The organism is Alteromonas hispanica (assembly GCF_010500915.1).
Lineage (GTDB): Bacteria > Pseudomonadota > Gammaproteobacteria > Enterobacterales > Alteromonadaceae > Alteromonas > Alteromonas hispanica.
Map to the genome: position 1 here is coordinate 403,701 of NZ_JAAAWP010000002.1, position 57,671 is coordinate 461,371.

General features: G+C 43.9%; 42 protein-coding genes (1 of these 42 only partly in view). 17 read left to right on the forward strand and 25 right to left on the reverse strand.

Annotated elements, in window-relative coordinates:
* From GTW09_RS04715 to GTW09_RS04790, 16 genes are all read right to left on the reverse strand, one after another.
* On the reverse strand, positions 1–752 hold the 5' portion of the coding sequence (locus GTW09_RS04715; protein ID WP_163110466.1) for an SLC13 family permease. Its footprint begins 973 nt before the window's first position; 752 of the gene's 1,725 nt are visible here — the first part of the coding sequence; its start codon is at positions 750–752; its stop codon lies off the left edge, out of view.
* 17 nt (positions 753–769) lie between these two features.
* Positions 770–2,185, reverse strand: coding sequence for a sulfate adenylyltransferase subunit CysN (cysN, locus tag GTW09_RS04720; protein ID WP_163110468.1), 1,416 nt, complete (start codon positions 2,183–2,185; stop codon positions 770–772).
* Position 2,186: 1 nt separating this feature from the next.
* On the reverse strand, positions 2,187–2,978 hold the full coding sequence (cysQ, locus tag GTW09_RS04725; RefSeq protein ID WP_163110470.1) for a 3'(2'),5'-bisphosphate nucleotidase CysQ: 792 nt from the start codon (positions 2,976–2,978) through the stop codon (positions 2,187–2,189).
* Positions 2,979–3,575, reverse strand: a complete 597-nt coding sequence (cysC, locus tag GTW09_RS04730; RefSeq protein WP_163110472.1) for an adenylyl-sulfate kinase — start codon at positions 3,573–3,575, stop codon at positions 2,979–2,981.
* Entirely contained in the window at positions 3,575–4,489 is a 915-nt protein-coding gene (cysD, locus tag GTW09_RS04735; RefSeq protein WP_071979528.1) for a sulfate adenylyltransferase subunit CysD, read from the reverse strand. The genes cysC and cysD overlap by 1 nt, the downstream gene beginning before the upstream one ends.
* Positions 4,490–4,728: 239 nt before the next feature.
* Positions 4,729–6,234, reverse strand: a complete 1,506-nt coding sequence (putP, locus tag GTW09_RS04740) for a sodium/proline symporter PutP (RefSeq protein ID WP_163110474.1) — start codon at positions 6,232–6,234, stop codon at positions 4,729–4,731.
* Between the two features lie 262 nt (positions 6,235–6,496).
* Positions 6,497–8,455, reverse strand: coding sequence for a diguanylate cyclase (locus GTW09_RS17740; RefSeq protein ID WP_163110476.1), 1,959 nt, complete (start codon positions 8,453–8,455; stop codon positions 6,497–6,499).
* 235 nt (positions 8,456–8,690) lie between these two features.
* Entirely contained in the window at positions 8,691–9,395 is a 705-nt protein-coding gene (locus GTW09_RS04750; protein ID WP_163110478.1) for a DUF3379 family protein, read from the reverse strand.
* A complete protein-coding gene (locus GTW09_RS04755; protein WP_163110480.1) occupies positions 9,388–9,945 on the reverse strand; it encodes a sigma-70 family RNA polymerase sigma factor in 558 nt (185 codons plus the stop codon). Before GTW09_RS04755 ends, GTW09_RS04750 begins: the two co-directional genes overlap by 8 nt.
* 115 nt (positions 9,946–10,060) lie before the next feature.
* A complete protein-coding gene (locus tag GTW09_RS04760; RefSeq protein WP_163110482.1) occupies positions 10,061–11,914 on the reverse strand; it encodes a DUF885 domain-containing protein in 1,854 nt (617 codons plus the stop codon).
* Positions 11,915–12,015: 101 nt separating this feature from the next.
* Positions 12,016–13,839: a BatD family protein gene (locus tag GTW09_RS04765; RefSeq protein WP_163110484.1), complete on the reverse strand. Its 1,824-nt coding sequence runs from the start codon at positions 13,837–13,839 to the stop codon at positions 12,016–12,018.
* The gene (locus GTW09_RS04770) at positions 13,840–15,882 is read right to left on the reverse strand and encodes a vWA domain-containing protein (RefSeq protein ID WP_338024923.1); all 2,043 of its coding nucleotides are present in this window, start codon (positions 15,880–15,882) and stop codon (positions 13,840–13,842) included. It lies immediately after the preceding gene.
* A complete protein-coding gene (locus GTW09_RS04775; RefSeq protein WP_163110486.1) occupies positions 15,879–16,934 on the reverse strand; it encodes a vWA domain-containing protein in 1,056 nt (351 codons plus the stop codon). The genes GTW09_RS04770 and GTW09_RS04775 overlap by 4 nt, the downstream gene beginning before the upstream one ends.
* Positions 16,934–17,608 carry a DUF4381 domain-containing protein gene (locus GTW09_RS04780; RefSeq protein ID WP_163110488.1) on the reverse strand — a complete coding sequence of 225 codons (675 nt, stop codon included), beginning with the start codon at positions 17,606–17,608 and terminating at the stop codon, positions 16,934–16,936. The genes GTW09_RS04775 and GTW09_RS04780 overlap by 1 nt, the downstream gene beginning before the upstream one ends.
* Positions 17,608–18,570: a DUF58 domain-containing protein gene (locus tag GTW09_RS04785; RefSeq protein ID WP_163110490.1), complete on the reverse strand. Its 963-nt coding sequence runs from the start codon at positions 18,568–18,570 to the stop codon at positions 17,608–17,610. Before GTW09_RS04785 ends, GTW09_RS04780 begins: the two co-directional genes overlap by 1 nt.
* A gap of 3 nt (positions 18,571–18,573) precedes the next feature.
* Positions 18,574–19,530, reverse strand: a complete 957-nt coding sequence (locus GTW09_RS04790; protein ID WP_071979519.1) for an AAA family ATPase — start codon at positions 19,528–19,530, stop codon at positions 18,574–18,576.
* 413 nt (positions 19,531–19,943) lie between these two features.
* On the opposite strand from GTW09_RS04790, the gene fadI reads away from it, so the two are divergent.
* A complete protein-coding gene (fadI, locus tag GTW09_RS04795) occupies positions 19,944–21,254 on the forward strand; it encodes an acetyl-CoA C-acyltransferase FadI (protein WP_163110492.1) in 1,311 nt (436 codons plus the stop codon).
* A gap of 1 nt (position 21,255) precedes the next feature.
* Positions 21,256–23,427, forward strand: a complete 2,172-nt coding sequence (gene fadJ, locus GTW09_RS04800; RefSeq protein ID WP_420809537.1) for a fatty acid oxidation complex subunit alpha FadJ — start codon at positions 21,256–21,258, stop codon at positions 23,425–23,427.
* A gap of 1,190 nt (positions 23,428–24,617) precedes the next feature.
* Here fadJ and GTW09_RS17445 read toward each other — a convergent pair.
* The 3 genes from GTW09_RS17445 to GTW09_RS04810 all read right to left on the reverse strand — a co-directional run bounded on the left by GTW09_RS17445 (position 24,618) and on the right by GTW09_RS04810 (position 32,603).
* Positions 24,618–24,788 carry a hypothetical protein gene (locus GTW09_RS17445; RefSeq protein ID WP_203565622.1) on the reverse strand — a complete coding sequence of 57 codons (171 nt, stop codon included), beginning with the start codon at positions 24,786–24,788 and terminating at the stop codon, positions 24,618–24,620.
* A 305-nt stretch (positions 24,789–25,093) separates the two neighbouring features.
* Positions 25,094–29,647 carry an EAL domain-containing protein gene (locus GTW09_RS04805; protein WP_163110494.1) on the reverse strand — a complete coding sequence of 1,518 codons (4,554 nt, stop codon included), beginning with the start codon at positions 29,645–29,647 and terminating at the stop codon, positions 25,094–25,096.
* Positions 29,648–29,855: 208 nt separating this feature from the next.
* Complete coding sequence (locus GTW09_RS04810) at positions 29,856–32,603, reverse strand: insulinase family protein (protein WP_163110496.1); 2,748 nt, start codon at positions 32,601–32,603, stop codon at positions 29,856–29,858.
* Positions 32,604–32,767: 164 nt separating this feature from the next.
* Between GTW09_RS04810 and sixA the strand changes: the two genes are divergently transcribed.
* The gene (sixA, locus tag GTW09_RS04815) at positions 32,768–33,283 is read left to right on the forward strand and encodes a phosphohistidine phosphatase SixA (protein ID WP_232230613.1); all 516 of its coding nucleotides are present in this window, start codon (positions 32,768–32,770) and stop codon (positions 33,281–33,283) included.
* A gap of 156 nt (positions 33,284–33,439) precedes the next feature.
* Complete coding sequence (locus GTW09_RS04820) at positions 33,440–33,628, forward strand: hypothetical protein (RefSeq protein WP_071979512.1); 189 nt, start codon at positions 33,440–33,442, stop codon at positions 33,626–33,628.
* A 26-nt stretch (positions 33,629–33,654) separates the two neighbouring features.
* Here the strand turns inward: GTW09_RS04820 and GTW09_RS04825 are convergent, their stop codons facing one another.
* Both GTW09_RS04825 and GTW09_RS04830 read right to left on the reverse strand, forming a co-directional pair.
* On the reverse strand, positions 33,655–34,947 hold the full coding sequence (locus GTW09_RS04825) for an HlyC/CorC family transporter (protein ID WP_163110498.1): 1,293 nt from the start codon (positions 34,945–34,947) through the stop codon (positions 33,655–33,657).
* Between the two features lie 144 nt (positions 34,948–35,091).
* Positions 35,092–35,883, reverse strand: a complete 792-nt coding sequence (locus GTW09_RS04830; RefSeq protein ID WP_163110500.1) for a cytochrome C assembly family protein — start codon at positions 35,881–35,883, stop codon at positions 35,092–35,094.
* Between the two features lie 155 nt (positions 35,884–36,038).
* On the opposite strand from GTW09_RS04830, the gene ffh reads away from it, so the two are divergent.
* The 6 genes from ffh (at position 36,039) to GTW09_RS04860 (ending at position 45,111) form a co-directional block, all read left to right on the forward strand.
* Entirely contained in the window at positions 36,039–37,454 is a 1,416-nt protein-coding gene (ffh, locus tag GTW09_RS04835) for a signal recognition particle protein (RefSeq protein ID WP_071979509.1), read from the forward strand.
* A gap of 186 nt (positions 37,455–37,640) precedes the next feature.
* A complete protein-coding gene (locus GTW09_RS04840; RefSeq protein ID WP_163110502.1) occupies positions 37,641–41,339 on the forward strand; it encodes an ATP-binding protein in 3,699 nt (1,232 codons plus the stop codon).
* Positions 41,336–41,971: a condensin complex protein MksE gene (locus GTW09_RS04845; protein WP_163110504.1), complete on the forward strand. Its 636-nt coding sequence runs from the start codon at positions 41,336–41,338 to the stop codon at positions 41,969–41,971. The genes GTW09_RS04840 and GTW09_RS04845 overlap by 4 nt, the downstream gene beginning before the upstream one ends.
* Positions 41,968–43,185: a phosphoenolpyruvate carboxylase gene (locus tag GTW09_RS04850; RefSeq protein ID WP_071979506.1), complete on the forward strand. Its 1,218-nt coding sequence runs from the start codon at positions 41,968–41,970 to the stop codon at positions 43,183–43,185. The genes GTW09_RS04845 and GTW09_RS04850 overlap by 4 nt, the downstream gene beginning before the upstream one ends.
* Before the next feature lie 235 nt (positions 43,186–43,420).
* Entirely contained in the window at positions 43,421–43,813 is a 393-nt protein-coding gene (locus tag GTW09_RS04855; protein WP_071979505.1) for a tellurite resistance TerB family protein, read from the forward strand.
* Between the two features lie 20 nt (positions 43,814–43,833).
* A complete protein-coding gene (locus GTW09_RS04860) occupies positions 43,834–45,111 on the forward strand; it encodes an alpha/beta hydrolase (RefSeq protein WP_163110506.1) in 1,278 nt (425 codons plus the stop codon).
* Positions 45,112–45,190: 79 nt separating this feature from the next.
* On the opposite strand, the gene GTW09_RS04865 is transcribed toward GTW09_RS04860, so the two are convergent.
* The 3 genes from GTW09_RS04865 to GTW09_RS04875 form a co-directional block, all read right to left on the reverse strand.
* A complete protein-coding gene (locus GTW09_RS04865; RefSeq protein ID WP_071979504.1) occupies positions 45,191–48,310 on the reverse strand; it encodes an efflux RND transporter permease subunit in 3,120 nt (1,039 codons plus the stop codon).
* Positions 48,303–49,358, reverse strand: a complete 1,056-nt coding sequence (locus tag GTW09_RS04870) for an efflux RND transporter periplasmic adaptor subunit (protein ID WP_163110508.1) — start codon at positions 49,356–49,358, stop codon at positions 48,303–48,305. Before GTW09_RS04870 ends, GTW09_RS04865 begins: the two co-directional genes overlap by 8 nt.
* Before the next feature lie 86 nt (positions 49,359–49,444).
* On the reverse strand, positions 49,445–51,229 hold the full coding sequence (locus tag GTW09_RS04875; protein ID WP_163110510.1) for an ABC transporter transmembrane domain-containing protein: 1,785 nt from the start codon (positions 51,227–51,229) through the stop codon (positions 49,445–49,447).
* A 388-nt stretch (positions 51,230–51,617) separates the two neighbouring features.
* Here GTW09_RS04875 and GTW09_RS04880 point away from each other — a divergent pair, with 388 nt between their 5' ends.
* From GTW09_RS04880 to GTW09_RS04910, 7 genes are all read left to right on the forward strand, one after another.
* Entirely contained in the window at positions 51,618–52,499 is an 882-nt protein-coding gene (locus tag GTW09_RS04880; RefSeq protein WP_232230612.1) for a mechanosensitive ion channel family protein, read from the forward strand.
* Between the two features lie 20 nt (positions 52,500–52,519).
* Entirely contained in the window at positions 52,520–53,848 is a 1,329-nt protein-coding gene (locus tag GTW09_RS04885) for a M20/M25/M40 family metallo-hydrolase (RefSeq protein ID WP_163110512.1), read from the forward strand.
* A gap of 151 nt (positions 53,849–53,999) precedes the next feature.
* A complete protein-coding gene (gene rpsP, locus GTW09_RS04890; RefSeq protein ID WP_163110514.1) occupies positions 54,000–54,251 on the forward strand; it encodes a 30S ribosomal protein S16 in 252 nt (83 codons plus the stop codon).
* A gap of 23 nt (positions 54,252–54,274) precedes the next feature.
* The gene (gene rimM / locus GTW09_RS04895) at positions 54,275–54,796 is read left to right on the forward strand and encodes a ribosome maturation factor RimM (protein ID WP_100971287.1); all 522 of its coding nucleotides are present in this window, start codon (positions 54,275–54,277) and stop codon (positions 54,794–54,796) included.
* Between the two features lie 45 nt (positions 54,797–54,841).
* Positions 54,842–55,558: a tRNA (guanosine(37)-N1)-methyltransferase TrmD gene (gene trmD, locus GTW09_RS04900; protein WP_203565646.1), complete on the forward strand. Its 717-nt coding sequence runs from the start codon at positions 54,842–54,844 to the stop codon at positions 55,556–55,558.
* An 18-nt stretch (positions 55,559–55,576) separates the two neighbouring features.
* Positions 55,577–55,936, forward strand: a complete 360-nt coding sequence (gene rplS / locus GTW09_RS04905; protein WP_071981231.1) for a 50S ribosomal protein L19 — start codon at positions 55,577–55,579, stop codon at positions 55,934–55,936.
* Between the two features lie 147 nt (positions 55,937–56,083).
* A complete protein-coding gene (locus GTW09_RS04910) occupies positions 56,084–56,800 on the forward strand; it encodes a trimeric intracellular cation channel family protein (protein ID WP_163110516.1) in 717 nt (238 codons plus the stop codon).
* Here the strand turns inward: GTW09_RS04910 and GTW09_RS04915 are convergent.
* Positions 56,780–57,496, reverse strand: coding sequence for an enoyl-CoA hydratase/isomerase family protein (locus GTW09_RS04915; protein WP_163110519.1), 717 nt, complete (start codon positions 57,494–57,496; stop codon positions 56,780–56,782). The genes GTW09_RS04910 and GTW09_RS04915 overlap by 21 nt on opposite strands.
* Between the last annotated feature and the right edge of the window lie 175 nt (positions 57,497–57,671).

Here is a 57,671-nt window from a genome sequence, read left to right on the forward strand (position 1 = left end):
CCAACAGGGGATATCAAATTCTTATCTCTGACAATCTCTACTAAGAAAAGCTCGGGAAGGTTTCTCAAATGATTTTGTTCGACAGTTTTGCCAATAAGCTCTGAGCCGGCTTCAACCTCAGCTTCTACCATATAGGCAAAGTAGCTACTGTCCTTATTGCCGATATTCGGTAGTAGTGGCAGTAACAAAAACATCAATAAACCGCAGCTCAATCCAGCAACAGTACCGTATAGGGTAAAGTCAAAGAAGTTGAAGCCAGGATGTCCATGCTCTTGCAAAAAACTATCGACTATAAGATTTGTAGACGTTCCAATTAATGTCACCGTACCACCTAAAATAGCGGCATAGGACAAGGGGATAAGTAATCTTGAAGCTGGATGATGTTGGTTTTGCTTAATGGGGCCTATGAGGCTTGCCACAATAGCAGTGTTGTTGAGAAGCGCTGATGAGATAAATGTCAGCGAGAACAATCGCCAATACGACCGTGTAAAGTCAACAGTCACTAACTTTCTGCCAAGGCGTTTGATAAGTGCAGTTTTATCAATGGCACTACTGACTAAAAGCAGCAAAACAAGGGTGATTAAGCCCTTGTTCGTCAAATTTAGTAGAATGTCATCTAGCGATAATTGCTGCGTAACCAGTAAACCCAACACTGCACCAGAAAATACAGTGGAAGGGCGCTGATTGGTAAAAATCAGCGCAAAAATCGTACTGGCAAAAATTGCCAGTACGATGAACTGGGTAACATCCATATATTGTCCAGTCCTGCTTATAGCTTAGAAATATCCACAGCGTTCCAATGAGGGAAGTGCTTACGCACTAGCTCGTTGAATTCTAATTCAAACTCAGAAAAGTTTGCAGAAGCATGCTGTGCATCACCAGAAATGGCATCAATTACCATACCCGCACCTACCGTACCGTTGGTAAGACGATCGATAACGATAAATGAACCCGTTGGGCGATTGCGTTTATAAGGGTCGCATGCAATAGGCTGAGTAAATTTCACATCAACCACTCCAATCTCATTGAGATTTAGGTGCATAGCATCGGCTTTTTCTAATGTGTTAACGTCTATTTGATTATCGATATGAGCGACAACACCAGGTGTTGATTTCGTTGCAAACTTAAACAAGTATTGCTTGTTTGGCATCAATGGCTCTTCAGACATCCACACAAGATGAGTTTTGAACTGCGTAGAAAGCAAAGGCAAATTATCTGACTTTACAATCATGTCGCCACGAGAGATATCGATTTCATCTTCTAGAGTAAGCGTTACCGCCTGAGGTACATAAGCGCGCTCTTGGTCACCCTCAAAAGTCACTACTTGCTTAACTTTTGATGTTTTGCCAGAAGGAAGTGCAGTAATTTCGTCTCCTGGCGCAACTTGACCAGAAACCACTGTGCCTGCGAATCCGCGGAAATCTAAGTTAGGACGGTTAACATACTGTACTGGAAACCTGAAGTCGTCATGGTTGTCGTCTTCACCAATCTCGATGTTCTCCAGCATTTCCATTAATGGCGTGCCGTTAAACCAGGGCGTGTTTTCGCTAATACTTACAACATTATCGCCTTCAAGCGCAGACAGTGGAACAAATTGAATATCAGGAATATCAAGTTGCTCAGCAAACTTAAGATAGTCAGCTTGAATCTGCTCGTAAACGTCTTGCGAATAGTCCATTAAATCCATTTTGTTGATAGCAACAATAACGTGTTTAATCCCCAACAATGAAACTAAGAACGAATGACGCTTGGTTTGTACTTTTACTCCGCCGCGTGCGTCGACAAGGATGATAGCAAGGTCGCAGGTGGACGCGCCGGTTACCATGTTACGTGTATATTGCTCGTGCCCTGGGGTGTCTGCAATAATAAATTTACGCTTGTCGGTTGAAAAGTAACGGTAAGCTACGTCAATTGTTATACCCTGCTCACGTTCAGATTGAAGACCGTCTACAAGTAAAGCAAGGTCTACTTTCTCGCCTGTTGTCCCCGATTTCTTGCTGTCTTTTGTAATAGCGGCAAGTTGGTCTTCGTAAATCATTTTCGAGTCGTGAAGTAGACGACCAATAAGTGTACTTTTACCATCATCTACGCTTCCACACGTAAGGAATCGTAGCATGTCTTTCTTTTCGTGCTGTTCTAGGTAAGACAGAATGTCTTGTCTTAATAATTCGTTTTCGTTGTTCATGTTATGCGCTCACAAGGAAAAAGGGGTTTAACACAGATTCTTTCTGATTGTAGGTAAGATCTTCTGCTTTGGTGTCTAATGGGTTTGCTGGGTCGAGCACAGTTACTCTAGCACCAGCTGCAATGGCAACAGCATGCGCTGCACCTGTATCCCACTCCGATGTGGGGCCTAAACGAGGGTAAAGGTGGGCTTCACCTTCTGCCACTAAACAGAGTTTTAAAGAACTTCCCATAGCTACCAGTTCAGTTTCACCTTCAAGTTGTGCTAGTAAATTCTGAATTTCAGGGCTTTGATGAGAACGACTTCCGACTATTTTCCACACGTCGTTACCGCTGTGTTTCTTCGCCGTGATAGGCGTGAACACATCGTCGATTTCGGTCCAAGCACCTTCACCAACAATACCCACATAGCTTTTGTTTAACGCTGGAGCGTAAACAATACCCATAGTCGGTATACCGTTTTCGATAAGTGCAATATTTACCGTAAACTCACCGTTTTTCTTAATAAACTCTTTCGTGCCATCAAGAGGGTCGACCAGCCAGTATGACTGCCACTGCTTGCGCTCGTCCCACGAGATATCAGCCGATTCTTCAGATAGGATAGGTAAATCAGACTCTGCAGTAAGAGCGTCTACGATAACGTTATGGGCAGCTAAATCAGCCTCAGTTAGCGGGCTAGTATCCTGCTTTTCGTAAATGGCAAAGTCGTTCTCATAAATCGCCATTATTTTATCGCCTGCCTCTTTGGCAATGCGTAGCACGATTTGTGCTAAAGAATTAATAGGCATTGTCATTTACACCAATCCTTTTTCTTCAAGCAGAGCATATAAACGTTCAACGGTTTGCTCTGCAGATTCGTCCTGATACGTTAAGTGTACTTCTGGTGCTTCGGGCGCTTCGTAAGTTGAGTCGATGCCGGTGAAGTCTTTGATTTCGCCGCTACGAGCTTTCTTATACAAACCTTTAGGATCGCGCTGCTCGCACACTTCAAGTGGCGTGTCGATAAACACTTCTACAAACTCGCCTTCTTCCATTAAGCTGCGGCAATAATCACGGTCAGCTTTAAACGGAGAGATAAACGCAGTCAGTACCAAGGTTCCAGCGTCAACAAATAGCTTGGCAACTTCGCTGATACGGCGAATGTTTTCGACCCTATCTTTATCGCTAAAGCCTAAATCGCCACATAAGCCGTGACGTACGTTGTCGCCATCTAACAGGTACGTATGTTTATTTTGTTCGTGAAGTTTTTTCTCAAGCAAGTTGGCTAACGTAGATTTACCAGAACCACTTAACCCGGTAAGCCAAAACACGCGAGGTGTTTGACCTAACTTTTCAGAACGGGTAGTTTTATTGACTTCATGTTTATGCCAAACAACATTGTCGGTGGCCATTAGAAGTACCCTTCCATTTTCTTCTTCTCCATAGAGCCTGCGCTGTCATGGTCGATAACGCGGCCTTGACGCTCAGACGTCTTGGTAAGCAACATCTCTTGAATAACTTCTGGAAGTGTTGCCGCTGTTGACTCAACAGCACCGGTCAATGGATAGCAACCTAGAGTACGGAAGCGAACAGAGCGCATTTCTGGCACTTCGCCTTCTTCTAACGGCATGCGGTCATCATCTACCATTATCAAAACGCCGTCACGCTCTACTACTGGGCGCGGCTTTGACAGATATAGCTGTGGAATATCGATGTTTTCAAGGTAGATATATTGCCAGATATCTAGCTCAGTCCAGTTAGACATTGGAAATACACGAATACTTTCGCCTTTGTTTACCTGTGAATTATAAATGTTCCACAACTCTGGGCGTTGGTTCTTTGGATCCCAGCGATGGTTGCTGTCACGGAATGAATAAACACGCTCTTTGGCGCGAGATTTTTCTTCATCACGACGGGCGCCACCGAATGCAGCATCAAATTGATACTTATTCAGTGCTTGTTTAAGAGACTGGGTTTTCATGATATCAGTGTGTTTTGCTGAGCCGTGGCTAAATGGGCCTACGCCAGCTTCAACACCTTCTTCATTGATGTGAACAAGCAGATCAAAGCCGTGCTTTTTCGCCTGCTCATCGCGGAATTTTATCATTTCGCCAAACTTCCACGTGGTGTCTACGTGAAGAAGAGGGAAAGGAATTTTACCTGGTGCAAACGCTTTACGTGCTAGATGAAGAAGAACCGAAGAGTCTTTTCCTACCGAGTAAAGCATTACTGGGTTGTCAAACTCAGCAGCAACTTCTCGAAAAATTTGGATACTCTCGGCTTCGAGTTGTTTCAAATGCGTGATAGACGGGATACTTGCAGTCATTTTGAAGTCCGATTTATGTTATATAAAAAAAAGTTATATGCGGGTTGTTTTTCTGCATAGAAAGATAACATATTTATTTTCAAAAGTAGTATGCCATTTTGCTATTTAAAATAGCTTACTTATTCTCAAAAATAGAAAGGCTATATAATTTAGTCATAAGCGCTTGTTTTGGCGACTAGAACGTAAAAAGCCTCAAATTGCGAAACAATTTGAGGCTTTACAAAACAATGAATTTCTTATTAACGCGCGTTAAATTGCTTTTGAAATTTATCGAAGGTTTCAGTGACACCCTCGCGCGGCTTGCCTGTTTTACTCAGTATAATAATAGTTAGGCTGGAAAGAATAAACCCAGGTACTATTTCATACATCCAGTCTCCGAGCGCTTGGCCGTTGATAGTTACCGGTAGATATATCCACAGTAATACAGTTACCGCACCTACAACCATTCCGCCTAAAGCTGCCCGTCGAGTCATTTCACGCTTAAATAAGCTAAATAGAACCAATGGACCGAATGCGGCGCCGAACCCTGCCCAAGCATTGCTGACTAGGGTCAATATGGTGCTGTCTCTGTCGTACGCTAAAAATATTGAGACTAGCGCAACTGCAATTACGCTTAGTCGACCGGCAATAACTAACTCTTGGTCAGAGGCGTCTTTACGTAAAAATGCTTGATAAAAATCACTGGTAAGTGAACTAGACGTTACTAACAGTTGCGATGAAATTGTACTCATAATCGCCGCTAAAATTGCGGCTAATAAGAAGCCACCAATAAGAGGGTGGAATAAAATTTGTGAAAGGTAGATGAAAACGGTTTCGGGGTCGATGGAATTACCATTTCCGGTTACGTAGGCTAGCCCAAATAAGCCTGTCATTAGTGCACCAATAATAGATACGATCATCCAACTCATACCAATGTTACGGGCTTTCGGAATATCCTGCACCGAGCGTATCGCCATAAAGCGCACAATAATGTGTGGCTGACCAAAATAACCCAGTCCCCAGGACATCAGCGACACTATACCAATAAAGGTTATGGCTTCATTCGAAGATGCATCCATGAATGCGTCAAACAAAGCAGGGTTGATGTTATCAAGTGCATCGATAGATGCGCCAATACCGCCCAATTCACTGATAACCACCGCTGGCACCATGATTAGCGAAACAAACATGATACAGCCTTGTACAAAGTCGGTCATGCTAACTGCCATGAACCCGCCGACCAATGTATAGGCAACAACAACGCCTGCAGTGACATACAAGCCAGTTTCGTAACTCAACCCGAACGAGGTTTCAAATAATTTGCCGCCGGCAACTACACCAGACGATGTATAAAGAGTGAAGAAAACGACAATAACGACAGAAGCGATAACTCGAAGAATGCGTGAGTTATCTGCAAAACGATTTTCGAAATAATCCGGGATGGTGATGGAGTTGCTGGCAACTTCGGTATAGATACGCAGTCGTGGGGCGACAAGTAAATAATTGGCTAGTGCGCCTAGCGTTAAACCTACGGCAATCCAGCCTGCAGATAAGCCCGAGACATACATTGCTCCCGGAAGACCCATTAACATCCAACCACTCATATCAGACGCGCCTGCGGATAAAGCGGTAACGGCCGGGCCTAACTGGCGGCCACCTAACATATAACCTTCAACGTTGGTGTCTGTTTGCCGGTAAGCAAAAAGACCTATCCCCAACATTACAACAAAATACAAACCCAACGAAATAATCGTGCCAGTAGCCATATATGTTCCCTTTAATTTTTATTCCATGCTATCACCAATAATTTGGAGTCTCCATGTAAGTATGTGCTCACTGGTTGGTTTTTGAACGGTTTTTTAAAAGATTATGCTAATTTTGATAATATTTATCCAACTGTGGGTTTACTAGCATAAGACGCTCGCTAGCACCAGCATAACCCCTGTGTTCGAGGTGCTCGAGGGGAGAAAGTTTTTGAAGCCTGCTAATTCGGGTGTTTATAAGGATATTAATAGGGAGTAGTAGGGGTTAATAGCTGTGCGCCAATGTTGTCGATTCAACTCTTGAGCGCCCGCGATTTTTTGCTTTGTATAACAGGTCGTCGCACAATTTAATAACAGATTCAGAGTTTGTTGTTCCGTTTAGTGCAACAACGCCACTAGAAAATGACACGGTGAATGCTTTATTGGTAGTAGACCAATTTGTTTTACTTGAGAAGGAGTTGTTTAACTCGTCAAGAATTGCTGTCACTTCTTGTTCTGTGGAATGTTCAAAGTAAATAAGAAATTCTTCGCCGCCATACCGGCACACTAAGTCACTCTTTCGAATTCTTTGGCGAATGATATCGCTAAATGTACTTAATACTTCATCACCTACAGCATGGCCATATTTGTCATTGATGCGTTTAAAGTGATCTATGTCGAGCAGTGCAAGACAGGAAGATGGGTGTCTTTTAAGCAGTGCTTTTAATTGTCGTAGCATTGCTCGTCTGGTAAGAGCGCCTGTAAGAGAGTCGGTATTGGCTTGTTTGTCACTTTGTTTTTTTGCTAGCCATAACCATGAGGTAATCATAAGGCAGATAACTGCGATAAGTGCAAATACTGCGGTGCGTAAATTCGCTTTGTCTCCTGTTAATCCCACTTTTTCTTGCTGTAATGAGAGCAATTCTTTTTGGCGATATTCAGCAAGTTCAATATCTTTTGAAAGCAAATCTAGCTTGATGCCGCTAGCAGATTGGAATTTCTCCCCATGAGAATTCAACAAAGCCAGTTGATACTTTTCTTGATATGAAAATGCATTCTCGATATCACCTCGGATGTTATAAATATGCTTCAGTATGAGGTACCTATTCAACACGGCTTTATTTTTTAGAGGCGTGGAAGAGTATTTCTTTTCAAATGCTTCCTCAAGCTGAAGAATCGAATAATTAAATTCCTCATCGTTTCCATTCACTGCGTTATATATGGCGTTGGCAGTAGGCTTTATGTCAGCAGACTCGTTTGGAAACAAAACCGAAGAGTTCAAGACTCGAGTGCTAAGTTCAGTCAGTTTTGCCTTGTCTCCCTCTCTTAGTCGAGAGCCATAAACACTCATTTCAAACATATCTAGAAACACACTTTCAAAGTGGTCGTCAACGGGGGCGCTATCTCTCGCTTCTTCAATTAATTCTAGAGCTTCGTCGAACTTGCCAAGTCGGTTTAGAGTACTAATTGCAAATAAAAAGTCCGTTGTTTCTAAAGAGCGATACTGTCTTTTCAAAGATATGAACTTTTTGGCATGCTCGGCTGATTTGGTCGGTACATTCAAGTTTAGGTATAAGTCCGCTAAATCATTGTGCGCATCAACCAGGTTAATTTCCATTACGAGTTTGTTACCTGATGGTTCAATGGGTAAATGAGGCAACGCAAACTCTATTTCATTTATCGCTTGTATAGGTGCTGTATCAATCAACTCCGACGCAATCCACATACTAACCGTTATGATTGCTACTTTGTTACCTGAGCGTAGAAGGTCGTTCTTTAAGCTGTAAAGTGCAGGAACAGTTGAGCTAAGACGCTTCACTGAGCCTTTAAAATCATTGAAACCTTTAATATAGATATGGTACGCCTTCAAAAAAGCGTAAGTTTTAATATCGGCTCTCTTTAAAGCTTGCCAATGTCTATCTAAGAGAACTTCTTTTATAACAACGGGGACTTTTGGCGCATCAACTTGTTGAGCGTTAGATAGGGCTATCACATGCCGAAAAACAACACTTATATCCGATTTATCAGATTGGAGTTTGCTTTGCTTGAGTTGTTGGAGAATGTCTTCGTTTGAGAGCTCAGAAGGATAGTTCCATTCATAAAGCACGGCATGAGTGAGATTAGCGTAGCGGTTAATTTTTTCCGCATCGCCATTTTGAAGCGATGAGGCAAAAACTAAAGAGGGGATATATATTAGTAAAAGCAAAGAGGCTTTTACAAATATACTTACACTACTGATACTCACTTTGCGACCTGCTTACTCTATCTTTTTTATCGTGATGCTTTTCAATCGCCGCAATACCCTACAATGGCTATTTTTAGAAAATCATTAGTAGATCATGAGACGCAAACGGGCGAAGAGTATATAAGGTGTGAGGGCGGTTTGCATGTTAAATTATCAGTAATATTGTAAAGTCTGTAATCGGCGAAAAAATTGGGGGAAGCACTTACATCAATTTAGCTTTAGATATTCAGCTTACTCAGGCAGTAAACTGCATTCTTTTTGCAACCGCCTCTTTCATCTCTGTAAGATCAGCACGCTTATCGCCGACAACAATGACGTTTGCCTGCCTCATTTTTATGCTTTCTCCGTGAAAGCGATTGTCTTCAAAATAGCTAGGCAGCTCCATGTGCTCGTCTTTAGGTACCACGAATACCGACATTTTTCCCTGCGGGGTATCAATAATCAAATGCAGGCTTCTCACCGTATTTAAGTGACAGTAGTTTGCTACCTCAATACCCTCAATCATGTCGCTAAAACTGGCGCCGAAGCTTGCTAATTTTGCATTTACCATATTCAGGTCAACAGGCAAAAGAGAGTGTGCTTCTTCCACCTCTGCATACTGCATATGGGCGAGCGCTTGCCCTGAAAGGTCGACCGAGCCCTGGTTCCACATAGTGATACTTATCCCAATAGTAAAAGCCACTGAGGCCGCGACTGCCATATACCATCGGCTTCTTTTCTTATAGCGATTGAATTCATCAGCAGACTGCTGCCAAATAAGCTTGCTCGCTAAATCATCAGGTACTTCAACCTTTAACGCCTGCTTAAGCTTTTTGTCCATTTGTTTTTGCTCATGCCAAAAGCTACGCTTTTTTTCATCGGCATTTGCTGCGGCAATAAGGTCGCTGTCAGTCGTTTCTGGATCCGCATAAATTCTGCGTCTAAACTCTAAATCATCCATTTATTCGACCTCTGTTTTCATCTTGTTTTTCGACCGCCTCTTTCAGCTGATTTCTGGCTCGAAATAAACGTGTCATAACCGTGTTTTTATTGAGATTTAGCTGTGCGGCAATTTCTTCACCGCTAAAACCGAACAATAGCTGCAAAATAAGAGGTTCTCGATATTCAATACTTAACCCCCCGAGTAGCCGGTGGAGTTCTCGTTGGTTGATATCGCCATCTGCTTGCTGAGTCTCGTCGTGGATAAACACATCATCGATATCAACAACATCTAGTTGTTTGCGCTCAAATCGTCGAGCATTTTCACGGCGCAAAATCGTGATCAACCAAGCTTTTGCTGCTTTCTCGTCATTGAGAGCGTCGAGGGAACGCCACGCCCTAAGGAATGTTTCTTGAACAATATCTTCAGCTACACTTCTGTCTTTCACTAGCCAGTAAGCGTAACGGAAAATATCGGCGTGAAATGCCTTCACTAGGGCTTCATATCTTTGATGCTTTGCTTTCATACTCGATAAGACCTGCGTGTTATCGATTTTATTTCGAGCAAACATAAAATATTTTCCATTTTGTGTTTTGAAAGATTACCCAAGTGTTGCGCCGCAAAAAAAAGCGCCGCGGCGAAACTGCCTAGGCGCTCTTTAACATTATCACTTTAACAGTAAAGCATCACATGGCGCTTCGGTTTTTAACCCAAGCGTCTACGTTCTCTTCTAATATAGAAAGCGGAACTGGACCATTTTTTAAAATTTCATCATGAAAGCCTTTCCAGTCGAAATTGTCCCCGAGCTCATTCATTGCTTTCTCACGTAACTCCATTATTTTGAGTTTTCCAATCATGTAAGCAGTAGCTTGCCCGGGCATAGCAATATATCGTTCAATGGCTTTTTGTGCGTCGTACTCAGGGTTTGGCGTATTTTCAACTAAGTATTGTACCGCCTCTTCTCTAGACCATTTTTTAGCATGAATACCGGTGTCGACAACGAGTCTGCAAGCACGCCATAGCTCCATGGCTAATCTACCAAAATCAGAGTAGGGGTCTTTGTAAAAGCCCATGTCTTTAGCAAGTTCTTCGGTATATAACCCCCAGCCTTCTGTATACGCAGTAAAGCTTAAGAACTTCTGAAACTGTGGAATACCATCGAGTTCTTGAGCAATAGTTCGCTGCATATGGTGGCCTGGAATACCCTCGTGGTACGCCAAGGCTTCTAGTTGGTACGTTGGCATCGCCTTCATATCATATAGGTTAGCGTAGTAAATACCGGGTCTGCTTCCATCTTGTGCCGGGCTTTGATAAAAGGCTTTCCCCGCAGATTGCTCTCTAAATGCCTCCACCCGTTTTACAATCATGGGGGCTTCAGGAAGAATGCCGAAATAATCAGGGATTTCCTCTCTCATATCGTCGATTGCTTGTTTGGCATCATCAAGATATTGCTGTCTTCCTTGGGGCGTTGACGGAAGATAGAACTGATCATCTTCACGCATAAAAACAAAGAATTCTTGAAGTGTGCCCTCAAATTCAACTTCTTCCATAATGTCGCGCATAGCGTTGTGGATCCGCTCAACATTATTCAAGCCAATTTGGTGAACCTCTGAAGCAGTTAGATCGGTAGTAGTAAACCAATTTAAACGGTTTTGATACCACTGTTCTCCATCGGGCAGTCGCCAAACCCCATCGCCCTCTGGAGACAGTGTTTTTTGGTGTGCTAATTCTTTTATTAAGCGCTCATAGGCGGGCTCAACCGAGCTAGTTAACGCCTTTTTGGCCTCTTCGAGGAGTGCCGCCTTTTCTTCATCAGTTAATGATAGAGCGCTCACTTTGCCTTGGAAATCTTCCCAAAGTGTCGAAGCTGTTTCGGATGTGTCAAATGGAATACCCTTGATAACGTTTCGAGATGCATCGATCATTTGGTCGTAAGCCCATTTCGGTGGGAATACACCGGCTTTTTCTCTTAACTTCATCTGGTCGATGACCTGGTCGAAGTAGGTACTCACATTGTTAAGTCGACTTACATAAGCTGCCGCATCTTCCTTGCTTTTTACGCTGTGAATATTGATAAGGAAACTAGGTACTTGCGTATGAGCAGCTCTGAACTGGTGCACTATATAACGATGGTGGCGAAATTCATCGTTGGCTAAGTCTCTTTCAATGCCAAGTTTGTACAGACGAAGACTGAGTTTTTCTTGCTCGTTAAGCTTTTGAGTGTCAAAGGACTCCAGCGTGCTGAGTCTTTCTTTAGCAATAGCTATTTGTGCATCTACCTCAGCTTCGCTAATATCATCCCACTTGTCGTAATCCCATTTTTTTCCTAGGTAACTTTGAAATAGGGGGGAACGTTTCAAGTCTTCTTCAAATGAACGCTCAAAAAACGCTGCAAGGCGTTGGGATTCTGTTTGCGCCGAGTCTTTTTCACTTTTAACCGCAGTAGGTTGTGTTTGTGATGTTTCATTAGCCGGAGAGCACGCTGTTATTGATAATAGTGCAATGGCAATCGGTGTAAGTGAAAATAGTGATTTTTTCATGTTATCTCCCAGTCTTGGTTCGCTGCACATATGTTTATGCCGCAACTTTTATTATTTTTAGTTCTTCATAGGTAGAGCTAACCGCAGTGCGTTTTACTCTGCTACGTAGGGTATAAATTAGATAGCTCGGCTTCTTTACCTTTCTGACGTTTAAGGTATGAACTTCGGGCGACATCTATGGCGTTAGCAAGCTCTGCCATAATAATGTCGACGCTTGCAGAGTCTGTTGCCTCACTCGTCTTTGAAAACCGCGACTTATGTAATTTATCCAAAGGCTCTTTTATAGCGTGAGTCTCAGGAAGGTCATCCGGCATAGGGCGCACTTTTGTGTTGCCATTTAAAGAGCGCAACCAAAGCTGCAGGGCAGTATCTACTTGTGAAACGTTTTTAGACTTCACCGCTTGCATCAATACTTTGTACGCCTGATTCTCTCCGCTGTCTGAATTTTTATTCGTCAGTCGAGTGTTTTGACTGTTCCCAGCGTTTTTGTGATCGATTGTGCGATATCTTCTAATATAGAGCATTAGCACCATAAAGGTAACTAGCCAACCTAATGCCAAAACGGAAATGACCAACCAAACTGTGTTATTAGGCCACGGCGTGTCGGAAGTACCTTGTTGCAATTTTGCAGGTGTTTGCTGAGTTGAGTTTTCCGGTCTGCCTTGCGTAGATTCTTGTGTCGAGTCTGCCTCGAGTGAAGAACTTGGTGCTGTTGAGTTGGCGGAACTTTGATTTTCGCTCGTTGAGGCGGCGTTTTTACCTTCACCAGAGGCGGCAACGACGGTTATAGATTGAGATGGAATGGTGGCATATTCGGTTTTTTCAGTCAGCGTGTTAAACCAAGGAATAGTAATTTCAGGTAAAACCATTTTTCCTGGCTCGGTAGGAATAATGGCCAGAGAGGTTTGTCGCTGGGCGATCAAACTCTGGTTTTTTTCTACCGTAGTGGTGTTTGATTGGTCTGGATACAGTTTAAACGTTGGCGGATAAAATTCGGGAATTTCCGGCAATTGTTCTTCAACTACTCCCAGGGCTGTCAGAGTGACAATGCGGGTAATTGGCTCGCCGACTACGAAACTATCGCCTTGTGGCCACTCTTCGTCAAGCCTTACCATTTCTGAAGGTAGCCAAGGGTAATCGATGTCACGTGGAATAGGTTTAATATTGACAACAATATCAGGTCCTACGCGATTGATTTGTTGAGTGCGGTTGAAAAAACCGAAGCGCTGATTGGTATTCGACGCCATGACTTCACCGGTAAATACTGGGCCGCGCAGTGTGAATTCTCCAGACGCTTGAGGCACCACAGCAAACTGCCTCTCAATAATCTGATATCTTCTCCCGTTTTTAATATCGGTATATTGTTTGTCATCTCCTAATTGTCGAATTTCGGCGTTTTCCATTTCGGGGGCTTGCAAACTGCCGCGTTCGATATTGCTCGAGAGATGCAGCTTAACTGTGTAAAGAAGCTGTTGATTTAGGAACGCCTCTGTTAAATCAATATCCGTCGTGACAAAGTAATCTCTGGCCACGTTGCTTTGTTCCTGAACGGGAATAACGGTAACCTCAATGGGATAAGTACTTTTGTTTTCAACCCGTAAAGACGGAATAGTAAATGTGCCTTCTTTTCTTGGGAAAAGTGTCGTTGTCCATGTTGTGGAGCGTTTTGCATCGAAGTTAACTATAGAAGTTTGACTGCTTACCGAAGTGCGTCCTACTACAAAGTCTTTTAGTAGTGGCGAACTATCAAAGGCATCTCTGTCAGCACTTCCATCAGCAGTAACTGTCAGTCTAATGGCTTCATCAAGCATGACAGGGTTTTTGTCTATCGTTGCTTCTACTGAGTTGATATCAGCGTGAGCAGGCAGAATAGATAAGGCGGTAAACAATATCGTTAACGATGTAGATTTAGATAAAACTTTCATCTACCAATCTCTCCGGTTTGATGGCATGCGTTCTCTTTTGCGTTTTTGGGCTTCTAGTTGCATTTTTCTTTTCAACAAAAATGCAGGGTCATCGGGCACTCTTCGCATTAGGTTTTCCATACGCTGCATTTCTTCTTTTTCTGCATCAGTCAATTCCTCTTGCTGCGCCTGCAAAGCACGGGCCTCTTCTGACTGCTCAGACTCGTTTTCTCGACTATTTGAGCCTTCAGCCTGTTCGGTATCACCTTTCTCGCTCTGATCATTTTGCTGATCGCTTTGGGATGGCTGAGATGACTGCTCTCCTTGCTCTGGTGATTGAGGCTGATCGTTCTGCTGCCCCTCACTTTGATTATCACTGTTTTGTCGTTCAGAGCTCTGTTGTTCAGAATTTTGTGACTCACTGCCTTGCTCGTCACCGTTTTGTGATTCGTTACTATTTTCTTGGTTCTGCTGACCGTCAGAACTTTGAGACTGATTATCTTGTTGCTGATTTTCGCTTTGGTTGGACTCATCACCAGACTGATTTTGTTGCGACTGCTGGTTGTTTTGGTTTTGCTGTTGATTCAAAAGCTCTTCTACCAAGGCTTTATTCGCCATTGCATCATCATGCTTAGGCTCTTGTTGTAGCGCTTCTTCGTACTTTTTAATTGAGGCCTCTAACTTACCAAGTTTTGCAAGGGCATTGCCTTGGTTATACAGGCTGTCCGCGCCTGATACTTTTTCATACTCGGTTAGTGCTTCTTCGTAACGTCCCGCCTTATACAAAGCTGAGGCTTTCCAACTATTGCTCTCAAATTTATCTGCAGCACTTTTAAATTTTTCCTGCTTATAATCGCTCAACCCCTCTTGATCAGAATTGAGAAAAGGTGATTGCCACCAGGGTATCGTTGAGTCGTTGCTCGGTAATTCTGTTATTGTTTGTTGCTCCTGTTGCAATTTGCTGTTTGCCTGTGCATGAGCTTTCGGGGCTGTTATCGGCACAGAAACGTACAGAGAAAAAATAATGAAAAAAATCAGGCCTCTACGAAAAGCATAGGCTGCAAAAGGCAACAGTAGAATAGCGATGTAGGGGCCAACCTCTCTCCACTGGTCACCTTGCGCGCCACTTTCGCTATTTTCATCATCATTACCGCTATTCCCATCTCTATCGAGCAAGGAAATCGATGTTAAAGCGTCGATGTCTTCATCATTAGATGTGAAACTTTTACTCTGCCCGCCGTTTGCTCTAGTTACGCTTCTTACCGCACCTTCGTTTAGCTTGGGTATAACAATACTTCCAGATGTGTCTTTGAGTAATTCGCCGTTTAACTGTCGTATCGGTGCTCCCTCAGATGTCCCAACAGTAAGCGCATTTAGCGTAAATGGCATGGAACTCACATATTCTTGCAGTTCTTTCTGCTGGCCGAACTCAATGCCGTCGGTAATCCAATATATAACGCCGTTTTTGAAGCCTGCGTTGGTTAAAAGGTCGTTTGCTGCTTGTATACCTAGTAGCGGATCGCTTCCAGGTACAGGCATTATTTCAGGCGATAAGCTGGGAAGTAGGGTAGTGATGTTACCGGCATCTTCTGTAAGTGGGCTTATGACAAACGCATCACCAGAATAGGCGACTAAACCCATCTCACCCTCAGAAATGGTATTTATTAAGTCAATTGCTTTATATTTCGCTCGTGTTAATCGGTCTGGTGTCATGTCCGTTGCTCGCATTGACATAGACATATCAATTACCACAACGTGACCCATTTTAAGCTGGTATACAGGCTGAGGTAACCGCTCCCAGGTAGGGCCAGCAAGGGCAACAACAGTTAATATCCAAACAAAAGGCAGCAACCACATTGGAGGTCGCTTAGCTTTCTTTATTTTCCCTACCACCATATGGCTATACAGGTGAGGAGGTATGACAGATTGCCACCCTGAATGCTTGGTGGAGCGTCTTTTCAACCATATAAACAGCACAAGTAAGGGGATTGCTGCAAAGAACCAGTCAGGCCGAATAAAGTGAAAATTATTTAAAAAATTAGTTGTCAAATCGCCGTTTATCACGCTCGTCTCCCTGCTCGTTTCATGTGAGAGGATTCATGCGCTGACTCCACAGATTTGTTAGTCATACGTTTAAGAGTTGTGCTGATGAAAACAATGACAATCCAAAGCATTGAACCTATCAAGGCAAATGCTAGGGGGTAATAGAATAAGGCCGTAAGCGGACGCATTTTGCGAGTCTCGCCTTGTATGGGCTCTAAATCATCCAGTTGCTGGTAGATGGCGTTGAGCTCTTCAGCATTGCGTGCACGAAAATATTGCCCCCCAGTAGAGCTCGCAATATCTGAAAGCATGGTTTCATCTAGCTCTTGCGATGGATTTATTTGTCTACTGCCAAAGAAGCTTTGGATGAGCATTTTGTCGGCGCCAACACCGATAGTATAAATTTTAACATTTTTACTTATGGCCAACTCTTTGGCTTGCTCAGGCGTAATATTGCCTGCAGTGTTTTGGCCGTCGGTAAGAAGAATTAATACGTTGTTGGATTCATCTCTAGCGTCGAATCGTTTTACCGCCAATCCAATGGCATCACCAATGGCGGTTTGTTCACCAACAAGACCAATTACTGCCTCACTAAGCAATGTTGAAACAGTTTCACGGTCGTACGTTAATGGGGCTTGCACATAGGCGGTGTCGGCAAATAATATCAGCCCCAGCCTGTCGCCTACGCGCCGCTGAATAAAGTCATAAACTACCGACTTCGTCATAGTGAGTCGGTTAACTTGACGGCCATTGAGCTGCATATCATCAATTTTCATACTGCCTGAAAGATCAACTGCAAGCATCATTTCTCGACCTTCGTTAGGAATGCTAACCGGTTCGCCCAACCACTGTGGCTGTGCGGCAGCGGTGACTAATGCTAGCCAAATAATAGTGGCAGCAACTAATGCTGTTTTACTTTTATTCGCGATAATTTCATCACTGTGCTGTTGCGGACGAAGTTTTGGAACGCGTAACGCGGCGCTTGCAGCCTCGGGAAATTTGGGAAATAGAAATCTCACTACCAATGGCAAAGGCAGCGCTAAAAATGCCCACCACCAATTAAAATCAAGCATTATTCCGATGCCTCTATAAACGTTGTTGCCTGTTTATCTTTATTAAACGCAGCGTGTTTAATCCATGTCTTTACCGCTTTTTGGCAGGTCGTGAAATCGCCAGAGTTTTCCTTATTGGAGTAGAGATTGGCGTTTAGAATACTTAGACCCTCTTCAATTTCTTGCTGCTTTCGCGGACAGTTTGCCAACAAAAATGCATGCCACTGAGTTCCGTGCAAACCGGCTACGGCCTCATGCTCAAAGTATGTAAGCGCAGTTCGTTTAAGCAGTGCGTTTAGCTGCATAGCCCAATCGGGCGCCTGGTTTGAAACTAGGTCTACGTTTTTTAAAGCTATTTTACGTGCTTGGTTAAAAGCGACATGTCGTTTTATAACAACGAATAGCGTCACCAACACGCCCGTAATAATAAAAAGTAACGCCCACCACCCCCAGTCTAACGGCCACAGGTGTACATCGGTTGGCGTGTGTATATCTCTTAGTTGCGCAAGCGGGTCCTGTTGAATTGCAGCGGGCTGCTGGGAAATCGCGTTCGGCTGCGAACCCGTCACCGACGATAGTTCAGGAAGTGCTGGCGGCTCAATGCTAGGTACTGGCTGCGGTGGCAACTCTTGAGCCGACGTACCAGTTAATGTCGAATTATCCTGTGTCGAATTAGCCTGTGAAGATGACAACATTATACTCGCTCTCTTTGCATACTTTGAAGCTGCTCGTCTAGCGGGAAAGCACTTGATACGTGATAGCGCGAAATATTCATTTTTTTCAGCGTTTGGCTTATTACCGAGTTTTGTTCCTCACGCCACCGACGATAACTCTGCGTCTCCTTACTATCACCAAGTACCCAACGCTGTTTCACTTCTCCATCTGAAACACTAACGCTCTGCAATGACCCCGTTTCTGGCAGGGAGTGCTCAAAGGGATCATCAACAACAATTGCTCTCACTTCACAGTGGCGTGTAAGGTGGCTAAGATGTTGCTCTGCCGCAGTACTTAAATTTTGAAAGTCAGAGACCAGGTAAACCAAGCTCCCGGGTTTCGCCAATCTGCGTGCTCTAGCACAGGCATCTGCGAATGACTGTTGATCTCGAGCACTATTGGGTTCTTCTTCTGTGGCATTTTTGTTTAACGCTACCAGTTCGTGGCAAACGTGCAGCACCGCTTTTTTCCTGCTAAGCGGTTTAACTTCTTTATGTTCACTTTGGTTGAAAACCAATGCTCCTACTTTGTCACCCCGGGCAGCAGCTGACCAACTTATTAAAGAGGAGATATGAGCAGCCTGCACCGCTTTTGTAAGCAGCTGAGTACCGAAACTCATAGAGGGTAGATAGTCACAGAATATAAATACTGGGCGCTCTCTTTCTTCTCGATATATTTTGGTATGCGTTTTCCCCGTCCTTGCAGTAACGCGCCAATCAATAGCTCGAATATCATCGCCAGCCTGATAATGACGGGCCTCGTCGAATTCCATTCCTCTACCTTTGTGCTTAGTGAGGTAACTACCCGCTAAGCGAGCTTGAGGCGTTCTTTTAGGCGTCAAATTGACTAACTTGGACAACTGCTGATAGCGCAATAACTCCGCTGTAGTGAGCACTACGCCATTGCTTTTCAACTTTTCAAGTTGTGAGTGAATATCTGTCATATATTATGGTACAGCGACAGTAGCAACAATCTTATCCAATACATCATTCACAGTTACACCTTCAGCCTCAGCTTGATAGGAGAGTATGATACGGTGTCTGAGTACATTATGCGCAACCGCCTGAATATCATCAGGTCCTACAAAATCTCGACCACTTAGCCAAGCGTGAGCACGAGCACATCTGTCAAGACCAATGGTCGCCCTAGGGCTTGTTCCCATTGCTATCCATTGAGCAAGCTCGCTGTCAAAAAGCGCAGGTTTTCGGGTTGCCATAATTAATTGAACTAAGTAGTTTTCCAACTCTGGTGCCATGTATAAAGAGAGCGCTTCTTTGCGAGAAAGAAATATATCATTTTGGCTAAGCGTTGGGGGCGTCACCGGAGGCTGCTCCAGTGCTTCACCTCGAGTTAGTCGCAATATATCAAGCTCGGTGTCGGCATCTGGGTAGTCGATGTCTACATGCATTAAAAATCGATCGAGCTGCGCTTCAGGTAAAGGATACGTGCCCTCTTGTTCTAAAGGGTTCTGCGTAGCCATAACGAGAAATAACGGAGGAAGGGGATAAGTTTTACTACCTACGGTTATCTGTCGCTCTGCCATGGCCTCTAGCAATGCTGATTGTACTTTAGCAGGTGCTCGGTTTATCTCATCAGCAAGTACTAAATTGTGAAAAAGCGGACCTTTCTGAAAGACAAACTCTCCCGTCTCAGGGCGGTAAATATCAGTTCCCGTCAAGTCGGCAGGCAGTAAGTCTGGAGTAAACTGAACACGGTGGAAATCTCCATCAACTCCATTAGCAAGCGCGTTGATTGCCCGAGTTTTAGCAAGCCCCGGCGGTCCCTCAACCAATAAATGTCCATCGGCAAGTAGCGCGATTAAAATGCTTTTCGTCAATGCATGTTGACCAATAATTTGTTGGTCTAGATAAGCATGTAATTGTTTGAATTGCTCTGCTGCCATAATGCAATGATTCCACGTAAATTCTAGTTGTTAGGATGTGTTGGTGTCATGTCGAAGATGAAACTACCTTTTCAATCATCATTGAATGAAGATGCGAGTTACACAAAAAACGGAATATGTTCCAAATTGCCATCCACAATGACACAAAACAGACTATGTTTCTCATATAAGGTTCATTTTCCGTTTCTTCAAGTATCCAAGTTGAACGAAAATATGAGTAAAAGTGCACAGAGCAAACAGTGAGCTGCCGCTTTCTCTCAACGTTTGGCGATGCTGTTTGGCGTATAAACCTTATTCTGGTCTCATTATTTGCTATTTTGTTCATAGTTTGTAAAAATCAGTGTTATTACAGGTCAGACCACTTGTGGAGGGTGTAGATAACACTTGCACAGGGTCACTAATTTAGGTGCATTATGTCTACAAAACAATCAGTTACTACCCGAGAGGGTGATCGCATCGCCATTGTCGCGGGGTTGCGTACTCCGTTTGCTAAAATGGCGACATATTTTCACGGCGTACCTGCTGTTGATTTAGGAAAGATGGTAGTTAACGAGCTTCTTGTTCGTCATGGCATTCAAAAAGAATGGGTCGATCAAGTGGTTTATGGCCAAGTAGTTCAAATGCCAGAAGCACCGAATATTGCTCGTGAAATTGTCTTAGGTACTGGAATGAACGTCCATACTGATGCATACAGTGTGTCAAGAGCTTGTGCAACCAGTTTCCAATCAACGGTTAACATTGCTGAAAGTATGATGGCTGGACACGTACAAGTAGGTATTGCTGGTGGAGCTGATTCTACCTCTGTGTCACCGATTGGTGTGTCTAAAAACTTGGCAAGAGCGCTAGTAGATTTGCAAAAAACCAAAACGCTTGGCCAGAAGTTTAATATTTTCAAACGCTTGGGCCTTAAAGATTTGGCGCCTGTGCCGCCTGCTGTTGCAGAATATTCAACAGGCCTGTCAATGGGGCAGACTGCAGAGCAAATGGCGAAGTCGCATCAAATCTCTCGCCAAGAACAAGATAAACTTGCCCATCGTTCGCACAGCTTTGCAGCGAAAAGTTGGGAAGAGGGTAAACTTTCAAATGAGGTTATGACTGCCTACGCTGAACCTTACAAGGGGGCTCTAGAGCGCGATAACAATGTGCGCTTTGACTCCAAGCTAGAAAGTTACGCTAAGTTACGTCCTGTTTTTGATAAAAAATATGGCTCTGTTACTGCCGCAAATGCCACTCCGCTTACCGACGGCGCATCTGCTGTTATCATGATGACAGAAAGCCGTGCCAAAGAGCTTGGCTACACGCCTTTAGGTTACATAAAAAGTTATGCTTTCTCGGCAATTGATGTATGGGAAGACATGTTAATGGGTCCATCCTATGCTACGCCTTTAGCGTTAGATCGCGCCGGTATGACATTGAACGACTTAACCTTAATTGAAATGCACGAGGCATTTGCGGCGCAAACCCTTGCCAACGTTAAAATGTTTGCAAGCGATAAATTTGCCAAAGAGAAGCTAGGACGCAGCAAAGCGACTGGCGAGATAGATATGGACAAATTTAATGTGATGGGAAGCTCTATTGCCTACGGACATCCATTCGCAGCAACGGGAACTCGTATGATTACGCAAATGCTTAACGAGCTAAATCGTCGTGGTGGCGGTAGCGGCCTGCTAACCGCATGTGCAGCCGGTGGTTTAGGTGCAGCAATGATTGTGGAGACAGAATAATATGAGCCAGGAAAATATGAGCGAAAGCACAGAAGTAAAAAATGAAGCAACGCCAACCACAGGCGCCTTTTCATTAACTAAACAGGACAACGGTGTTGCTATTCTAAGCATGGATGTTCCCGGTGAGAGCATGAACACGCTTAAAGCCGAATTTGGTGATGAAATAAGCGCTATGCTCGACGATATCGAGCAGGACAACAGTATTAAAGGTGTTGTTGTCATCAGTGGTAAAAGTAATTCTTTTGTAGCCGGTGCAGATATTTCAATGCTCGCTGCCTGTAAAACAGCTGAAGACGCAACAAAAATAGCAGCAGGTGGGCAAGCGGTTTTTGATAGAATCGAGAGTATGAAAGCTACGTTTGTGGCGGCAATTCACGGTCCTGCTTTAGGCGGTGGATTAGAACTTGCCTTGGCGTGTCACTATCGTGTTTGTACTGATTCTTCAAAAACTCAAGTTGGCTTACCAGAGGTCCAATTGGGGTTATTACCTGGAAGCGGCGGTACTCAACGACTTCCTCGTTTAATTGGCATTCAACAAGCCATGAAGATGATGCTAACAGGTTCGCCTGCAAGAGCTAAACAGGCGAAGAAATATGGCATCGTTGATGATGTAGTGCCTGAAAGTGTGTTGCTCGATGTAGCGGAACAATTTGCTTTAAAGCGTAAGCCAGAGCGTGAAGCGCCGCAAAAAGGGCTTATGAACAAAATGTTGGAGACCACAGGTCCAGGTCGCAACATAATGTTCAAGAAGGCGCGTGAGGCAACGTTTTCCAAAACCAAAGGTAATTACCCAGCACCAGGCTTCATTATCGATGTCATTGAAACGGGTATGACTGAAGGTATGAAAGCGGGGTTAAAAGCAGAAGCTGAGGCTTTTGGTAAGCTAGTTATGACCCCAGAGTCTTTCCAACTTCGCCAAATCTTCTTTGCTACTACAGAAATGAAAAAAGAAAATGGGGTAGAGGGCGTTACACCTGCAAAAGTGAACAAAGCGGGAGTGCTTGGCGGCGGCTTGATGGGGGGCGGTATTGCTTTCGTTACGTCGACAAAAGCCGGTGTGCCAGTGCGTATTAAAGATGTTCGAGCTGAAGGAATCGCGAATGCGATGAAATATAGCTACGATATCTTGAATAAAAAGGTGAAGAAACGCTTTATTCGCAATAGTGAGATGCAAAAGCAGCTTTCGTTGCTTACTGGCACACTAGATTACAGTGGTTATAAAGACATCGACATTGTGGTTGAGGCCGTGTTTGAAGACCTCGATCTCAAGCAAAAGATGGTTGCCGATATAGAAGAAAACTGTAAAGAGACAACTATCTTTGCTTCTAATACTTCGTCTATTCCTATTACCCAGATAGCAGCCAAGGCCAAGCGACCTGAAAATGTCATCGGTTTACATTACTTCTCTCCGGTAGACAAAATGCCGCTTGCTGAAGTTATTGCACATGAAACAACGTCGGACGAAGTAATTTCTTCTACGGTCGAGTTTGCTAAAAAGCAAGGAAAAACCCCTGTTGTTGTAAAAGACGGTGCGGGATTTTACGTGAATCGTATATTAGCGCCTTACATGAATGAAGCGGCCAACCTAATATTAGATGGCGAGCCGATTGAGCATATCGACAAATCACTCGTGAAATTTGGTTTTCCGGTGGGGCCAGTGAAACTGCTTGACGAAGTGGGCATTGATGTTGGCACTAAAATCATTCCCTTTTTAGTGGAAGCTTTTGGTGAACGTTTCACCGCGCCTTCAGCGTTTGATAAGGTGTTAGCAGACGGCCGTAAGGGTAAAAAGAACAAGAAGGGGTTCTACGACTACGAAGGTAAAAAGCCTGGTAAAGAAGTGGATGAAAGCATTTATGAGTTACTTAGCCTTTCACCATCAAGTAAGTTGAGCGAAAAAGAGGTGGCTGAGCGCTGTGTTCTTATGATGCTTAACGAAGCTGCCCGATGCCTCGACGAAGGTGTTATTCGCAATGCCCGTGATGGCGACATTGGCGCTATTTTCGGTATTGGGTTCCCACCTTTCTTAGGCGGGCCTTTCCGCTACATGGATACCCTTGGCATTAAACATGTGGTTTCACGACTACATCATTACTCTACGGCCGTAGGCGATAAATTTGAGCCTGCTGACGTATTGGAAAAAATGGCTGAAAGCGGAGAGTCTTTCTACTAATACTCGCATAAGCTAATTTGAGAACCGGGCTTTCGCCCGGTTTTTTATTGGCTGAGTCAAGCCTTACTCTTCACAAAGTTCCCATCGAGGCTTTTATAAAGGCCGTTGTAAAGAATAGTCAGTAGCGCCGCGGCAAAAAAATATTTTGATGTAAATATATAATCACCACGACTTATCGCGGTATAAAATACCATTCCCCAGCAGTAAAAAATATTAACTGCCAGAAGCACACGTTCAAAGCGTTGCAGTTTATGGAGGTCTTTAGTGAGTTGCATCGTAAACCCCTGAGTCATTTGTTAAAAAAAGCTGGAAATCAGCGGCTACTTGCAGTGAACCTATGTGCCTAAATAACCAAACCTCCCCAACCAACATTGCTCCTGACGGGCTTTTCAAAATTAAATAAATAGCACATGGTAACTGTCTGCAAGTTCAAAAATTTCATATAACGGAATTTAAAAAAGCTTTTCTTAGCAAAACTCACTTATAACCTTTACATCATTTTTTGACGTTGTGTGTTTACTCAGAGAGGATGGGGCGCCATTACTCATCACCGGAGCTTGCTAAACTTAAACTACGTGTTGCCCCGCGTTATCAAAATGTTGAATGTTGAGAATTCGTCGATTTTCAATCAAATTTGTGCGTTTTAGCTGGTTTATTAGTCAGTTTTTAGTAGAATCGCCACGCCTGTTTTTGTGCTAGTCAAAATGTTGACGTCGTGCTTTTCAAACAAGCAATTATTAAAACAGCCTATGTTGTATTCTGAATTTTAGTTTCTTGGAGACGTGTTTTGTTGTCACTTATATTCTTAAGCGTAATATTTAGTGTTTATTTTTATGTTGAGGCGTTTAAGTGGGGAATGAATGCAAAACGGTGGGCAGCAGCTGGGTTAATCTTCGGACCTATAATACTCCCCATGTTCTCAATTTCGCGACATATGCATTGGCGCAATGCTGTAGGGTTTAATAATCTTTTCATCGCGGCCTGAACGCCCTGTAACGGCCTGTCCCCCCTGCAACGGCAGCCCCCTAATTGCGAACCTTAATATCGGAAAGCAAGTGCCATCTATTGCAGCTTTGCGTCAGTAGCCACGTTGATTAACAGTAGTCTTGCTTAGATACTTGAAGGTTGTGTAAAAGACAGACATAAAAAAAGAGAGCTAGGCTCTCTTTTTTGGGTCTGATAATATGATTTTATAAACCTATACCCATGCCGTTGCCACCTGTGCGAGGCTTTGGTATGTAGTTCGTTTCAGTAGCCACTTCTTTCTGCGACTCTGGGGCTTGTTTAGCGCCTTCTTGCTTGTCGGCAGCAACTGGAGTGGCGGTAGATAGTACTAGTGCAACTGCGTACTCTTTTAACATGTCTTTTTCCTCTGATTTTATTTTTTTAAACGAACAAACAAAGTCGATGTTATTTTTTATTGTCGACACTTTTATCTATAGCTAAAGTTATGCCAACTTAAGAAAGCATATATAAATCAGATGTTTATTGTTTTTGTGGTGGTTTTTTGACGGTTTTTTTAACCAAAAGTCTAATAAACTTTTGCCTAATGGGCGAAGTGATGCCGGGTATAAAATAGAAGGGGGCAGGCAATCGCCTACCCGAGAAGAGAAAGATAAATTTAATGGTTATGAAAGTAGCTAAAGAAAGTTGCAACCTTAGTTACTTACTGAAGACTGGTGTTTCCAAGAATGGAGTTTAGCTGTTGATTTTCAGTGAGAAGTTTTTCAAAACGTTCTGCGTTTAATGGTTTGCTATAAAGAAAACCTTGCAGCATTTCGCAATCATAGCGACGTAGAATATTGAGTTGTGCCTCTTCCTCTACCCCCTCTGCTACCACTTTAAGACCTAAATTGTGCGCAATATTGATAATTGCCGCTGCCATATGCCTGTCTACATTGCTTTTCGCGATGTCATCAATGAAGGCTTTATCAATTTTAAGCGTATTAAGAGGAAAACGCTTAAGGTAAGCAAGCGAAGAGTAACCTGTGCCAAAGTCATCCAATGCCAAGTGAATACCGCGCTCTCTTAAGCGCATCATCATTTGCAAGCCATTTTCGGGACTTTCCATAAGGGTGCCTTCGGTAATTTCGCATTCTAAATGCAGCGGCGATAACCCTACGTCGCTCAATATCCGATTAATGCGTTCATCAAGGTCTGGTAACTCGAACTGCTTTGCAGAAATGTTTACCGCTACTCGGCCAGTAAACAAGCCTTGGCTAACCCATCGTTTAGTATCGGCGCAGGCTTTTCTTAGTACCTGTTCACCAATTTCGATAATTTGACCGGTTTGCTCTGCAAGAGGAATAAACTGTCCTGGGCTCACAATACCTTTTTGTGGATGTTCGAAGCGTACTAAAGCCTCCATACTCACTAGCTTACCTGAAGTAATATCCACTTTGGGCTGGTAGTAAACCGTAAATAAGTCATCTTTAATGCCCTGTCTTATCAGGTTTTCAATTTGCAATTGGCGAACGGCGTTTTGATTCATCTCGCCGCTGAAAAATTGATAGCTATTACCACCGTTATTTTTCGCAAAGTACATGGCAGTATCTGCATTTTTCAACATTTCTTGCGGCGACAAACCGTCGTCAGGGAAAAAGGCTATGCCAATACTTGCGCCCAGAACAAACTCCTGCTTGTTTATTATGAACGGGCGCGACAGGGTATCTAATACGTTTTGTGCACAATGCGTGACTGTATGGATATCAGCATTGTTCTCCATTAAGATACTAAATTCATCGCCGCCCAGACGATAACAGGTGGCGTTCTTCCCTGTAATTCTCTGCAGACGTTTAGCAATTTGTTTGATCAATATATCGCCAGTTTGGTGGCCAAGAGAGTCATTAATTTTCTTAAAGTTATCCATATCAAGGCACAGCAGGGCATGCTGTTCACCTTTTCTTACCAGATTCTGGTGACTTGCTTGGAAAAACGATCTGTTTGGTAACTCCGTTAATGGGTCGGTATTGGCAAGCTTCAATAGTTCTTTTTCAGTGTTTTTACGCGAAGTGATATCGCTGAAAACGCCCACAAAATGACTTATTTTACCGTCTTCATCATGTACAGCATCAATATTGAGCTCTATCTCAAAGCGGTCACCGTTCATACGTACGCTTTCGACTTCACCGCTCCAGTTGCCCTTTGTTCTTAAGGTTTTCTTAATTTCTTCCGTAAATGCATCGGGGTAAAGATGAAAGTGCATATAACTGGCAAGCGCTTGATCGCGGGTTTCACCGGTATATCCGCAATACGCATTGTTAACGCTAATAAATTTAAACTTAGTGTTAGATATGAAGACACCTTCCGAGATGTTTTCTATAGAGCGTTTGAATAGGTTTAGCTGCTCTTCGGCTTCTTTAAGGTGGTGAATATTTTTGAGTGTGCCAGTCATGCGAATTGGCTGCTCATTGTGATCCCGCTCTACCACTTTTCCTCTGTCTAGGATCCAAATCCACTGATTTTTGAAAGTCTTTGCTCGGTAGGCCAACTCATAATAATCAGTATTTCCCTCAAGGTGCGATGTTAGAGCTTCTTTTACCCTGCTAAGATCATTGGGGTGTATGTTCGCATCGTAGGCTCCGGTAGTACGAATATCATCTTGAGGGAAGTCCAGCGTTCCCCATGTGTTAGCACGGTAAACTTGCCCGCGGTACACGTCCCAATCCCATAATTCGTCTCCTGAGCTCCACAACGTGAGCTTTAGTCTTTCTTCAGATTCTTTTATTGCCAGCTGATTGGCTTTTCGAATTTGAAGCTGGCGCACCAGAAAGGTAATTATCACTATCGTTATTAATGCATAAAAGACTAACGCAACTGCATGAAGCCAAGGCGGTCGTTCTATTTCTATATTTAGCGTTCTGCTCTCAGACCAATTTTTGCCAGGCTCTTTAGCTTGTACTTCAAAAGTATAATTACCGAAGCCAATATTATTGAACTGTGCAACGCGATTGTCTTCGATATATATCCAACCCAAATCCTGTTTACTTAACTTGTATCTATATTCAATTTGAGAGGGATATACAGGATTTATCAATGCAAAAGAAATGCTAAACCTTGTTTCATCGTGTGTAAGTATTAATTTATTGAATAAGCGAATGTCTTGGCTGAGGGCATAACTTTGTGAGTCATTGGATTCTGCAACTTGCTTTTTGTCGATAACTTTCGTTGCTCCGAAGACCCTCAATTTATCGAGTTGTGGCAGAGTCGTTTGTGAGCTGAGTCTATATGCGCTAGTAGCCTTCTTTGAAATCTTATTATAACCTTTGCTACCACCGAAGTAGATGGACTGATCAGCTGATACAAATACAGAGGACTCACCCAAACTGTTATAGTTTAGTTCGGAGTAGGGAATCACTGATTCTTTTTTTAGAGAAGGAAGAGCGATCTGGTGAACACCTATCGCGTCGGCATACCAAATACTGCTGCCAACTCCTGCGGATGAAATTATGTATCCGTTACTGTCGTCTCTTTCTTGTCTTTTGATTATATCAAAAGAGCTTTTGTCTACCATTAGAACTCCGTCTGAACGTGTAGTAAGCCAGAATGCTTCGGATGTCTCATAGATGGCGTAAACTTTTGAGTTTAGGCTTGTTTGCTTCGAAATTTTTTTGATAACTTCTTTTGATGTAATTGAGACAATTATTAAGCCTTTATCATTTCTCAGCCAGAGCCTGTTTTGACTGTCAGAATAAATTGGGACAAGTGTTTGTTCCAAACCTTCGATATCTAATTTTCTTGCTGTTAATTTTTTGCTTGGATTTGTTAGGGCATTTGCTTCGATGTACGCTGGTCCCAAAACCTCATGCCAAACCCAAATAATATCATTGTGATAATGGATATGGTCTATAATGTCGCCTTTAAATAAATGGGCTACTTTTTTGATAACCCCATTTTTTTCTTCATATGCAATCAATCCATCTGAAGAAGCCAGCCAGTAATAGCCACTAGAGTCTATAGCTAAATCCCAATAGTTTGAGGGAGGAGGCTCGTTGTCGGAATATTTTAGATAAGAAATATCACCTGATTTTTTGTTAAATTTGGCGAGGCCACGCTGTTGAGTGACCAGTAATAGCTCTTCAGATAAGTTCTCAGCCAAAGCCCATACAGTCGCAAAGTTGTCTTCAGCTTGCCTGTTTGAGTTGTAGACAGCTTGAAAGTGAACGCTTGCATATTCAGGGTGGTACCTAAATACTCCCTGATGAAAAGTGGCTACCCAAACACCTCCAGTCCGGTCCATCATTATTTGTAAAGTAATAGCATTCGGAAAGCCTGTTGTTTCAAAGTTCGCTGAATTTAGATGTAAAACCTTAAATTTTGTTTCCGGTTCGATATCGCTGTCTGCGGCATTGTTAAGTATAAACAGGCCAGAAGCGGTTCCAAGCCATACATCCTTGCCGATAACCTCAATGCTTAAAGAATTCAAGTTTCCGTCGAAGCCTAAGCTACTTCCATCCGTTTTTAAAATTGTTTTACCATTAACGTTGACAACCCTAAGCCCTTCTTTTGTTGCAAGCCAATAGTTACCATTAATGATTTTTATATCGTGTAGTGCGGTAGAGCCTAAATTAATGCCCCATGGATTTACTTTATTTAAATTTGAAATTTCATCAGTTTCATTATCAATAACCCTAGCGCCTGATGTATTAGAACCCACCCATGTACGGTTCACTTCATCCATTATTACCTTGACGAAAGTTCTATCATCAAATATCTGCATTGCAGACACTACTTTCTCAATATGTGGGTCGTACTGGTAAAGGAACTTCCCATCTGCGAAGAGAATGTTGCCTGTTTTAGATTCACTAATGGCTGTTATATAGTTCGACTTTATGATCGAGTTTTCTTGGTTGAATACTTTAAAGTCGTCGGTTTCAGCTCGGTACATTGCCAAACCACTATTGGTCCCTGCCCACAAAGTGCCTGCAGAGTCTAAAAACAGTGTTTGCACGAATCCGGAAGGAATTGAGTTAGGGTCAATATCTGAAGGGTGGTATTGCTTTACTTCATAGCCTGAATAGCGATTAAGGCCATTTGATGTCGCTATCCATATGAAGCCCATGTCGTCTTCCACAATATCGAGTACTGCAGTATCTGAGAGCCCCTGTCGCTTGTTTAATTCTGTAAATTGTAAATCTGATAGTTCGATTGCTTTGGCAGAAAAACTTTCTGACATAAGCAATAGCAAGAGAAACACAGTTTTTATTAGGGTTGAGCGCACCTAAACACCTTTGGCTTACGCCGATTATTTTTTATTTTTTATTTTTAAATTAGGTTCCAGCCGCATCCCTAACAACTAGAGAAATTAATATGCCCAATTCAGGCAGTCTCCACAAGGACTTTTTGGGATTGCGGTCACAACGGGTTAGTTCTTAGCCAAAAATCACCGCTACGTTATATAGTTATCGACCGCAATAAAGAATTATTAATCAATGATATGGAATTTTTTGCTTGAATTCAGCGATGCTGTTAATAGAGCGTTTTTCTGGGCAATGCATGGGGGGGAATTTGCCATCGGAGTAGAGTACTATTTCACCGCATCGCTCTCGTTTTGCTAATTGGTCGGCGAAAACCTGAATTTCTTCAAAGGAGAGGTTTTTAACGCATTCTGCTAGTTTCAAGTGCCTATCAAATGCTAAGTCCTGAGTGCCCAAGCTAACCCACAGTCGTTGAGATTTCATCGAAAGTGTTAAATCTCTTTCTTCTAATTGCTTTAGCAGGTTTTGCTGAATAGTGGGCCAATAGAAGCGGTAGAACTCTATCTCATTTAACTGCTGAAACAAAAAGGTAGTCATCGCGTCTAGCAGATATTTAGGTTCCCTTTCTGGGCTTTGTATGTAGAAGGCAATACCGGGGTGCTGATTATGGGGCACGTAGCCAGTGCCAACAATATAGCCCAGCTGCTGCTCCGTTCTAAGCGCATTGAAAAACGGAGCGGCTAACATTTGCTCTAGCACCATGCAAAGTGCTGTGTCAGACAAATCTGCCGTTGGCGCTTGTAAATACAATACCACGGCGCCGTCGTCATGCTTACAATTCACATGATGATAGAGAGTTTCGCCAGTCGGCAGCTTCGAAACTGCGCGGGAGAGAGGAATGCCAGTCGCGTTACCACAGCTATTAGACAGCGATTGGGCATATTCATTTGCATGGGTGGTATTCCAATTACCATGCATAAATGCTTCAGCAAAATAATGATCGAACGCACGTTCTTGAGCATCCAACATTTGTTCATGAGAGATTTCAGACATGACGTCTAAAAGCTCTATTGGCGCTTGAGTATTACGCTGAATGAGCACACTTAATCGAGAAAATAGTCTATTAGTTGGTTTGTTCAATAGGGCATTGTGTAATGCTTGTTCTTGAAGTTGCTTGTGATGCGAAAAATCTCGTTGATTAGGAATAAAGCTGACCACCGCATCCATTAATTGGGCCGCAAGGAGAGTTTGTTGATTGGTAAAACCACGGGTATGTAAGGTGAATCCAGCTTGATGACCATAAATACGATAATGCAAACCCGCAATTTCAGCGCGGTAATACTTTGCCTGTAAATGGTCGTTCAGCGCGCCCAGCCAAATACGCTTCGCTGCAACAGCATTGAGAGAATCTGAAAACCCCTTGGCATCAAATGAGATATAAATATCTCCCTTGGGGCTATGAAATTGTTGGTCTTGCGCAAACCAAAAACGATATCCCTTTTGCTCGATGAGTTTGTTCGGTAAGTGAAAGCCGGGTTCGGGGAGTGCGAGTTGATATTCGCTGCCCAGATAAGGGTTAGGCGGCGGCAAAGCCAATGAAGCGATATTTCGAGGGGTATCCAGTTTTGCTATTGTGTCTTTTGAAATCTTCTCAACACTGTACATAGCCTCATAAAATGCGCATGTTCTATTGACGTTTACACCTTTAGATATAACCTTCAAGCGAATGTTACTAGGGGTAAAGTAGGATAAGGCATTGAGTATGACAGCCTGTTCAAAATTACCAATTGTCGTTCTTAATACGTTTAGCTCTGAAGGCGAAAATACAAATTGGTGCTGGGCATAATCAGTGATCAGATTTAAGGGTTTTATATTTTCTTCGTATTCTAGTGCCAAGGTATCAAGCTGCACTTTTTCTTCATATCGCCAAGCTTCGCCAGAGGCTTTCTCAATTAGCTTAATATAGCTAAACAACGCCTCTAAAATCTGATATTTATTTTCCAGACCTTCATCGGTAAGTTGAAAGCTGACGTTGAAGTCTTTAAATCCGTCGCCTTCGATGCCAGCTCCCGCAATCAAATTTAATGCCCAATCCTTTTCTTTTAAAAAAGCTAACAGGCTACCGTCTCCTTCGTCACCGAGCAAATGGCTTATATAGTTTAGAGGTTTGCATTTATAGTCGTTTTGCAAGGGAGGAAGTGCAAAAGTCACTATCATACGTTTTGCTGATTGAAGAGGCTGAATATTGATTTGAATGCCTAGCTCATCAGAACGATAAAGTGGTGGCCAAGTGTCGCTGGCAAGTTGTCCTGTGCTTAATCCTCCAAAACATTGGAGAATCAACGCATCTAATTGCTTTTGCGGCATGGGGCTGGCGATACATAAACACAGGTTTTTTCCACAGTATCGTTGCTGATGCATTGACTTAAGTCGCTGTTTTAATTCCAACGAGGTATGTTTAGAAAAAGTATCGTTATTTCCTACTGAAAATTTCGAAAACGGGTGCTCTGGGTTGCATGTCTCTTTATGAATTTGGTAAAGACGTCGCAAATCATCTTTTTTCTTGAACTCAAATTCCGCGTGAATATTTTTGACCTCACTTTCGATGGACAACTCTTCGAACAATGGCTGGCGAAGCATATCCGCAAACCCAGGCAACGTTTGCGCTAGTGCCCCTGCATGGCAACTATAGTGATAATTGGCGTATTCTGTCCCAGTCCACGCATTTAATGTTCCGCCATGTTGCGTTATAAAATCGTTTATTGCGTTGGGCTTGGGGAAATGTCGACTGCCCATAAACAGCATATGTTCGAGTAGATGAGCAAGTCCTTGGCAGTCGTTCGGATCGTAAAAATGTCCAGCTCGCACGGCAATGGAGACGTGGGCCTCATTTGCATCAGGAGTATGACAAGTCATAACACGCAATCCGTTGGGCAGAGTGGTGTGATGAGCATTATCAAACTTTATGGTGTTATTCATGTCATCCTGTTGTGCGCTAGACTCCTTACTTCTGGAGTGGGGGTTAAATATGTAGATTAATACGAATAGATAATTAAAATACTCGCTATTCAACGGTTAGCGCTAGTCGTATTATCAGCTCTCTGATATCTTTACCAATATCCACTAATACTATGCGCTATGTTATGTCAGGTCAAAGTAGCAACGACGACATTTTTATCTTTATTATGCGTCATGGCGAAGCAGAATCACCATGTTTAGATGACAAAAGCCGCCAGCTTACTCCATTAGGCAGGCAACAGTCTCAATCTGCTGCATTATGGCTTAATCAACATTTCTGCCAAGATAACCGCGTTGATGTAACACTTCACAGTCCTTATCGCCGAGCACGCCAAACACTTGACGAAGTAGCGCGAACAATCACGGCGGAAAAGCTCGAAATGAGCGAAGATATCACGCCAGATGGCTCACCAAAGTTAGTGAGCGATTACATTCAAGCTCGTATCCATGCGTCGGTTAACGGCAACCGACCTATAAAAAAGCTTCTCATAGTCAGTCACATGCCGCTAGTGAGCTATCTCGTCGATGAGCTTTGCCAATCTTATACAACCAGTCTGTTTGCAACCGCTTCTATAGCGGTTGTTAAATATTCCTTAAGCAGCCACAGTGGCACTTTGATGACCCATTACCAGGGAATCTAGAAACAGCTCAAACACACGCCTTAGTTATTTAAATTATCTGCTAACACATTGAGTTAGCAATTTGTCGAGTTATTTTCATTTCTAAGTATTAAGTTATTCGTTAGCGCGCCGATACTTCTTTTGAGAGTGTCAGTGTATTTATCGAAGGGTTGGGAAATGGATAGCAAATCTATTCCTGAGCTCCTCAAGCGTTCACTTCAGTCGCATATGGCTGAGGCAGACTTGCGCGAAGACGAGGAGACACAGGTTATTATTGCAAAACTGTCTGTATTGTCAGAGAAGGTTGCAGCGGCAAAAGCAAAGGCGCTTGAAAAAAGAGCCCAGCGAATTGCCGACGAGCAGTAATTTATAAGGCTTCAAGTCCTAAAGGCCTAGGTTGAGGTATTGCCTTTTTCTTCGCGGTAATATTCAGGCATCACTCGCACGGTTTTAATCATGTTTTCCGTTATATCGACAATTTCCAACGGATAACCAGCAAGACGAACACTCACCTTATTTTCCGGAATTTCCTCTAAATACTCTAATAAAAGACCATTAAGCGTTTTAGGGCCTTCAATTGGCAAATTCCAATTCATTTCTTTATTCAGTTCTCTGACGTTAGCACTGCCATCGACAAGCACTGAGCCATCTTGTTGCACGTGCGCTTCTTTACTGTGATCTGGAACCATACTAGTGGTGAAGTCACCAATGATCTCTTCAAGAATATCTTCTAGTGTCACTAAGCCCATAATATCGCCATACTCATCTACAACCAGAGCAATACGTTCTTTTTCAGCCTGAAATTTATACATTAACGTGTGCAGCGGCGTCGACTCTGGAGTGAAGTAAATCTCTCTTACAGCCCGCAACAAACTCGACTTTGTAAACTGATCTTTGGATAACAATCTCAGAGCATCACGCACGTGAACAAAACCAACGGCGTCGTCTACGCTATCACGATATAACAGTACCCGGGTGTGCTGAGCATGAGTAAGCGCTTTTTGTATTTTTTTCCAATCGTCGTTAATGTCGATTGCAAAAATCTCGGCTCTGGGCACCATGATATCTTCAGCGGTTACGCTCTCTAGATCGAGAATGCTTACCAGCATATCTTGGTGTTTTTTAGGGATCATAGTGCCGGCCTCGAAAACTACTGTTCTCAATTCCTCTCGGCTTAACGAGTCATCGTTACCGTTAGCGGGGCTTATTCGAAGCAGTGCTAAGATTCCGTTGGTAATACCATTTATAGCCGCCACAAACGGATATAAAATCGTGAGTAGGGGAAGCAGAATAATGGAGCTTGGGAATGCTATTTTTTCAGGATACAGGGCTGCCAAGGTTTTAGGCGTAACCTCCGCAAAAATGAGAAGAATAAGAGTTAAGCCAAACGTTGCTGCCAGAATTCCCCAATAGTCACCAAAAAGGCGAATACAGAGCACGGTAGCCAAGGATGAAGCGGCAATGTTTACGAGGTTGTTACCGATAAGAATAAGACCAATAAGCCTGTCAGGTCTGTCGAGAAGTTTCTGTACGCGTTTAGCGGCCCGATTCCCTTCGCTTTGAAGATGCTTTAGTCGATAGCGGTTTATCGACATCATTCCGGTTTCTGAACTAGAAAAATATGCAGATAATAATATGAGTACGCCGAGCGCAATAAACAGCGTACTCGTTGATATGTCGTCCAAAAAGATGGTTTCCTATGTATTAACAGCCTTCAAATCTAGCCATTGAGAGGCATGATTTTGAGCTAAAAAAATTCAAGCTAAAAAGAGATTTATGTTCTCGCTTGCTCGCAAATTAATGTCACTATGGTATATCGCGATATTCTACTACAGCAACAGCTCGCGAACTAATTTACTGCCAAAGTAAGCCAGTGTAAGTAGAACTACACCAGTTATTGTCATAAGAATGACTTGTTTTCCTCGCCACCCTCGCACTTTCTGACCTACTAACAGTACCAAAAATACAACCAAAGCAGCGGCAGAAAGAACGGTTTTGTGAGCATAAGTTTTACTTAGCATGTCATCTAAAAAGATGAAGCCGCTGATAAGTGATACTGTGAGCAACGATGTTCCTGCCAGCAGCAATTTAAATAAAATATTTTCAACCAACATGAGTGGCGGCAGTGAAGAGTGTAGTAGTGCAGCGCCTTTTTGCTTTAGGCGATAGGTGATATACGACATCTGTAAAGCATAAAGAAACGCAATTACCAGTGTGCAATAGGCGAACAGCGATAGGCTTATATGCACAACAAGTCCGGGCTGGAGCTCAATGTGCATTATATAGGAAACGGGAATAAACGCTGCGGCAAGCACGGCTAGGCTTGCGAAGCCAAAGACCACGGGTAACAAAATTAGGTTTGGTATAGCGCGTGCAAAAATCAGCATTGAGACAGTAATTATCCACGACACCAAGGAGAGTACGTTGGTAACGCTCATGTTTTGTCCTGGAGCAATAATAATCACACCTATTAGAAATGCGATATGCGCGATGGCACCCAAACTTGCCAAAGAAAGTGCAAGACGTTTGTTAGGCCCTTCGTGGTGTACAAATTTGCCGATTAACACTGCTGCGGCCATAACATAAAGTAGGGCAGCAGAAATGGCGAAAAGGGTGTTCATTATTCTTCCTGTGATAATTAGGTAAATCGTCGCCGATTGAGTCGCTATTGATACTGCAACTCACGATCAAATTCAACCATCTCCTTGATTTTGTTTACGCGCCTTTTAAGTTACAATGCTCCCATTACGTCTGAAATCAAAAGAAGTTTCATACTATGTTTGAGAATTTATCTGAACGCCTTGGCCAGACATTACGAAATGTAAGTGGCAAGGGTCGTCTCACAGAAGACAATATAAAAGATACGCTTCGCGAAGTGCGTATGGCTTTATTAGAGGCCGACGTTGCGTTGCCAGTTGTAAAAGCCTTCGTTGCTCAAGTTAAAGAGCGCGCTGTAGGCGCAGAAGTGAGCAAAAGCCTTAAACCCGGCCAAGTCTTTATCAAGATTGTACAATCTGAGTTAGAAGCGGTGATGGGGGAGGCCAATGAAAAGCTAAACTTAGCTACTCAGCCTCCTGCCGTAATTTTAATGGCAGGTTTGCAAGGTGCGGGTAAAACAACATCTGTAGGTAAGCTGGCAAAATATCTTACGGAACGCGAAAAGAAAAAAGTCATGGTAGTGAGTGCTGACGTATATCGACCAGCCGCTATCAAGCAGTTAGAAACTCTTGCCAATGAAGTTAATGTAGGTTTTCACGAATCTACAATTTTGCAGAAACCAATTGATATTGTAGAAAGCGCAATCAGCGAAGCCAAAAAGGGCTTCTATGATGTGTTGCTTGTCGATACCGCAGGTAGGCTTCATGTTGATAGCGACATGATGAGCGAAATTCAAGAGCTTCATGGTGCGGTGAAACCCATTGAAACGCTCTTCGTTGTTGATGCTATGACGGGGCAAGATGCCGCAAATACAGCCAAGGCGTTTAATGATGCGCTTCCGCTTACCGGTGTCATACTCACGAAAGCCGACGGTGACGCTCGTGGTGGTGCTGCGCTGTCTGTTCGCCATATCACCGGCAAGCCTATAAAGTTTATTGGTATGGGCGAGAAAGTTGATGCTCTTGAACCTTTCCATCCAGAGCGAATAGCGTCTCGTATTTTAGGTATGGGCGACGTTCTCAGTTTAATTGAGGAAGTTGAGCGTAAGGTCGATAAAACTAAAGCCGAAAAGCTTGCGAAAAAGGTTCAAAAAGGTAAAGGCTTTGACCTCGCCGACTTTAAAGATCAGCTTGAGCAAATGAAAAGCATGGGCGGTATGATGGGAATGCTTGATAAGCTTCCTGGCATGGGCGGCATGTCAGAGAAGATCAAAGAGCAGGCTAACGATAAGCAATTCAACCAAATGGAAGCGATTATCAATTCAATGACGCCTGGAGAACGAGCTCGCCCAGATATCATCAAGGGCTCGCGTAAGCGCAGAATTGCAGCCGGTTCAGGAACTCAGATTCAGGACGTGAACCGTTTATTAAAGCAGTTCACTCAAATGCAGAAAATGATGAAAAAGATGTCTGGTGGCGGTATGAAAAAAATGATGCGTCAGATGAAGGGCATGACACCTCCAGGTGGTGGTTTTGGTGGTCCAGGAGGGCCGGGCGGCTTTGGCGGTGGTCCTGGCGGATTCCCACCGAGATAACCACTTTGCTCTAAAGTGGTGATTTTAAAAATTGGACTTCGGTTGAACACCAAACAAAAATAAATAGAAAAGCCTCAATGAATGCCAATTATTGAGGTTTTTTACGTTGTGGCATGTGGCTGATTCAAAACACGAACTTAAGTTAGCCCAGGCACAAATGAAAGATAAAACTGAAACAGGAATTTTATGGCAGGCTTAAAACGAATTATTCTAATCGATACTCACTTGCCTGGTGTCGTTGAACTAAAGCTTGATGGACATACCAATATATGTGGCACAAACGCTTCCGGTAAAACAACACTTCAGCGGCTTATCCCAGTCTTTTATGGCGAGTATCCAAGCCGAGTGGTTCCTGCGACCCGCGATAGCTTTGAACGATGGTACCTTCCGCGCCTCTCTAGTTTTATTATTTACGAATATGCTCGCGCAGACGGCGACTTATGCCAAGCTGTATTAAGTTCCAACGGTACAGGTGTTAATTACCGTTTAATTGGAAAAGCGTTTGATATTAGCGATTACCTCATTGAACAGAAAAATGGTAAGCATGTCAGTGTGGGCAGCGCGGAACTCGCTCGAGCAATGAAGCGAAGCAATGTTACAGTAACAAGCTTACTCAACACCAAAGACTTTCGAGCCATTATTCAAAACGATCACGGGGTTTTAAATCAGAGCAATACAGCAAGAGAAGTCTTAGGGTACGCGAAGCTATTTAGTTTATGTGAATCGTCAAAGCACATGCGTCACATAGAAAAACTCGCCAAAGCTGTGCACTCTAAAGAAGGCAAGATGGAAACTATCAAAGCCATGATTGCCGCCATATTGGAAGAAGACGGCGTAACGCCACCTACCTCTGGGTTGAGTCGTCACCGTGTCGATGACTGGATAAAAGAATGTCAGCTTATAAAGCAGTTTGACAAGATAAGGCCTGAGTTTTCAAGACTCGAGCAAGCCTATATGGCGCTGAGCAATGCCGAACAGCAATTGGCTACCTTAAAACATACCTTTGAGCTTGATAAAACGCACTTATCTGCCCGCGTAGAAACAACAAAAAATGAACTCGATGAAAATAGCTTTCAGCGCAAACAAGTTGATAGCGAGTGGCATGATAACCGCGACCATCTAAATCAGGTTATTTCAGCTGCACGAGCCGATGTAGAAAAATTCACCATTGAGCTAGAAAATGTAGAAAGTGAATTTGATAAGTGGCAAGAGGAAGATATCGAGCAACTGAAAGAAGATGTTGGTAATTTGCCTCAGTGGTACAGTCAAAAAGAACTTAGCGACAGCCGATACGCGCTATTAACAGAAAAGCATCAAGATATTGAGTCAGCGTATAATAAGCGACTGGCCGAGCTTGGTGAAACGCTCTCTATTACCTTGGAAGAGCTTTCAGAAGCGCGCCAAGAAGCAGCCGAACAAAAGTCTTTGCAGCAGCAAAGTGAACGAGAGGCGCTGGGTAACATTCGCGATGATTATACTGCTCAACTCAATACGCTCAACAGTGAATATCAAACGAGTGTGAACGAGTTAAAAGTTGTTGAGGCAGAATTAAAGGCCGCATTGAGCAACGCAGGCTACAACGAGTTTGAACAATCACAACTGGATATTTTAGACGCAGCTATAAAAGAGGCGTCAGTGAATGAGGATGTTGCAAGAACCGAGCTTAGGCAGGCACAACAAGCTCATTCTAAAGCCTGTGAATATCGCAAAACTTGCTCTCAAGCGCTGGATAGAGCCAGAACCTCTTTTCAACACGAAGAAAAGGCCGTTGATAAAATTAACGGACTGCTTTATCCGGGAGAGGGATCTCTTCTTGAGTTTTTACGTGCAAACGTAGAAGAGTGGGAAGTTTCACTGGGCAAAGTGATACGCCCAGAATTGTTAGACCGAACCGACTTAGCACCTCAGATGGACGGCGAGAGTGATACCTTTATGGGGGTAAAGCTAGCGCTTCAAGAGCTAGATACACCAGATTATGCGCTAACCGAACAAGCGCTGAAAAAGCAGCTTCAAGACGCCGAAATACGCCAAGCCGCAGCACTAGCTGCGCAAAATGAATGCGAGCAGCGGCTAGCAAAAGCAAATGAAGAGGTGCGTAACTCCGAGTTAGTGCTTACTCAAAAAGATAATGTGGTGAAAAGTGCGGAGGCAAGTCGTAAACGTGCTCAACAAGATAGAGACACTGTGCTTAGCGAGTATCAACAAGCTCTGTCAGAGCGCAAACAAAAAGCAAAAACAAAGCTAGAGGCTAATCAGCAGAGCCAAAAGCAAGTAAAGGTTCAGTTTGAGGAAAGTCGCGATGAAATAGCTGCTCAACAAAGAGAGTCCGAAACCGAGCAGAAATTTCATTGGCAGCAACTTATTTCAGATTCTGATGCACGCATCTCTCAGCTTGATAATGACATGCGTAAGGCAAAAGAAAGCGCAGCCCAAGATCGCAAAGACATGCAAGACTGGCTGGAAAGCGAGTTAAATAATCGCGGTGTGGATATTGATGAAATTGGCCAGCTGAAAAAACAAATTAATCACCTTAAAGAGTCTATCGCACGAACTGAAACCCATCGTCATAAAGTCGCCGACTATGAACGCTGGTATACCAACGTTTTCACCAAACAAAAGCTAATATGGCAGGAAGGGCTTTCAAAAGCTCGCAAGTCACTTGGAGAATCTCAGCGTAGTTTAGCCAGTAAACAAAGTGCTTATAAAACAAAACGAGAGCAGCTGCGTGATGAACACAGCCAGCTAGAGAGCGCGCTTAAAACCGCCTCTGAAAATTTGGAACAGGTGAAAAATCTCAGTAAGTCTCTTTCTAAGCTTTCACTTAATGCCACCGCAGATGCTGCTGATATTAAACACGATGATGTGAGTATTGGTCAGCGTATTTCCGAAGTGCAAAGTCAGCTTCAAGAGCGTGAAAACTTGCTTAGTGATATTCGTGCCTATGTTGAACGCTTTGACCAGTTAATTGCGGCTCAGGCGGGCACAGGTTTATCAGATACATGGGAGCGAGCGCGTGAAGAGTGTGCAACAATAAACACGCATGGCGTGAAAAGTTTTGACCACCGCCGCATGGTTTCCCACCTTTCGCAGCTGCTAAATGTCATCGTGCCGCAGAAGCTTCAAGGCCTGCGCGAGCAAGGACGAATTTTTGGCGCAGATCTTTCTCAATACTATTTTGTATTGGCGGATATCGACAAACGCATCGTGTCGCAAAGCCGAAGAATTACTCAAGAGGTAGATGGGGAACTCTTCCTGGACGGTGTGTCAGACTCCGCAGTGAAAATCCGCTCTAGAATTAGCGAGCTTGAGTTTTGGCCAGAACTAGAACAGTTCAGAAAGCATTATCAGTATTGGATAGAAGAGGGCGCTAACGAGCTTCCAGAAGAAGAGTACGGCCAAAGTATGCGAAGAGTGCTCGATATTCTAGGGCGAGCGGCATTAACCGGCGGTATCAGTAAACTGCTTGATATAGAGCTGCATTTGCGAGAAGGCAACAGCGACCTTGTTATTCGAACAGACCGACAGCTCAATGAATCGTCGAGCCACGGTATGGCCTACCTGATTTTATGTAAGTTCTTGCTAGCGTTCACTCGTCTGCTCCGCCAGGATGCGGCAGCGACAGTTCATTGGCCTATCGATGAGTTAGGCACGCTGCACCAAAGCAACGTTAAAAAGATTTTTGATGCGTGTCAAAACAATAACATTAGCGTTGTTGGCGCATTTCCAAACCCTGAATCAGAAGTACTTACCTTGTTTGAAAATCGATACCTTATTGACAAGGTCACTCGTCAGCTGCAGGTGGTGCAACCGAAAGCGAGTTCAATTGCTGCGAGAATAAAAGCAAAAAAACAAGATGATGCAGAAACACGAGGAGCATCGGCATGATGACAGAGCAAGGTCGCGTATTGAGTGCGCTTTTGCAAGGAGCATTTATTTGTCAAGTAACTGACGAGGAAGCGTGGCGCTTTTTGAAAAGTAACGATAACGCTGAAAAATTACAACCCCACTTATCGTTACTCAATCGCACGCTTTCTACCACGGCAGAGGGCGATGTTTTCTTTGCGAGTTACTCAACAATTGGAGAGCAAGAGCGCAAAGTTCTCACTCAGCAGTTTCAAGAAACGGCATCAAACCTTGTACCGCTCATCGAGTGGTTATTGCTAGTACAACAGGCTAACGAGTCTGATATGCCAATTACCATGGGCAGCGCTATTCGTCTAAATGAATTACAAACGAGCATTGAAGATACGCCAGCGTATAGTGAGCAATTAGAGAAAATTTCTCGATATCGAATGTTTGGCTCTACCAGTGTTAACGTAGACGGCCAGCTAAAACAGGTATTTAAGCGTCTCACTGAGTTAGGCTATTTGATTAAGCCAAATCCCGAAAAACAAATTTATTTGGGTACGGGAAAAATAGAGCATTTGTATGAAACGTTACGCTTTATAGATGAGACCGAAGCGCTGAGCTTGTCTGAGCAGGCGGAGGCCGCAGTATCACAGGGTAACCTAATATGAGCCAAGTTTTACTGCAAGCAGGTACCAAGCTACTTAACGCCCTTGGTCGCCACAGTGACTTAATCATGCAGGCTTATATCAACGGTTCGGTGAAAGAGCGCGATCACAGTTCAAAAGTGCTAGAGCAGTTAGTGCAATTAGGTGTGCTGTGGCGGCCAGAAGCACAGAGCGAGTTGCGGTTGAAAAGCGCGGTTCGTACCCTTCTTGAGGGAAGCCTGCAAGACGAGCGAAACAGAACGATAAATGCTAACGTTGGTGCATCGCTTGCCAGTTTAAAAACCCTTACCGAGCATTATAAAGAAGCGCTGCACTACAACAAATTTAATGAAGCTGCTGCACATATGAGCGATCTTACAGAGCATGTCTATCAGCTGTCGGAAACGTTGAGCAACAGCGTTAGGGTTATGTTTAGCCGAATTAATAATGAGTTTGGGTATGTTTCTTCAGTTGATGCAAAAATACGCGAAAATGAGTTAGCACAAAAACAGGTGACAGATTTACTGGCACAACTTGAATGCTTTCGATTCGATGAATTAAGTGAAATAGCTGGCTCCAATCGGGAACTAAGGCACCTGTTGGTGGTATCTCTACAGCAGCGCTTCTCAAAAGCAGCCCAAGAGCTATCTGTGGTACAGGCTAGGTTGCTTGACTTACTTGGGCGTTTCAGAGAATTTCAGGGACGGACACGTCTACTTAAAGGGTTTTTGTTACACGTAGAGCAGCAGCCAGATTTTGCTCCAGGAAATTACGCCAACCTCACTAATGTTCCTGTTTTGTTCAATCAAAGTGCTTCTATCATTGGGCACGCCGCTGCTGATGTGAATAACGTGGCGCAAGAGCAAGACTACCAGGAAATGGTGGCAACCCTTACTCACATTCACAAAAAACGGGCTACTGTAGATGAAGGTAAACCCTATGATATTAATGTCACAGAGCAGGAAACACTTTCGTTAGTAAAAGATCCACTACAACACGCGGTTGAGGCCTATTTTTGTGATGTTATTGATTCCGGGCAGCCAAAAACAGCGCTTGATTACTTTGAAGAGCAGCAGCTTGAGTTTGATCCAGAAGTATGGCTGTATCAGGTAATAGGTGGCTATCAAGCATTGGGAGAGGAAGAGAAGCAGTTTTTCGCCTTAGAGCCCCACGGGAAAAATGATCAAGTTTATACTGGCAATTTTTATATAAGTGACATTACCTTAGGTCTGCGCTAAGACGTGAACCTAGTGCTTAAACTCGTCGTAATTAATAGAAAAGTTTACAAAAAAGTAACATTATGAGCTATAAAGTTTAAGTGGGCGTAATGATGTTGTCATGGGGTAAGTGTATGGTATACACCATGATGACAGCCTGCGACTCATTCAGACTTTTTGAGTAGTGTTTCAAAAATTCCTACAGGATGTAGGAAAGTTGTGGTGCTGGTGCGTACAGTACGAAGAGGAAGAAGTTATGCAATTATCAGAACAACAAAGTTTTAACCAAGCCCTTATCAAACTATCGGTATTATTGTATCAAGTCGATGGTGTGGTGACGCTCTCAGAGCAAGACTATCTCAATGAGATAGTCGAAAAGCTTGATTGGGAAAGTCCAATTTGCCCAGAAGCATTCATCAACGATACGATTTATCAAACCCGAAAAGCTATCGACACCGGAGACGCGCTTCCTTACTTGCGTAGCCTTCAGCAAGATTTAACATACGATGCAGAAAAGACCTTAGAAGTCGCTATGGCTATAACTGGCGTCGACGGTGAACGAAGTGAGGCTGAAACAGAGCTGCTTTCGCTGCTTACCCACAAAGTTCTTGCCAAAGCTCTAGTGAGTGGTGCTGCTGCGGTCCAATAACGTTCCAACCATTGGTTTTTATGTCCCAGCTTTTAGACAACAACAAATCAGGGCGGTGGTCTGTCGCCCTTCTACTTACTCCACTAATTATTAGCTGCCACTCTTTTGATGACGCCAGGTTTGAAGCAAGTGAGCAGCCTTTCCCCACACAGGTAGCGCCTTTTGATGATTATTTAGCGCAAGTAGGAAGCTACCTTCGCAACAATCGAGACTTTATTAGTGAAGATGAAGGTGCGGAATTAGCCATGAACATGCCGTTTGAGTGTGGTTCATCCATAAGCAAAAAAGGTTTATTTCTTGTTCACGGTTTAGGCGACTCTCCCTATTTCTTTAAAGAGGTTGCTAACACCTTGTGTGACAGTGGACTGAGAGTGCGTGTCATACTGTTACCCGGCCATGGATCTAAACCAGGAGACATGCTTAACGTAAGTTATGAACAGTGGCAAACAGAGACCGACTTTCAACTTAATCAGTTTGCTGAAACCGTTGAACAGCTTTTTGTGGGCGGTTTTTCTACAGGGGCGAATCTCACGACAATTAGTGCTTTCGGAAGAGACGATATAAAAGGAATGGTGCATTTCTCCCCAGCGTTTAAATCTCGCTTTTTTGTGTCTCAATTAGCGCCTTACATAGACTCACTTTATCCTTGGCCGAACGTTGAAGACGAAGACAACCCCAGTCGTTATAACTCTACAGCTATGCCCGGTTTTGCCGCATATCAAGAAAGTGTTAACGAGCTTCAGCGCCGTTTTGATACTAACGACAGTGAAGCATCGACCCTGAATATACCGGTGTTAATGATGGTTGCTGAAAAAGACAGTGTTGTTGATACCGAGCACGTTGCAAGTCGCTTTTACGAAAACTTTACTCATCCCAAGAAATGCATGCTTTGGCAAGGCGAAAAGTTGCCCGTTGCGGCCAGCATAGTTAACACAAATAACCCGCCTCATGTTGTGATTCAGTCTATGAATCTGCCTGAAAAGAGAATTAGTGCAGCGTCACATATGAGTGCACTTTTCTCAGAATCTAATGATTTATACGGTCGATTAGAGGGAAACAAGGCACACCAAAGTCGCAGTATTCGAATTTGCGATAACGGCCAGGACAGCGAGCTAGAAGCAAGATGCCGTGCAGGGGAAGATGCCTGGTTCGGGCCTTGGGGATATAGCGATGAAAATGCTAAGAGTGATCGTGTTTACGCTCGTTTGACCTACAACCCCTACTTTGATGTCATGATAGATAACATTTTAGCGCTAACGAACTCCGCTCCATCCGATGAGTTTTGCGCTGCGCCCTAGCGGTCAATCAACTTAAACACTGCTAAAAACATGCGCCTGAGCTAATATAGGCTGATGCAGGCGCATGCTGTAAAGGTATTTAAGATTGTGTTTGCGCTTCTTCCATTTCTCTTTCTAACCTGTCGCTTTCATCAGCTCTCGGTTTGGTAAATCGCGCCAGGGCAAGATACAGCACAGGGGTAAGGTATAGCGTGAACACAACTGCAATGCCTAAGCCGCCAAACACTACCCAACCAATCGCATTTCGTGCCTCTGCACCCGCGCCAGTGGAAAGAATAAGCGGTAGCCCACCCAAAATGGTAGATACAAGGGTCATCATAATTGGTCTTAAACGCACGCTGCCTGCTTCAACAATAGCGTCGTAAACAGAATAGCCTTTGTCTCGTAGTTGGTCAGCGAACTCGATAAGTAAAATAGCGTTTTTCGCCAACAGTCCAATAAGCATTACCAGTCCAATCTGTGAGTAAACGTTGATGGACGTGTTGGTTAAAAACAAAGCATAGACTGCGGCGGCAATACCAAAGGGAACGGTAAGCATAACCACTATGGCACTGTTAACACTTTCAAATTGCGCAGCAAGTACCAGTAATACAATTACAAACGCTAGTACATAGGTGAGAGCTACTTGTTTGGAAGTTTCCTCAAAGGTCTGTGCTTCACCCAGGAAGATTAGTCCAATACCGTCTGGCAGCGTGTCTTGTGAAATGGCGCGAATTTGGTCAACAACCTCGCTAAGGGCTTTATCTTCAGGAAGCTCTACCTCAAGCTCAATAGCGCGGCGTTGAGCTTGCCTCTCTAGTTCGGCAGCCACTCCTTCTTCACTGATGTATGCTACGCTTGATAACGGTACCAGGTTGCCATCAATGCTTTTAACATAAAGGCTTGTTAAGTCAGAAGGCGCCATCGTATTGCGCGTGCTGGTTTGAAGCATAATCGGTATAGATTGGTCGCCCACGTTTAAATCAGCAATATCATCGCCATTCACCGCTGCGCGTAATGCACTAGAGATATCATTTAGCGGAACACCAAGCTCCTCAGCCCTGCGTCTGTCAATATTGACACGAAGCTGCGGCTGAGTGGGATCGTAACTTACTCTAGGGCGGCCTAAATCTGGTAGTTTCGTTTCAATCTCGCTGGCAAACGCTTGAGCAGCTTTGTAGATATTTTCATAGGTGTCACCGGTAAGAGCCATCTCCAGGCCGCCGCCTTGTCCGCGAAGATTAAGGCTGTTTCCACCAAAAGCGTTACCGGGTGCGCCGGGAATTGCTTGAAGCCCTGGACGAATTTCATTAACCACGTCTTGCAACGACATGTCGCGCTCGTCCCAATGCTTTAGTGGGGCGGTAATAAAGACGATATTTGGGTCCCATTGCCCCACCACTGTGTACATAGAATCGATAGTGCCTTTTTCCACATAGGGAAGAAGCATCTCTTCCATTTTCTGGGCTTGTCTATCCATAAAGTTAAGGCCCGCGCCATCTGGTCCTCTTGCAAAGATGCGGATGGTGCCGCGGTCTTCACTTGGCAGTAGTTCATTGTCTATATTTCCAGACAAAATATATGCCCCTCCGCCAGCGGCTAAGCTTAATACACCCACTACCCAGCCGTACTTTAACGCTTTCAATAGTGACTTTTGATACAAAGACAAACAGGCGTTACCGAATCGACCAAAGGTAGCGCTAAAAAAGCTTTTCCCATCTGCATTTGGTTTTTTAATCGCTAGGCGTGCAGTAAGTGCAGGTACTAGTGAAAGGGCGACAAAAGAGGAAATAATAACGGCACCGGCTAAAACACCACCAAATTCCCTGAATAATTTACCCGCTGTTGAGGGTAAAAATGCTATGGGGATAAACACCGAGGCAAGCACTGCTGTGGTGGCGACAACAGCGAAAAATACTTCTCTGGTGCCAACAACAGCAGCGGCGCGAGCGCCAAGCCCCATGCTGCGGCGGCGCTGAATATTTTCTGACACTACAATAGCGTCATCAACAATCATGCCCGTTGCCAATACAAGCGCAAGGAGCGTGAGAATATTAATTGAAAAGCCCATTGCCCAAATGATTGCTAGCGCGCCTGCTAAAGACACTGGAATGGATAGGGCTGGGACAAGCGTAGCCCGCCATGAACCGATAAATACCAGAAGGGTTACAATAACAAGGGCTACGGTGAGGCTGAGTGAAATAACCACTTCTTTAACCGAGTCGCGAATAAATTCCGCGTCATCTGCGGTTACAACGATATCCATATCGGTAAATCGTTTGTCTAAGTCCTCAACCATGGCAAGCACTTCATCGGATATTTCGATAGTATTTGAGCTAGCTTGGCGAATAATTCCTAAGCCGATAACAGGCATGCCATCAAGGCGCACCATGCTGGTGGAGTCAGCAGGCCCGAAGTAAACGCTTGCCACATCATTCACCCGTATATCGCCAGAAATAACAATATCACCCACATCTTGCGCCGACACTGAGGTGGCATCAGCGCGCACTATTAGCGCTTGTTCAGCAGATTGAATACTGCCCGCGGGAACGTCAAAGGGTGCTAACGCAAGAGCATCGGCAACGTCGCTCATCGACAACCCGAAGCTAGTTAAACGCAGTGGATCGACCGATACTCGAAGCACCCGTTCGCGATCGCCTCTTAAACTAACATCAGCAACTCCCGGAATACTAAGAAACAAAGGCGCAACGTCGGTATCCACGCGTTCGGTTAGCGTTTCCATGTCCAGCGTTTTGCTTGAAATGGCTAAACTTACTACCGCTTGCGCATCGTTATCTGCGCGAATAATAGCAACCTGTTCAACATCTTCAGGAAGTTGGCGCTGCACCCGACTTACCGATTCACGAGTTTCGTTGGCAGCATCTTCTAAATTAACGCCAGGGCGAAATTCGACGCGGATGCGCGCAGAATTTTCCTCACTTTGAGCAGAAATGTTTTTTACGCCGCTCACACGGGCCACAGCACCCTCAAGCCGGCTTGTTACTTCAGCATCAACCGTTTCTGGCGATGCACCGGGGAAGTTGGCAGTTACAGTAACGCGAGGCGTGTCCACATCGGGCAGCTCACGAACTTCCAAACCGCTTAAGGCAGCGAGTCCTGCAATAGCAATCAGTAAGTTAAGGACAACAATGAGAACAGGGCGTCTGATTGATAGCGATGGAAGGTCGTTGGCGTGCGACGAAAGTTGTTTATCACTCACCTCTAGGTCCCCCAGCAATTTCAGTCGTAATAGACTGTCCAGTGCGCAGGCGCTGTACGCCTTCAGATATTAAGGTGTCACCCACAGTGATATCGCCAGATACTAAAATGGTGCCTCTAAGGCGTTGGTGAACACTTACGTCTAACTTTTGCGCTTTGCCATCAACTGCTAACCAAATGTACGCACCGGTAGCGCCCCATAATAACGCCGACTCAGGGATAGCTGCATACCTATCGCCTTCAATGGTTAAGTTCACTCGGAAGCTCATGCCCGGTCTGAATTGGTCAGAGCGATTATCTAAAAGAGCTCTTGCACGTAACGTGCGGTCGGCTTCGTTAATGCGTGAGTCTACTTGCGCTATTTCCGCGTTGACCAGGGTTTCTCTGTCACTCCATGGTTCCAGTGTGACATCAGGCGAGTTGAGCAATACGGGGAGGGCAGCCTCTGGAGCCTTAAAATTAACAAAGAGTTTGCTTCTATTATCCAGTGTCGTAATCATGGTCTGTTCATTAATTCGATCGCCCACTTCTACATCTGTAAAGCCTACGACACCGTCAAATGGAGCGACAATGTATCTATCTTCTAAATCTGTTTTTGCATCTTCAAGCGCAACTTCAGCTAAGTCACGTTGGGTTTTTGCTAAATCTAATTCGTTAACAGGTACAGCGCCCTGCTTATAACTTGCTTCTAAGCGTTCAACGGTTCGCTGTGCGTCAGAGAGTGTTAACTCTGCTCGCTTAAGTGCGGTTTTCTGTCTTCGGTCATCCAGTCGAACAAGCACTTTTCCTTTTTCTACCGCTTGCCCAGGAACAAAATTAACCTCAGTGACTTCATCTGCCACAGCCGAGTAAAGAATAATTGACTGAACTGCTTCGGCACTGCCTACAGCCTCAACATTTCTTGTCTCATTCATAAACTCGATAGGTTTAGTGACCACCAATTTCGCTTGGCGGTCACCCATAAATTGCCCGTGTGCTAATGGCACAAATAAAAATAATGCTAAAAGACGTGTCCACGTCTTCATCGTTCGAACCACTGATTTGTTCATTGTTGACCCGTTATAATTTTAATTTAGCGTCTATTTATTAGACTTTCGGCTAGTGCCAATTTATACCGTATAGCATCATAGGAGGTTCAGCTAAGCAATTGCAGTTCAGCGTATTCCCTATACAAGGTATCGCTTTTCATCAAAGAGGCATGATCCCCTGTTGCCACTATTTGCCCTTTATCCATAACAATAATACGGTCTGCGTGCTGAACAGTTGCTAATCTGTGCGCAATAACAATACTCGTCTTACCTTCCATCAGTCGGTTGATAGCCTGTTGAACCATTCGCTCGCTCATTGCATCGAGAGCACTGGTAGCTTCGTCGAGCAATAAAATGGGCCGGTCAGCCAAAATGGCCCGGGCAATGGCGATACGTTGTTTTTGGCCGCCAGATAGCTTAATACCTCGCTCACCAAGTTGGGTTTGGTAACGATTATCTAATGCATCAATAAACTCGTGTGCGAACGCAAGTTTAGCTGCATTCATTACTTCATCATCTGACGCACTCGGTTTTCCATAGCGAATGTTGTCCATTACCGAGCTAGCAAATACCACAGGCTCTTGCGTTACTACGGCAATTTGTTGACGTAACGCAGTAAGAGACACGTTACTGATGTTTGTACCATCTAACTCTATGCTGCCAGATGAAGGGTCGTAAAAGCGCATAAGGAGTTGAAACAGCGTTGTTTTGCCTGCACCACTTGGCCCAACCAAAGCCAGCTTTTCTCCAGCGCGAATGTTGAGATTAAGTTCAGTAAAAAGCGGCTTGCTGTTTGGGTAGTGAAAACAAAGGTGTTTAATATCGACAGAAGGTGATGCGTCTGAAAATGATGTAACAGAACTGCTATCGTTATCACCCTCGTTATCGCTAGAGGGCGCTAATTTAAGATCCGACTCAGCTTGCACGAGCTGATACAAGCGTTCGCTTGCGCCAACGCCACGCTGCACCTCACCAATAACTTCACTAATTGTAGCAACGCTGCCTCCCGCCATTACAGCATAAAATAAGAATGCAGATAGCTCGCCTACAGTCATCTCTCCTTGCAAAACTTGGCGAGCGCCCACCCAAGCGATAAAAATAATTGCGGTCATACTGAAGCACATAATGCAACCAATGAGCAAAGAGCGGTAGTGGATGCGGCGTTTTGCTGCATCCATAGCGGCTTCTACGCGAGATGAAAATTGAGTGCGTTCTTTATGCTCTGCCGTATAGGCCTGAACCGTCATGATTTCATGTAAGCTCTCATCAATATGAGCCCCCAAGTCGGCCACCTTGTCTTGGCTAATCTTGGCGAACTTTCTTACTTGAGGCGCCAATACTTTTATTGGTACGAGAACCGCCGGTACGGCCACAATGACACACAAAGTAAGCAATGGGCTAGAGATGCCCATGAGAATAAGCGCTCCCGTGAAGGTAACTACCGAGCGCAAGGTCATTGATAAACTCATACCCACTACGGTTTGAATAACAGTTGTGTCGCTGGTGAAACGAGAAATAACTTCGCCGGTTCTCAGTTCAGCAAAGAAAGAAGGTGGAAGAGATAACAAGTGTGAATAAACCTGGTTTCTAATATCTGCACTAACTCTTTCGCCTAACCATGTCATTAAGTAAAACCTTGCGTAAGTTGCAATACAGGCGATAAGAGTAATTCCTAAAACAACCAGCGTGGCTTTGTTCAGCGTTTCGGATGCACTGTCTACAAATCCGTTATCAATGGCGTATTTTATCCCTTGGCCTAACATCAACCAAGCTACAGCTGCGGTTAAAAGGGCGACAATAGCGCCAGCAACACGCTTTTTGTACTGACCTAAATGCGAACCAATCCAATGAAGAACTTGTTGAGTCGACACATCGTTTAATGGTGTGGTCAAGATAACCTCGTAGAAAATTATTAGTGTAAAGAGAGGCTGGGGAAAGCATCAGCCACGCATAAGAGTATACGTTGTATTGAACATAGATGGAGCGACCTTGCGACTACACTTGCTGTAAATCAGTTAGATGGAATTTTTATGAATAACATGGTGATTACATTGGGGGCGTTAATTACGACCATATTAGTAACGACCATATAATGATGGCCATTGAATAAGAAAGAGTGCTTTTTGCTGCAACACCATGTTGAAATTGAAGGGTGTGGAAAACGGTTAGTTTGTGCTAATAATGAAATAAGACGTGATATGTCAACGAGCATTGCGTCTTTTACTATTTTTGTAGTGCATTATTTTTTGTCTAATACTGCTTAACTCATGGAGCCTACCAGTGAATTTTATAGAGCCACTAGTTCAGAAGGTCCAAAGCATGTGGGTAGGGTTTATCGAGTTGCTGCCTTTGCTAGCCATTGCCTTCATTGTTCTCTTGATAACGTGGGGGATGTCGGCTACGTTAACGAGCCTTTTAAACCGCTCGTTGAAAAACTCTAAAATAAGACGTTCTCTGCATGAGCTCTTTGTCAGTTTGATTAAGGTGACAGTATGGACAGTGGGCGTTTTAGTCGCTGTTACCATCATTTTTCCCAGTCTGACTCCGGCAAAGCTTCTTACCGTATTAGGTTTGGGGTCGGTTGCGGTAGGCCTAGCCTTTAAAGACATTTTTGAAAATTTCTTTGCCGGCATTCTCATTATGTTGCGCAAGCCTATGCGTATTGGCGATTTTGTTGAATGCGAGAATATAAGCGGTCGCGTAGAAAAAATTACGGTGAGAGAAACCTACCTCCGTAAAACAGATGATCAACTAGTTATTGTTCCAAATAGTTTTCTATTTAAGCAACCAGTACATGTACTCACCGATCTGTCTTTTCGCCGCTTCGACATTGTTGTAGGCGTTGCTTATGGTGAAGACGTAGATAAAGCGCGCTCGGTAATAGTGAGTGCTCTAGAGGATATACAGGAGATAAATCATCAGCGAGGTATAGAGGTTTATGCTCGTGAGTTCAATTCTTCCTCCCTTGATTTTACCGTTCGCTGGTGGGCAAGTTCTAGACCTATCGATATGCACAAAAGTAGAGATTTGGTGGTAAGTGCCATCAAGAGAGCGTTAGACAGTGCTGGAATCGAAATACCTTTCCCTTACAGAACGCTTACGTTTAAAGAGCCGCTTACACTGGCTAATCACAACCACAATCAAAATGAACCTGAGAGTTAACGATTTAAGGACGTCAAAAAATGATATCAGTGAATAGAAACTGGGCCAGACAAGCCCTTGCAACAGGACTGCTGTTTGTTTTAAGCCAATCATGTTTGGCAGCTGTTGATATTGAGAAAAAAATTACTCAGCATATCGATAAGTCATTAGCGGATTCTGCATCGCTTTTAGAAAAAACAGTCAATATAAATAGTGGCACCATGAATTTTGATGGTGTGAAAAAGGTAGGCGCACTCTATCAGGCCGAATTTGATGCTATGGGGTTCGAAACACAGTGGGTTGACGGCGAGGAGTTTAATCGCGCAGGTCATTTGGTGGCAAGCTTTGGGAGCACTGGCCCTAAGATACTTATGATTGGGCACTTAGACACCGTATTTGCAAAAGATGATGCCTTTCAAAACTATAAACGAATAGACGATAACCACGTTGCTGGGCCAGGTATTACAGATATGAAAGGCGGTGATGTTATAATAATCGCTGCGCTGAAAGCGTTAAAAGAGCTCGACTTATTAGATAAAGTCAGTGTGAAAGTAGTGATGACCGGTGATGAGGAAAGCAGCGGTTCACCTTTATCACTATCGAAAAAAGCGCTTATCGATGCAGCGATATGGGCAGATATTGCGTTAGGCTTTGAAGATGCAGACGGAGACATTAAAACAGCTGTTGTTGCCCGTCGCGGCTCAATAGGTTGGCAACTAGACGTAACCGGTAAACCTGCTCATTCATCACAAATATTTACTGACACCATTGGGTACGGCGCAATATTCGAAGTCGCTCGAATTTTGAATACTTTTCGTGAAGAGCTTGCCGGTGTGGGAAATATTACGTTCAACCCAGGGCTTATCGCAGGTGGGACAGAAGTTACTGTGCAGCCCGAAAATTCGATAGTACAGGGCTTTGGGAAAACTAATGTGGTTGCAAAAGAGGTAACCGTAAAAGGAGGAATTCGCACACTCACGCCTGAAGAGCTCACAAAGGCCAAAAACCTTATGCAGGACATAGCGACACGAAGCTTACCGCACACCTCAGCCACGTTGACATTTGAAGAGGGGTATCCTCCTATGGCGCCAACTGAGCAAAACTATGCATTGTTGAAAATGTACAGTGATGTCAGTGAGTCCTTAGGTTATGGCCCTGTAGAACCTGTTAACCCAAGAAATGCTGGGGCTGCAGATATCTCCTTTGCTGCTGATCATGTCGACATGGCCATTGACGGTTTAGGATTAATGGGAGAGGGCGGTCATACTAAGGATGAAATCGCCGACATGACTTCTTTTGCTCAGAACATTCATAAAGCTGCGGTATTAATTTATCGGTTGGGCGAAAACTGGGCGAGTATGGGGGAGTAGGACACTACTTTTCCCACCACATAACCCGTATTTCTACTTGCATTCACCCTCCACATCCGTATAATTCGCCAGCCTTCTATCAGGTGCGTAAATTTTGCACACGAAAGAAGGCTTAAGTTAACGGTAACGCTACAACGAGTTTGAGGCATTTATGGTTACTATTCGTTTACAGCGTGGTGGCGCGAAAAAGCGTCCATTTTATCAACTAGTGGTTGCTGATAGCAGCCGTGCAAGAAACGGTCGTTTCATTGAAAACATCGGTTTCTTCAACCCTACAGCACGAGGTCAAGCGGAGCGTCTTCGCGTTGATTTAGAGCGTGTTGATTACTGGGTTGGCGTAGGCGCGAGCTTATCAGATCGCGTATCTAGCTTGGTAAAAGAAGCGAAAAAATCTGCAGCGTAAGCTGTTTTAACTGGTGAGTATAGATGAGTCTAGCGTCTGACAAAGTGATTGTTGGCAAAATTGGAGCACCTTACGGTGTAAAAGGTTGGGTCAAAATCAACAGCTATACAGAAAAGCCAGAGGGCATTTTTGATTATACGCCATGGTTTCTTGGCGAAGAAAAAAAATGCTCGATTGACCAGTGGCGAACGCATGGTAAAAGCCTAGTAGCGAAGATTGAGGGTGTTGATAATCGAGACGATGCTGAAAGCATCAAAAACTTGGATATTTGCATTAACGCTTCGCAACTTCCCGATTTGGGTGATGACGGTATTTATTGGCGTGAGCTCACCGGCATGAAAGTGGTAACAACGCAAGGTTACGACTTAGGTGTGGTGAAAGAGGTATTTAACACAGGTGCAAATGACGTCATTCACGTCAAAGCTAATGTAGGCGATGCTTTTGGTCAAAAAGAAAGACTTGTGCCTTTTGTATTCGATGAAGTCGTACAAGAGGTAGATAAGGAAGCGAAGGTCATTAAAGTTGACTGGGACCCGGGGTTTTAAGTGACTCCGGAAAAGTGGTTTGGAGTTATTAGCCTGTTTCCAGACATGTTTTCCCCGTTCACCCAGCAGGGTGTAATAGGAAGAGCTGTTAAGTCTGGTAAGTTGTCGGTTGATACTTTTAACCCCCGTGACTTTACTCATGACCGCCATCGTACAGTAGACGATCGCCCCTACGGAGGCGGACCCGGTATGCTGATGATGGTAAAACCGCTCACTGACGCAATACACGCTGCCAAGAAAGTTGGCGGTGACAACAGTAAGGTGATCTATTTATCACCACAAGGGAAACCCCTTGACCAGGCTGGCGTGCAGCGCTTAGCCAATATCGAACGCACAATTTTAATTTGCGGTCGATATGAAGGAATCGACGAACGGGTAATAGAAAGCCATGTAGATGAAGAAGTCTCCATCGGCGATTACGTGTTAAGTGGCGGTGAACTACCGGCAATGGTCTTAATGGACGCAATTGCTAGATTGGTTCCCGGCGTGCTAGGCCACAAAGCCTCAGCAGTTGAAGATTCTTTCACAGATGGCCTTTTGGATTGCCCGCATTATACGCGGCCAGAAGTGCTTGAAGGTCAAAAGGTACCCGAGGTGCTTTTAAGTGGTGATCACGAAAAAATTAGGCAGTGGCGACTGATGCAGTCTTTAGGTAGAACAATGCAACGTCGCCCTGATTTGTTAAACCACCTAGCTCTGACTGAGGAGCAGCGGCGTTTGTTAGAATTATTCCAAGCGCAACTGCAGCGAGATGACAGTTAACTAGGACGAGAGGATATGATGAGCAAAGTCAGTCAAGATATCATCAAAAAAATTGAGCAAGAACAGCTTAAAACTGATGTACCTGAGTTTGGTCCAGGTGACACAGTAATTGTTAAAGTTCGCGTTACCGAAGGTGACAAAGAGCGTCTTCAGGCTTATGAAGGTGTTGTTATCGCTAAGCGTAACCGTGGTCTGCACTCGTCTTTTACCGTACGTAAGATTTCTAGCGGCGAAGGCGTTGAGCGTGTGTTCCAAACACACAGCCCGCAAGTCTCTTCTATTGAAGTTAAACGTCGCGGTGCGGTTCGTCGTGCTAAGCTTTACTATCTACGTGAGCGTTCAGGTAAATCTGCACGTATCAAAGAGAAGCTTAACTAAGATTACTAATCCTTGCGTTATTGTTAACTTCGAAAAAACCCGCCTTGTGCGGGTTTTTTTGTGGCTGTAATTCGATCCTTTTACATCTTTCATCTCTATCAATAGCCATTAGTACACTATTAAATAATTTTAACCTTCAAGCTTCCAATGACCTCAGATTACTTTTTATTTTTAAATATTGTAGGTGTCGCTTTCTTCGCCATTTCCGGTGCTCTATTGGGGCATAATAAAAACATCAACGGTTTCGGCATTGTGGTCGTAGGTGCGATGACTGCGGTGGGTGGCGGAACTATTCGCGATCTTCTTCTTGGAAAGCCTATTTTCTGGGTAGTAGTCTCAGATTACTTGTTTGTTGTGTACTTGGCTATTTTAGCAACTATCCTCTTCATTCGTTACATGCCTTCACCGGCAAGCTTCTATTTTATCGTCATGGACGCAATTGGCTTGGCTGTCTTCAATATTGTCGGCATTGAAAAGGCATTGATTGAAGGTACCGGAATGTTGGTAGCGATAACTATGGGTTTGACCACAGGGATTTTCGGAGGCTTAATGCGCGACGTTGTATGCCGAGAGGTGCCCTTGGTTATGCGAGGAGACCTATATGCAAGCGCTTGTTTGGCGGGTGGTTTAACCTATGCCCTATTGTTTGCCGTCGATATCGATTATGCGTGGTGTATCGTTGGCTCGTTATTTGTAACCGTGTTCTTGCGAGTTGGCTCAGTATATTGGAATTGGCACATAGACCTTTTCCACAAGCGCACACATAAAAAGCGTATGTTTTTAAAAGACAAACCGTTCGCTCGCGCTGGCAATGAGTTTACGCGAGCGAAAAAAGTGATTGGCTCAGACCATGAGGGAGAGTGAGTCGATAAGCGGTGGATTCTCAGTGTCTATTGTCTCAATAATGTCTTTGTGCAGGCGCTTTTTGTGTTCACCGAAAATAGAGCGCTTTTTGTCGAAGGTTTTGGCGTATTCAATTGCGCCGTCCATAAGCTCATCTAGGGAGTTGTAGGCTTTCTCAACGACATGGTCTCGCTCAAGTTCACTGCCCGATACTCGTCTTCCTGAAAGTTTCATCTCGTTAAACCGGTAATAAGGTACAGCTTTTTTAACAAAAGCAATCATGCCAGGTAAAAATGGAATTGACAGATCGACTTCCGGGAAACAGAAGAAACCTTTATCGGCTCTCATAAACCTGAAGTCGCAGGCACAAGCTAAAATAGCTCCATTCCCAAAAGCATGTCCGTTTATAGCGGCAATCACCGGAAGAGGAAATAAGAGAAGTGTTTTAAACACGTCGTCCATGCTGTGCATAAATTGCTTAACTTCTTCAAAGTGATGAGCTTTCATTGCAGGCATTAACCAGTCTGTGTCGATACCTAAACTAAAACACTTTTCGTCATCAGAAGTTATGACAAGGGCTTTACAAGCCTTATTTGCTAATATGCTATCAAGCGCTAGCCGCATATCTTTGGCAAATTGGGGGTTGTGTCTGTTCTCGCCGTTTTTCATTGTGAGAAGAGCGACGTTGTCTATAAAACTAACTGAAACAGTTTGCATGGCGTTCTCTTTTATATTTGGTTGGACAGCTATTTGACTATTTGGGCATATGGAAAATAGCCACTATATAACGAAGCCAAAAAGATAAAAATTTAGCTTATTTATAGTGGTGAATTATTAGCTTTGTGCGGTGATAGTTTTTAAGGCTTGGTATAGGTGCTCAAGGATCTTGCAA

Bases quoted from the DNA above. Each gene is read 5' to 3' on its own strand.
- cysC (WP_163110472.1), bottom strand. From the start codon at position 3,575: ATGGCCACCGACAATGTTGTTTGGCATAAACATGAAGTCAATAAAACT.
- GTW09_RS04820 (WP_071979512.1), top strand. From the start codon at position 33,440: ATGGATAGCAAATCTATTCCTGAGCTCCTCAAGCGTTCACTTCAGTCG.
- cysN (WP_163110468.1), bottom strand. From the start codon at position 2,185: ATGAACAACGAAAACGAATTATTAAGACAAGACATTCTGTCTTACCTA.
- putP (WP_163110474.1), bottom strand. From the start codon at position 6,234: ATGGCTACTGGCACGATTATTTCGTTGGGTTTGTATTTTGTTGTAATG.
- fadI (WP_163110492.1), top strand. From the start codon at position 19,944: ATGTCTACAAAACAATCAGTTACTACCCGAGAGGGTGATCGCATCGCC.
- GTW09_RS04785 (WP_163110490.1), bottom strand. From the start codon at position 18,570: ATGACAGATATTCACTCACAACTTGAAAAGTTGAAAAGCAATGGCGTA.
- GTW09_RS04885 (WP_163110512.1), top strand. From the start codon at position 52,520: ATGATATCAGTGAATAGAAACTGGGCCAGACAAGCCCTTGCAACAGGA.
- sixA (WP_232230613.1), top strand. From the start codon at position 32,768: ATGTCAGGTCAAAGTAGCAACGACGACATTTTTATCTTTATTATGCGT.
- GTW09_RS04790 (WP_071979519.1), bottom strand. From the start codon at position 19,530: ATGGCAGCAGAGCAATTCAAACAATTACATGCTTATCTAGACCAACAA.
- rimM (WP_100971287.1), top strand. From the start codon at position 54,275: ATGAGTCTAGCGTCTGACAAAGTGATTGTTGGCAAAATTGGAGCACCT.
- GTW09_RS04870 (WP_163110508.1), bottom strand. From the start codon at position 49,358: ATGAACAAATCAGTGGTTCGAACGATGAAGACGTGGACACGTCTTTTA.
- GTW09_RS04750 (WP_163110478.1), bottom strand. From the start codon at position 9,395: ATGGATGATTTAGAGTTTAGACGCAGAATTTATGCGGATCCAGAAACG.
- rplS (WP_071981231.1), top strand. From the start codon at position 55,577: ATGAGCAAAGTCAGTCAAGATATCATCAAAAAAATTGAGCAAGAACAG.
- GTW09_RS17445 (WP_203565622.1), bottom strand. From the start codon at position 24,788: ATGTTAAAAGAGTACGCAGTTGCACTAGTACTATCTACCGCCACTCCA.
- cysD (WP_071979528.1), bottom strand. From the start codon at position 4,489: ATGACTGCAAGTATCCCGTCTATCACGCATTTGAAACAACTCGAAGCC.
- GTW09_RS04855 (WP_071979505.1), top strand. From the start codon at position 43,421: ATGCAATTATCAGAACAACAAAGTTTTAACCAAGCCCTTATCAAACTA.
- GTW09_RS04845 (WP_163110504.1), top strand. From the start codon at position 41,336: ATGATGACAGAGCAAGGTCGCGTATTGAGTGCGCTTTTGCAAGGAGCA.
- rpsP (WP_163110514.1), top strand. From the start codon at position 54,000: ATGGTTACTATTCGTTTACAGCGTGGTGGCGCGAAAAAGCGTCCATTT.
- GTW09_RS04760 (WP_163110482.1), bottom strand. From the start codon at position 11,914: ATGAAAAAATCACTATTTTCACTTACACCGATTGCCATTGCACTATTA.
- fadJ (WP_420809537.1), top strand. From the start codon at position 21,256: ATGAGCCAGGAAAATATGAGCGAAAGCACAGAAGTAAAAAATGAAGCA.
- trmD (WP_203565646.1), top strand. From the start codon at position 54,842: ATGTTTTCCCCGTTCACCCAGCAGGGTGTAATAGGAAGAGCTGTTAAG.
- ffh (WP_071979509.1), top strand. From the start codon at position 36,039: ATGTTTGAGAATTTATCTGAACGCCTTGGCCAGACATTACGAAATGTA.
- GTW09_RS04915 (WP_163110519.1), bottom strand. From the start codon at position 57,496: ATGCAAACTGTTTCAGTTAGTTTTATAGACAACGTCGCTCTTCTCACA.
- GTW09_RS04775 (WP_163110486.1), bottom strand. From the start codon at position 16,934: ATGCTTGATTTTAATTGGTGGTGGGCATTTTTAGCGCTGCCTTTGCCA.
- GTW09_RS04755 (WP_163110480.1), bottom strand. From the start codon at position 9,945: ATGTTTGCTCGAAATAAAATCGATAACACGCAGGTCTTATCGAGTATG.
- GTW09_RS04850 (WP_071979506.1), top strand. From the start codon at position 41,968: ATGAGCCAAGTTTTACTGCAAGCAGGTACCAAGCTACTTAACGCCCTT.
- GTW09_RS04765 (WP_163110484.1), bottom strand. From the start codon at position 13,839: ATGAAAGTTTTATCTAAATCTACATCGTTAACGATATTGTTTACCGCC.
- GTW09_RS04780 (WP_163110488.1), bottom strand. From the start codon at position 17,608: ATGTTGTCATCTTCACAGGCTAATTCGACACAGGATAATTCGACATTA.
- GTW09_RS04910 (WP_163110516.1), top strand. From the start codon at position 56,084: ATGACCTCAGATTACTTTTTATTTTTAAATATTGTAGGTGTCGCTTTC.
- GTW09_RS04840 (WP_163110502.1), top strand. From the start codon at position 37,641: ATGGCAGGCTTAAAACGAATTATTCTAATCGATACTCACTTGCCTGGT.
- cysQ (WP_163110470.1), bottom strand. From the start codon at position 2,978: ATGACAATGCCTATTAATTCTTTAGCACAAATCGTGCTACGCATTGCC.
- GTW09_RS04860 (WP_163110506.1), top strand. From the start codon at position 43,834: ATGTCCCAGCTTTTAGACAACAACAAATCAGGGCGGTGGTCTGTCGCC.
- GTW09_RS04810 (WP_163110496.1), bottom strand. From the start codon at position 32,603: ATGAATAACACCATAAAGTTTGATAATGCTCATCACACCACTCTGCCC.
- GTW09_RS04830 (WP_163110500.1), bottom strand. From the start codon at position 35,883: ATGAACACCCTTTTCGCCATTTCTGCTGCCCTACTTTATGTTATGGCC.